The organism is Streptomyces sp. NPDC002324, from assembly GCF_053593335.1.
The window spans coordinates 59,001-104,234 of record NZ_JBSFCF010000036.1 but is presented as its reverse complement, the minus strand read 5'-3'; the positions used below and the strand labels follow the sequence as shown (position 1 = coordinate 104,234).

At 69.5% G+C, this 45,234-nt stretch carries 35 protein-coding genes and 2 tRNA genes; 24 read left to right on the top strand and 13 right to left on the bottom strand.

Annotated features, from left to right (window positions below; all coding sequences use genetic code 11):
• Window positions 1-131: 131 nt before the first annotated feature.
• The 6 genes from ACWCRJ_RS34740 to ACWCRJ_RS34715 form a co-directional block, all read right to left on the bottom strand.
• The gene (locus ACWCRJ_RS34740) at window positions 132-1,049 is read right to left on the bottom strand and encodes a TauD/TfdA dioxygenase family protein (RefSeq protein WP_450943008.1); all 918 of its coding nucleotides are present in this window, start codon (window positions 1,047-1,049) and stop codon (window positions 132-134) included.
• Window positions 1,050-1,082: 33 nt separating this feature from the next.
• On the bottom strand, window positions 1,083-2,429 hold the full coding sequence (locus ACWCRJ_RS34735; protein WP_450943007.1) for an LLM class flavin-dependent oxidoreductase: 1,347 nt from the start codon (window positions 2,427-2,429) through the stop codon (window positions 1,083-1,085).
• 17 nt (window positions 2,430-2,446) lie between these two features.
• Window positions 2,447-3,286: an ABC transporter ATP-binding protein gene (locus tag ACWCRJ_RS34730; RefSeq protein ID WP_450943006.1), complete on the bottom strand. Its 840-nt coding sequence runs from the start codon at window positions 3,284-3,286 to the stop codon at window positions 2,447-2,449.
• A complete protein-coding gene (locus tag ACWCRJ_RS34725; RefSeq protein WP_450943005.1) occupies window positions 3,262-4,173 on the bottom strand; it encodes an ABC transporter permease in 912 nt (303 codons plus the stop codon). Before ACWCRJ_RS34725 ends, ACWCRJ_RS34730 begins: the two co-directional genes overlap by 25 nt.
• Window positions 4,170-5,234, bottom strand: coding sequence for an ABC transporter substrate-binding protein (locus tag ACWCRJ_RS34720; protein ID WP_450943004.1), 1,065 nt, complete (start codon window positions 5,232-5,234; stop codon window positions 4,170-4,172). The genes ACWCRJ_RS34725 and ACWCRJ_RS34720 overlap by 4 nt, the downstream gene beginning before the upstream one ends.
• Window positions 5,235-5,559: 325 nt before the next feature.
• Window positions 5,560-6,840, bottom strand: a complete 1,281-nt coding sequence (locus tag ACWCRJ_RS34715) for an ROK family protein (RefSeq protein ID WP_450943003.1) — start codon at window positions 6,838-6,840, stop codon at window positions 5,560-5,562.
• A gap of 462 nt (window positions 6,841-7,302) precedes the next feature.
• On the opposite strand from ACWCRJ_RS34715, the gene ACWCRJ_RS34710 reads away from it, so the two are divergent.
• Window positions 7,303-7,884, top strand: coding sequence for a biotin transporter BioY (locus tag ACWCRJ_RS34710; protein ID WP_450943002.1), 582 nt, complete (start codon window positions 7,303-7,305; stop codon window positions 7,882-7,884).
• A 216-nt stretch (window positions 7,885-8,100) separates the two neighbouring features.
• Here ACWCRJ_RS34710 and ACWCRJ_RS34705 read toward each other — a convergent pair whose 3' ends face one another.
• On the bottom strand, window positions 8,101-8,871 hold the full coding sequence (locus ACWCRJ_RS34705; RefSeq protein ID WP_450943001.1) for a cell wall protein: 771 nt from the start codon (window positions 8,869-8,871) through the stop codon (window positions 8,101-8,103).
• Window positions 8,872-9,121: 250 nt separating this feature from the next.
• Between ACWCRJ_RS34705 and ACWCRJ_RS34700 the strand changes: the two genes are divergently transcribed.
• On the top strand, window positions 9,122-10,987 hold the full coding sequence (locus ACWCRJ_RS34700; RefSeq protein ID WP_450943000.1) for a serine/threonine-protein kinase: 1,866 nt from the start codon (window positions 9,122-9,124) through the stop codon (window positions 10,985-10,987).
• Window positions 10,988-11,085: 98 nt separating this feature from the next.
• Here ACWCRJ_RS34700 and ACWCRJ_RS34695 read toward each other — a convergent pair whose 3' ends face one another.
• Complete coding sequence (locus ACWCRJ_RS34695; RefSeq protein WP_450942999.1) at window positions 11,086-12,543, bottom strand: amino acid permease; 1,458 nt, start codon at window positions 12,541-12,543, stop codon at window positions 11,086-11,088.
• 275 nt (window positions 12,544-12,818) lie between these two features.
• On the opposite strand from ACWCRJ_RS34695, the gene ACWCRJ_RS34690 reads away from it, so the two are divergent.
• Together ACWCRJ_RS34690 and ACWCRJ_RS34685 are read left to right on the top strand one after the other, a co-directional pair.
• On the top strand, window positions 12,819-13,304 hold the full coding sequence (locus tag ACWCRJ_RS34690; RefSeq protein ID WP_450942998.1) for a ribose-5-phosphate isomerase: 486 nt from the start codon (window positions 12,819-12,821) through the stop codon (window positions 13,302-13,304).
• A gap of 149 nt (window positions 13,305-13,453) precedes the next feature.
• Window positions 13,454-14,278, top strand: coding sequence for an Fpg/Nei family DNA glycosylase (locus ACWCRJ_RS34685; protein WP_450942997.1), 825 nt, complete (start codon window positions 13,454-13,456; stop codon window positions 14,276-14,278).
• Window positions 14,279-14,316: 38 nt separating this feature from the next.
• On the opposite strand, the gene ACWCRJ_RS34680 is transcribed toward ACWCRJ_RS34685, so the two are convergent.
• On the bottom strand, window positions 14,317-15,561 hold the full coding sequence (locus ACWCRJ_RS34680) for a GNAT family N-acetyltransferase (protein WP_450942996.1): 1,245 nt from the start codon (window positions 15,559-15,561) through the stop codon (window positions 14,317-14,319).
• 225 nt (window positions 15,562-15,786) lie between these two features.
• Here ACWCRJ_RS34680 and ACWCRJ_RS34675 point away from each other — a divergent pair, with 225 nt between their 5' ends.
• Together ACWCRJ_RS34675 and ACWCRJ_RS34670 are read left to right on the top strand one after the other, a co-directional pair.
• Window positions 15,787-16,959: a PP2C family protein-serine/threonine phosphatase gene (locus tag ACWCRJ_RS34675; protein WP_450942995.1), complete on the top strand. Its 1,173-nt coding sequence runs from the start codon at window positions 15,787-15,789 to the stop codon at window positions 16,957-16,959.
• Window positions 16,960-17,149: 190 nt separating this feature from the next.
• Window positions 17,150-17,635 (top strand): HD domain-containing protein, encoded by a 486-nt coding sequence (locus ACWCRJ_RS34670; RefSeq protein ID WP_450942994.1) that lies wholly within the window; start codon window positions 17,150-17,152, stop codon window positions 17,633-17,635.
• Window positions 17,636-17,678: 43 nt separating this feature from the next.
• Here ACWCRJ_RS34670 and ACWCRJ_RS34665 read toward each other — a convergent pair whose 3' ends face one another.
• Window positions 17,679-18,881 carry an acyltransferase family protein gene (locus ACWCRJ_RS34665; RefSeq protein ID WP_450942993.1) on the bottom strand — a complete coding sequence of 401 codons (1,203 nt, stop codon included), beginning with the start codon at window positions 18,879-18,881 and terminating at the stop codon, window positions 17,679-17,681.
• A gap of 576 nt (window positions 18,882-19,457) precedes the next feature.
• Here ACWCRJ_RS34665 and ACWCRJ_RS34660 point away from each other — a divergent pair.
• Window positions 19,458-19,652: a hypothetical protein gene (locus tag ACWCRJ_RS34660; RefSeq protein WP_033526477.1), complete on the top strand. Its 195-nt coding sequence runs from the start codon at window positions 19,458-19,460 to the stop codon at window positions 19,650-19,652.
• A gap of 173 nt (window positions 19,653-19,825) precedes the next feature.
• Here the strand turns inward: ACWCRJ_RS34660 and ACWCRJ_RS34655 are convergent.
• A tRNA-Gly gene (locus tag ACWCRJ_RS34655) sits at window positions 19,826-19,899 on the bottom strand.
• A 177-nt stretch (window positions 19,900-20,076) separates the two neighbouring features.
• Between ACWCRJ_RS34655 and ACWCRJ_RS34650 the strand changes: the two genes are divergently transcribed.
• From ACWCRJ_RS34650 to clpX, 5 genes are all read left to right on the top strand, one after another.
• Window positions 20,077-20,153: transfer RNA gene (locus ACWCRJ_RS34650), tRNA-Pro, on the top strand.
• Window positions 20,154-20,352: 199 nt separating this feature from the next.
• Window positions 20,353-21,762, top strand: coding sequence for a trigger factor (gene tig, locus ACWCRJ_RS34645; RefSeq protein ID WP_450942992.1), 1,410 nt, complete (start codon window positions 20,353-20,355; stop codon window positions 21,760-21,762).
• A gap of 292 nt (window positions 21,763-22,054) precedes the next feature.
• Window positions 22,055-22,663 (top strand): ATP-dependent Clp protease proteolytic subunit, encoded by a 609-nt coding sequence (locus ACWCRJ_RS34640; RefSeq protein WP_037703703.1) that lies wholly within the window; start codon window positions 22,055-22,057, stop codon window positions 22,661-22,663.
• A 143-nt stretch (window positions 22,664-22,806) separates the two neighbouring features.
• Window positions 22,807-23,487: an ATP-dependent Clp protease proteolytic subunit gene (locus ACWCRJ_RS34635; protein WP_450942991.1), complete on the top strand. Its 681-nt coding sequence runs from the start codon at window positions 22,807-22,809 to the stop codon at window positions 23,485-23,487.
• A 203-nt stretch (window positions 23,488-23,690) separates the two neighbouring features.
• Entirely contained in the window at window positions 23,691-24,977 is a 1,287-nt protein-coding gene (gene clpX, locus ACWCRJ_RS34630) for an ATP-dependent Clp protease ATP-binding subunit ClpX (RefSeq protein WP_450942990.1), read from the top strand.
• A 596-nt stretch (window positions 24,978-25,573) separates the two neighbouring features.
• On the opposite strand, the gene ACWCRJ_RS34625 is transcribed toward clpX, so the two are convergent.
• Entirely contained in the window at window positions 25,574-26,521 is a 948-nt protein-coding gene (locus ACWCRJ_RS34625) for a hypothetical protein (RefSeq protein ID WP_450942989.1), read from the bottom strand.
• A 137-nt stretch (window positions 26,522-26,658) separates the two neighbouring features.
• On the opposite strand from ACWCRJ_RS34625, the gene ACWCRJ_RS34620 reads away from it, so the two are divergent.
• The 12 genes from ACWCRJ_RS34620 (at window position 26,659) to ACWCRJ_RS34565 (ending at window position 43,750) form a co-directional block, all read left to right on the top strand.
• On the top strand, window positions 26,659-29,289 hold the full coding sequence (locus ACWCRJ_RS34620; RefSeq protein ID WP_450942988.1) for a valine--tRNA ligase: 2,631 nt from the start codon (window positions 26,659-26,661) through the stop codon (window positions 29,287-29,289).
• 217 nt (window positions 29,290-29,506) lie between these two features.
• A complete protein-coding gene (gene folC / locus ACWCRJ_RS34615; RefSeq protein WP_450942987.1) occupies window positions 29,507-31,018 on the top strand; it encodes a bifunctional tetrahydrofolate synthase/dihydrofolate synthase in 1,512 nt (503 codons plus the stop codon).
• An 8-nt stretch (window positions 31,019-31,026) separates the two neighbouring features.
• Window positions 31,027-31,386, top strand: coding sequence for a DUF4233 domain-containing protein (locus tag ACWCRJ_RS34610; RefSeq protein ID WP_450942986.1), 360 nt, complete (start codon window positions 31,027-31,029; stop codon window positions 31,384-31,386).
• Between the two features lie 118 nt (window positions 31,387-31,504).
• Window positions 31,505-31,918 carry a nucleoside-diphosphate kinase gene (ndk, locus tag ACWCRJ_RS34605; protein ID WP_005479351.1) on the top strand — a complete coding sequence of 138 codons (414 nt, stop codon included), beginning with the start codon at window positions 31,505-31,507 and terminating at the stop codon, window positions 31,916-31,918.
• Between the two features lie 370 nt (window positions 31,919-32,288).
• Window positions 32,289-33,308, top strand: coding sequence for a rod shape-determining protein (locus ACWCRJ_RS34600; RefSeq protein ID WP_005479350.1), 1,020 nt, complete (start codon window positions 32,289-32,291; stop codon window positions 33,306-33,308).
• Between the two features lie 174 nt (window positions 33,309-33,482).
• The gene (mreC, locus tag ACWCRJ_RS34595; protein ID WP_450942985.1) at window positions 33,483-34,436 is read left to right on the top strand and encodes a rod shape-determining protein MreC; all 954 of its coding nucleotides are present in this window, start codon (window positions 33,483-33,485) and stop codon (window positions 34,434-34,436) included.
• A 28-nt stretch (window positions 34,437-34,464) separates the two neighbouring features.
• Window positions 34,465-35,136 carry a rod shape-determining protein MreD gene (mreD, locus tag ACWCRJ_RS34590; protein ID WP_046916656.1) on the top strand — a complete coding sequence of 224 codons (672 nt, stop codon included), beginning with the start codon at window positions 34,465-34,467 and terminating at the stop codon, window positions 35,134-35,136.
• A gap of 105 nt (window positions 35,137-35,241) precedes the next feature.
• Window positions 35,242-37,584: a penicillin-binding protein 2 gene (mrdA, locus tag ACWCRJ_RS34585; RefSeq protein WP_450942984.1), complete on the top strand. Its 2,343-nt coding sequence runs from the start codon at window positions 35,242-35,244 to the stop codon at window positions 37,582-37,584.
• Window positions 37,581-38,777, top strand: coding sequence for a rod shape-determining protein RodA (gene rodA / locus ACWCRJ_RS34580; RefSeq protein ID WP_037703073.1), 1,197 nt, complete (start codon window positions 37,581-37,583; stop codon window positions 38,775-38,777). The genes mrdA and rodA overlap by 4 nt, the downstream gene beginning before the upstream one ends.
• A gap of 87 nt (window positions 38,778-38,864) precedes the next feature.
• Window positions 38,865-40,406: a CYTH and CHAD domain-containing protein gene (locus ACWCRJ_RS34575; protein ID WP_450942983.1), complete on the top strand. Its 1,542-nt coding sequence runs from the start codon at window positions 38,865-38,867 to the stop codon at window positions 40,404-40,406.
• 114 nt (window positions 40,407-40,520) lie between these two features.
• On the top strand, window positions 40,521-42,479 hold the full coding sequence (locus tag ACWCRJ_RS34570) for a TIGR03960 family B12-binding radical SAM protein (protein ID WP_450942982.1): 1,959 nt from the start codon (window positions 40,521-40,523) through the stop codon (window positions 42,477-42,479).
• Window positions 42,480-43,159: 680 nt separating this feature from the next.
• Entirely contained in the window at window positions 43,160-43,750 is a 591-nt protein-coding gene (locus ACWCRJ_RS34565) for an SMI1/KNR4 family protein (protein ID WP_450942981.1), read from the top strand.
• A gap of 287 nt (window positions 43,751-44,037) precedes the next feature.
• Here ACWCRJ_RS34565 and ACWCRJ_RS34560 read toward each other — a convergent pair.
• A partial coding sequence (locus tag ACWCRJ_RS34560) for a collagen-like protein (protein WP_450942980.1) occupies window positions 44,038-45,234 on the bottom strand: 1,197 nt, incomplete at its 5' end.

Genomic DNA, 45,234 nt, shown 5'->3' with positions numbered 1-45,234 from the left:
TCATCCCGGAACCCCCGCCCCCCGGCACCCCGCCCCCCGGGGGGGGCTTGCCGGCGCCCCGGACCGCCCACCCCCCCCGCGCGTCACGTCCGCGCGGGGGTTCTCGCCTTCCCGGAGCATCCGAGCCGTACCTACGCGGCCACGGCGACCGCCTCCCGCCGTGCGGCCACGGACGTGTAGTGCGAGGCGTCGCCCTCGATCGAGCGGCTCTCCGTGCCGTCGATGCCCACCGGCACGTCACCGGCGACGGTCACCCGGTGCAGCCGGCGCGGCAGACCGTCGTAGTTGTCGATGGCGTAGTGCTGCGTGATGCGGTTGTCGAAGACGACGAGCTGATTCTCCGACCAGCGGTGGCGCAGCACGTTCTCCGGCCGGGTCACGTACGACTGCAGCAGGTCGAGCAGCTTGCGGGACTCGCCCAGCGACAGGCCCACGATCCGCTGCGCGAACCCGCCGATGAACAGCCCGCGTTCACGGGTCAGCGGATGGACGCGCACGACCGGATGGGCCGTGCGGTATTTGATCGAGGTGAACCGGGCGCGCTGCTCGGCCTTCTCCGCGTCGATCTCCTCGTCGGGCACCGCGTAGTCGTAGTCGTTGGTGTGCTCGGCCCACAGCCCGTCGGCCAGCCGCCGCAGCGGCTCGGGCAGGTCCCGGTAGGCCGCCGCCGAGTTGGCGATCAGGGTCTCGCCGCCGTACGGCGGGACGGTGATGCTGCGCAGGGTCGTGGCCTGCGGCGGGTTGAGGACGAACGTGACATCGGTGTGCCAGTGGTTGGCGCGCCCCCGCTCACTGTCCACGGGCAGGACGCTCGCGGCACCCTCGACGGCGGCCACCGTCGGGTGGGCCGTGGTGATGTCACCGAAGTGGCGGACGAAGGCCTGGTGGGACTCGTCGTCGAGGTGCACGTCGTTGAGGACGAGCGCCTTGTGCACGTTGAGGGCCTCCCGGAGAGCCGCGACCGTCTCCTCGTCGAGGGGCTTGGAGATGTCGACGCCCAGGACGCGGGCACCGATACGGGCGGTGACCTTCTGGATCTCGATGGTCATGACGTGCTTCCTTTCACGGGCCGGGCTTCGGGATCAGACGAGGGCGGGTGCGGACGCGTGGACGTGCTGGTTGGCGGGGCGCGGCAGGCCGTAGCGGTCCCGCAGGGTGCGGCGCGGGCCGTACTGGGTGCGCAGCAGACCGCGGGCGCGCAGGATCGGGACGACGTGGTCGACGAAGGCGTCGAGGCCGGACGGCAGGACCGCCGGCATGATGTTGAAGCCGTCGGCGGCACCCCGCGTGAACCAGGCCTCGATCTTGTCGGCGACCTGCTCGGGCGTCCCGGCGAAGGTGAGGTGCCCACGCCCGCCGCCCAGCCGCCCGATCAGCTCCCGCACGGTGAGCCGGTCGCGCCGGGCCAGCTCGACGACGAGCGTGTAGCGGCTCTTGGCGCCCTCGATCGAACTCTCGGGAGGGAGATCGGCGGGCAGCCGGCCATCCAGGTCCAGTGACCCGGCGGGCAGTTGCAGCAGCCGCTCCAGGTTGCCCACGCCGTGCGTGTACACGATGTGGTCCTCCAGGACCCGCTCGGCCGCCCTCGCCTCGGCCTCCGTCGACCCGAGGACCGGGACGATCCCGGGCAGCACCTTGATGTGCTCGGGGTCCCGGCCGGCCGCCGCCGTACGGGACTTGAGGTCGGCGTAGAAGGCCTGCGCGTCCTCGATCGTCTGCTGCGCGGTGAACACGGCCTCCGCGTACCGGGCCGCGAACGCCTTGCCGTCCTCGCTCGACCCCGCCTGCACGAGCAGCGGGTAACCCTGCGGCGAGCGCGGCACGTTGAGCGCGCCCTCCACGCTGAAGTACGTCCCCCGGTGCCGGGGCGGATGGATCTTGGTGTCGTCGGCCCAGACCCCGGACTCCTTGTCGGCGACGATCGCGTCGTCCTCCCAGCTGTCCCAGAGCTTCAGGGCCACGTCGAGGAACTCGGAGGCCCGCGCGTACCGCTGGGCGTGTGCGGGCTCGGCGTCAAGACCGAAGTTGCGGGCGGCCTCCGCGCCGGCGGTGGTGACGATGTTCCAGCCGGCCCGGCCGCCGCTGAGGATGTCGAGCGAGGCGAACTTGCGGGCCAGGTTGTAGGGGGAGTTGTAGGAGGTGGAGGCGGTCGCGATCAGACCGATGTGCTCGGTGGCCGTCGCCAGCGCGGTCAGCAGGGTGAGCGGTTCCAGGGCGCCCGCCGGACGCTGGCCCACGCTGCCCCACAGCTGCGGCCCGTCGGCCAGGAAGAGCGAGTCGAACGTGCCCCGCTCCGCGATCCGGGCCAGCCGCACATAGTGGTCCAGCTCGACGTGCGCGTACGGGTCGGACTCCGGCAGGCGCCACGACGCCTCGTGGTGGCCGGTGTTCATCAGGAACGCGTTGAGGTGGAGCTGTCGTGCGGGCACGTGTCTGTTCTCCCGGGTCACTGGTGGTCCTCTTTCACGCCGAGCGCGGCCAGCAGCCGTTCGCGGTAGTCGCCCAGCAGGGGGTCCCGGTACGAGCGGGGGTGCGGGCGGTCGATGGTCAGGTCGAGGCCGATGCGGCCCTCTTCGAGCACGAGGACCCGGTCGGCGAGCACGATCGCCTCGTCGACGTCGTGGGTGACGAGCAGGACGGAGGGCCTGTGGCGCTCCCACAGCTGCCTGAGCAGGGTGTGCATCCGGATCCGGGTGAGCGCGTCCAGGGCGCCGAACGGCTCGTCGGCCAGCAGGAGTTCGGGGTCGCGGACCAGGGAGCGGGCCAGTGCGGCGCGCTGGGCCTCGCCGCCGGACAGCTCGTTCGGCCAGGCCCGCTCGCGGCCCTTCAGGCCCACCTCGGCGAGCGCCTCGCGGCCCCGGTCGGCGGCCTCCTTGCCTTCGGTGCCGAGCAGTACGTTGTCGAGCACCCGGCGCCAGGGCAGCAGCCGGGAGTCCTGGAAGACGACGGACACCCGGGTGGGCGCGGTGAGCTGCCCGCTGCCCACCACCTCGTGGTCGAGGCCGGCGACGGCCCGCAGCAGCGTGCTCTTGCCGGAGCCGCTGTGTCCGAGCAGGGCCACGAACTGCCCGGCGGGGATGTCGAGGTCGATGCCGTCGAGGACCTTCCGTCCGTCGAAGGACCGGGTGAGGTCCCTCAGCCGTACGGTGGGCCGGGCGGCTGTGGCTGTGGTGGCTGCGGCCGTGGCCGGGGCCGTGCTCGCGGCCGTCGGCGCCTCGTGGTCGGCCGGCGGCTCGGGGGTGACCGGCCGTCCGGTGGTCGTCAGCTGCTCAGCGTGCGTCGCCATGACAGCACCCTCCGTTCGATGAGACGGACCGCGCTGTCGGAGACCAGGCCGAAGATCCCGTAGACGACCAGGCCGACGAGGATCACGTCGCTCTGGCCGTAGTTCTGGGCCTGGAACATCATGTAGCCGAGTCCGTTGGTGGCGTTGATCTGCTCCAGCACGACCAGGCCCAGCCAGGAGCCGGTCACCCCGAGCCGCAGGCCCACGAAGAAGCCGGGCAGCGCGCCGGGGATGACGATCTGCCGGACGAACCGGAACCGCGACAGGCCCTGGACCTCGGCGAGTTCGACGAAACGGCTGTCGATCCCGGCCAGCGCGGCATGGGTGTTGAGGTAGATCGGGATGTAGACGACGATGGCGATGATCGCGATCTTGAAGGTCTCGCCGATGCCGAGCCACAGGATGAACAGGGGGATCAGACCCAGCGTCGGGATCGCCCGGTTGAGCTGCACGGTCCCGTCGATCAGGGCCTCGCCGACCCGGCTGAGCCCGGCGGCCAGGGCGAGCGCGACACCGGCGGTCAGCCCGATCACGAAGCCGGTTCCGGCTCGCTGCAACGAGGTCAGGATGTCCGTCGTCAGCGTTCCGTCGGTCCACAGGTGTACGCCCGTCTCCAGCACCGTCCAGGGCGCCGGGACCGCTGCCGGATCGAGCTGCCCGGCGGCGGAGGCCAGAGCCCACAGGGCGAGGAACAGTACCGGCCCGACGAGGCGGGAGGCGGGCAGCCGTTTGCCGGGGGAGAGGCGCCGGCGCCTGCGGACCTGGGAGGTCCGCTCGGTGGCGAGGGGGGCGGCCCCGGCGGTGGTGGCGGGGACGGTCGTGGGGCCCCGCCCGGTGGTCGTCGTGGTGCCCGTCGCCGTCGGGGCACCCGTGGTCACGGCGCTCACTTCCGGTACTCCGCGGGCACGGCCTTCGCCGCGATCTGCTCGAACCGCCGGTCGAAGAGGGAGGTGACGTCGAACTTCTTCACGAAGCCGCCCTCCGCCAGCAGATCCGCGGTCTCCTGCTCCCACTTGATGGACTCGTCCCAACTCGGCGGGAACAGCGGCTTGTTGGCGAGTTCGGTGATCGACTCCGCCTGGGGGAGCGTCAGGTTCTGGGTCTTCACGTAGAACTCCTTGTTCCAGATGTCCGGGTTCTCGTACTGCCAGACCGCGCCCTTCGCCCAGTACGGGATGTACGCGGCGACGGCGGCCACCTTCGCGGAGTCGCCCAGCACGGAGGCCGGCGCCCACAGCAGGTTGAGCAGGTCCACCACATCCGTGGGGATGGTGCGGGCGCCCTTGGCCTTGTACTGCTGCAGATAGGCGGGCGCCTGCTGGTTCGCGAGCGGGGCGACGTCCACCTGGCCCGACTGCAGGGCCGTCAGGAACTGGTTGCTGGTGAGCGGCACGAGTTCCGCGTCGTCGTACGCGAGCCCCGCCTCCTTCAGCGCCCGCAGCAGGACGACGCCCTGCGCCTGCCCCTGCGAGAAGGCGAGCCTCTTGCCCCGGAAGTCCTTCACCGAGGCGATGTCGCTGCCGGGCTTGGTGGCGAAGAGATAGTTCGGCTTCCGGGTGACGTTGATCGCGACGATCTTCGCGTCGTATCCCTGGTAATGCGCCTGGATCGGCGGAATTCCCGCGTTGTTGGCGACGTCCAGCGAACCGGCGCGAAAGGCGTTGATGACATCGGGTCCGGCGCCGATGTTCGCCCAACTGCTCACCTTGAAAGGCAGATCGTCGAGTTTCGCGAGCTTGAGCTGCAATTCCTGCTGGCTCTGGAAGGAGGCGATCTTCAGGCTCGTACCCGAGGGCACCTTGGTGGGCAGCGGCGCGTCGGCGGCCGTCCGGGCGGTCGCCGCGCTGCTGTCGGCGCACCCACTGAGCCCGGCCGCCGCGGCCGTGACGCCGAGGAGGGAGGTGAGGAAGAGTCGCCGGTCGAAACCGGGCGCGGCGGAAGTGGACATGGGAGGACCCCCAGGGGAAACGGTGGGAAAGGGTGGGAAGCGGTGGGAAGGCGCACGCAATCGCGCACCGGCGCCGCACGGAGCCGCACACGGAACCGCGTACGGCTCAGCGCACGAATCGCGCAGGGGTGGAATCCGCGGAGGCGGACGGAAGGAGAGCTGCGGAAGACGAATTCACGCAGGAGGAAGTGCCGCGTCGGTCGGAGCGCGAAGGGCACTCCGGAACGTCAACGTGTCAGCAACAGAGGGTGCGACAACTCGTGAGCAGCATGAATACGATGTTCCCGGTCTTCGGTATTGCCTGTCAACATTCGGAGTTTCTGAATTAACCGGTCTGGGCGGAAGCGCGGTCGAGACGGGCGAGAGCCCCCAACGGGTCCCGGTAGAGCACGTCCAGGGCCACCGCCCCGCCCGCCGTGGCCAGCACGGAGTCGGGGAAGCTCGTGGGCCCGACGGCAGCCGCCCGGTCCGGTCCGACGGCCTCGCGCAACGCCGCGAGACAGTCCTCCCGGCCGATGATCCCGAGCTCGGTGACGACCACGGTCTCCGGGTTCAGCACGTCGAGCAAGAACTCCACCGCCCGCCCCACCAGCCGCGCCCGCTCCACCAGCAACCCCGCGGCCACCGTGTCGCCGTCCGTCGCCGCCGCCAGCACCCGCATCGGGTTCGCGCCGTCGATGACCCCGGCCGCCCGCGCCCGCCGGCACAGGGTCAGTTCGCTCAACTCGGCCTGGAGGCAGCCGGTCCGCCCGCACGCGCAGGCCTCGGTGCCGCCGGGCAGGGGCAGATGGGCGATCGCCCCGGCCTGCGAGCGGGGGCCGTGGTGCACCTCGTCGTTGGTCGCGAACGCCGCGTCGACCATGTTGCCGACGAACAGATGCAGCACGCTCCGGCTGCCCCGCGCCCGCCCGAACAGCTGCTCGGCGCCCACCAACGCCCGTGCGTGCCCGTCCACATGGACCGGCAGCCCCGTCCGGGCACCGAGGATCTCCCGCACCGGCACCTCGCGCCAGCCCAGCAGCGGATGCTCGACGACCGTCCCGCTCTCCCGGTCCACCCAGCCGCCGGCCGCGAAGCCGACGGCCAGGGGCCTGCAGCCCGGCGACGCGTCCAGCAGGGCGCGGAGTTCGTCGGCGGCCCGCGCCAGGACCGGGGCGGGATCGGTGGAGTCGTGCTTCAACCGCCGCTCCTCGACGACCCGTCCGCGCAGATCGAGCAGCGCCACGGTCGTGTACGGCACGGCCACATGCACCCCGCCCACCAGGAACCGCGAGTCGTCCAGGTCGAGAGGCACGTGCGGGCGCCCGGTCCCCTTGGTCCGCCGGGGCGGTTCGGCCTCGCGGATGAGACCGAGCCCCGCGAACCGGGCGCAGTAGTCGGTCACCGAGGCGGGGGAGAGGCCCGTCACCCGGGCGATGTTGCTGCGCGCCACGGGCCCGTGCTCCAGCACGGACCGCAGCACCACGCTGGCACTCGTCCGCCGCCGGTCACTGTCCGCGACACGCGGCACAGGAGAGGAGGCGAACGAGGGAGAGGGAGGAGAAGAAGCGAGAGAGGGAGAGGGAGCGGGAGCGTACAGGGTGGGTGCTGCCGCGGCTTGGGGCATGACGATCATCCTCGGGAACGGGTCCGACACTGCGCCGTCTCGAAGGGCGAGGCATGCCGGAGCCGCCTCACCCGGGACGGCGACAGGTGGCCGTGCCCACGCGTCGCAGGTCGACGTAGCGACGCGACGAGAAGTACCGGGCCTGAGCAACCATGCGCTCGAAGCTAGCAAAACGGCCCACCGCTGCCCAGACGGCGACCGACGGGCGAGACGGCAGCTGTCCATGCCGACGACTCGATTGGTGAAACCCTACAGAACCCACGAGGGCGCTTCTGGGTGTCCCGAACCACCTCACCTCAGTGACCGGTGTCACGCCGTATCAGGTGTAACACGCATCCTTTGTTCGAAGCACACCAAGGGCTTGTTCCCCCCTTTGTCGAGACATGACGGTGCCCGGGGCACGGGCCCGGGGATAGCGTCACCGTGTCCCCGCCGTCTTCACCCGCCGGAGTGAGCCCGCACATGAGCACCGCCGCCACGTCAGCCCGCCCCGGCGAGGTCCTCGCCGACCTCCTGCCCGTCTCCGGCGCCCGCGTCCGCGACCTCGCGCTCGTGGTCGGCGGCGCCGCGCTCACCGGGCTCGCCGCGCAGATCGCCGTGCCCGTGCCGGGCTCCCCGGTGCCGGTCACCGGCCAGACCTTCGCCGCCCTGCTCGTCGGCACCACCCTGGGCGCGAGCCGCGGTGTCGCCTCGCTGAGCCTGTACGCGCTGGTCGGTCTGGCCGGTGTGCCGTGGTTCGCGAACGGCACCTCCGGTGTCGGCGTCTCCTTCGGCTACATCCTCGGCATGATCCTGGCCGTCGCCGCCGTGGGCGCTCTGGCCCGACGTGGCGGCGACCGTTCGACAGCGCGCATGGCGGGCACGATGCTCGTCGGCGAGGCGATCATCTACGCCGTGGGCGTCCCGTACCTCGCCGCCACCGCCGACATCAGCCTCTCCTCCGCCGTCGCGCTCGGCCTCACACCGTTCCTGATCGGCGACGCCATCAAGGTCGTCCTGGCCATGGGACTGCTGCCGACGGCCTGGAAGCTGCTGAGGAAGTGAAGCGGCGGCTCGGCCCCGCCGAGCGGGCGCCGCGCCGGACGTAGCGCCCTTCGCCCAGAGGTTCGCCGGGTCGGCCGTTCCGACCGCACCCCGGCGAGCCTCTTCCGCGTCACGGCCACGCACCGGGCGGGCGAGCGAGTGGGGGCGGGGCTTCGCGAGCGCCCCGCCCGGCCCCTCCCGAGGTCTCGCCGCAGTGTCGGTCTCCTCCTCGGCGGGTCAGGACTCCTGACGGGCCCTCCGCTGGTTCCACCACAGGCCCGCCGCACCGGCCGAGATGAGCGCGGCGCCGACCACGCCGAGCGGCAGGACGCGATCGGCCGGACCGGTCCGGGGCAGCTCGTCCGGCTTGCCGTCCTTCCCGTCACGGTCACCGCCACCGCCCCCGTCGTCACCGCCGCCCGGGGTGACCGGGCTGTTGTCGGTGCCGAGGAGCAGCGGTGTGGCGGGCTCGTTGGGTGCCTGGTTGGTCGCGCCGAACGGCACCGGACCCTGCTGCCAGAACGTCTTCGAACCGTCGGCGTTCTGGACCGGAAGGCAGATCTTTCCCTTCTTGCTCAGGTCGTACGTGGCGTCGATCGCGTACGTCTTCGACTTTCCGGCCGCGAGATCGTCGATCGCGCACGCGAAACCGCTGTTCGCGCCGTCGGGAAGATCTCCCTCCGGAATGGCCGAACACCCCTCGACGTTCTTGACCGTCAGGCCGTCGAAACCGACCACGAGCAATCGGATTTCGCCGCTGGCCTTGCTGCCCTCGTTCTTCACGACGCCGGTGATATTCGTTTCCTTCGACTTGTTGTCGACTTTGATCTCCTTGGACAGCAGCGTCGAGAGCTTCACTCCGGCCGGTACCGCGTCCACGGTCTTTCCGCCGTGCTTGCTCAATCCCCCCTCGTCGTCCGCCGACGCCGCGAAGCCGAGGATCATCACCGACGTGAACGATACGGTGAGCAGCGATCCGGCGATGACAGTCCTACGATGAGAACTCATGTTCCATCCCCCTTGCGTCCCCCTGACCGTGCCTGAATTCACGGCCTCTGAAGAGGTACCACAAGATTTCTCGGCACTATGCTGGTGCGGCACGAAGTGTGACCAATGCGCGACCTTTTGTTTTTTCTGTGGCAAGTGAGGTCACTTGTTGAAGGGGGGCACGGGGGTGCCGGAAATAACACGGGGCGGTGTTCCGGGTCTTGTGGTGGCCGACCGATATCGCCTGGTCGAAAGCATCGGTCAAGGTGGAATGGGCCGGGTCTGGCGGGCCACCGACGACATCCTCGACCGGCAGGTCGCCGTCAAGGAAATGCGGATCGACGGTCTCGACCCGGAGGACAGCCGCACCCGGCGCGAGCGAACCCTGCGGGAGGCCCGCGCCACGGCCCGTATCGACCACCCCCACGTCGTACGCGTCTACGACGTCGTCGACGCGGGCGACCGGCTCTGGATCGTCATGGAACTGGTCGACGGCCGCTCCCTGGAGCAACTCGTGGCGCGGGACGGCCCCCTCGACGTACGGGCCACCGCCCGGATCGGCCTCCAACTCGTCGACGCGCTGGGCCAGGTGCACGCCCAGGGCGTCCTGCACCGCGACATCAAGCCGGCCAACGTCCTCGTCAAACGCGCAGGCGCCCATCACGCCGTCCTCACCGACTTCGGCATCGCCGCCATCCAGAACGCCGAAGCCCTCACCATGGCCGGCATGCTCGTCGGCTCCCCCGACTACATGGCCCCCGAGCGGATCTCCGGCCGTCCGCAGGGGCCGCCCTCCGACCTGTGGTCCCTCGGCGCCACCCTCTGCGCGGCGCTCGGCGGCCGCTCCCCCTTCTCCCGCGCCACCACCCTCGCCACCCTGCACGCCGTCCTCTACGAGGAGCCGGAACTCCCCACGGCCGCGGGCCCCCTCCACGACCTCCTCGCCGCCCTCCTCAAGAAGGAACCGGAGTCCCGTCCCGGCGTGCACGAACTCACCGAGACACTCCGCCACATCGCCACGGACCCGCCCACGACCACCCCGACGGTGAAGCCGGGGCCCTCGGACGCGGAGGAGCCGGAAGCCGCCCCCACGCACCCCGCGGCGAAGCCCGCGGCGCCCGCACCCACCGCCCGCCCCACCCCGGTACACCCGACGCCGACCGTACGGAACGGACCCGCCCCCGAGCCCGCACCGCACCCGCGCACACACCCCGACCCGCGACAACCGACCCCGCCCGCACCGGACCCGTACGCGGCCCCCACTCCCACCCCCACCCCCACTCTCCAACCCGACCGACCCACCACCCCCGTCCTCAACCGCACCCCCTCCCCGCCCCCCAGCGGGTCCTCCGAGGCCCCGCCCGTGCCATCAAGCCGCACGAGGCACACGGAACCCGCAGAGCCCGCAGAGCCCGCAGAACCCGCAGAACCCGCAGAACCCGCTGAGCCCACTGAGTCCGCAGGACGCGCAGACCTCACGGAACCCTCCACCCCCACAGCACCCCCGGCCCCCCGGCCGAAGCACCGCCGCCCAGCCCTCATCGCGGCCACGGCCCTCGCCGTGGCCGCCGCCGTAGCCGCGGTCGTCGTACCGGCGCTGAACGGCTCGCGCGACGAAAGGACCGCCAAGCCGTCGTCCTCGGCCTTCCACTCCCACGAGACCCCCACCGGCACCCCCACCCCCACCGTCGCCGGCACCTCCCGCCCGCCCCGACTGCCGCCCGGCGCCCGTACGGAGGCCGGAGTGTTCGCCTGGGTGCCGCCGGACGGCTTCTCGCGGGAGGTGCACGCCGGGGCCGAGGTGCACTACACATCGCCCGACGCCCGGCAGGAGATCGTCGGCAAGGCCTCCCTCGCGCGCGGCGACCTCATGGAGCAGTGGCGGAAGAAGGAGAGGAGCACCGGCGAGGGGCCGGGATACACCCGGATCCGTCTGGAGGAGACCGAGTTCCGGGGCGAGCCCGCCGTCGTGTGGGAGTACACCGTGACCGCCCAGGAACTGCCCTGGCACGTCCGGTCCCTCGGCTTCAACACCGGCGGCAAGTCGTACCAGCTGACCACCTGGTACCACCCCGACATCGAGGACCGCGCCCTCCCGGTCTACGAGAAGGTCGAGAAGACCTTCACCCCTCTATAGGGCCCCGGACGACTCCGTAGGCCCCCGGACGACGAAAAACGGGGCCCGGCGGCGGACGAACCGCCACCGGGCCCCGGACCATGCCAGGATCCAGGATCTCAGTGCACCTTGTCGGTCACCTCGGCGGTGGCGGACTTCCGCCCGCCGAGCCTCTCCTTGACGACCGCGATGCCGACGACGACCGCCGCGACCAGCAGCGACAGCAGCAGGATCTCGCGGTTGCCGTGCTCGGTGTCGGTGAGCATGTAGCCGAGGACGAAGAGGATCAGCCCGATCGTGGCCCACGTCAGATACGGGTACAGCCACATCTTCACGACGAGCTTCTCCGGCGTCTCCCGCTCGATGATCTTGCGCATGCGCAGCTGCGAGAAGCAGATGACGAGCCACACGAACAGGGCGACCGCGCCGGAGGAGTTGACGAGGAAGAGGAAGACACCCTCGGGGAAGAAGTAGTTGAAGATGACCGCGACGAACCCGAACACCACGGAGGAGAGGATGGCCGCCATCGGCACACCGCGTGCGTTCGTCCGGCCGAACGCCCGCGGCGCGTCCCCGCGCTCGCCCAGCGAGAAGGCCATGCGCGACGCCGTGTACAGACCGGAGTTCAGACAGGACAGCACCGACGTCAGCACGATGAAGTTCATGATCTGACCGGCGTGCGCGATCCCGAGGGAGTCCAGGGCGGCGACGTAGGAGCCCTTCTCCTTGATCGACGGGTCGTTCCACGGCAGCAGCGTGACCACGACGAAGATCGAGCCGAGGTAGAAGACGCCGATCCGCCAGATGATGCTGTTGGTCGACTTGGTGACGGCCTTCTGCGGGTTCTCCGTCTCTCCGGCGGCCAGCGTGGCGATCTCGCTGCCCATGAAGGAGAAGACGACCAGCAGGACACCGATGAGGATCGCGCCCGGGCCGTGGGGCAGGAACCCGCCGTGGTCGGTCAGGTTGGACAGCCCGGCCTTGTCGGTGTCGGCCCCCGGCAGTACGCCGAACACCGCGAGACCGCCCACCACGATGAACGCGGCGATCGCGACGACCTTGATCCCGGCGAACCAGAACTCGAACTCACCGTAGGAGCCGACCGAGACCAGGTTCGTGGCGGTCAGCACGATCATCACGATCAACGCCCAGCCCCACTGCGGCACCGCCGGGATCCAGCCCTCCAGGATCACCGCACCCGCGGTCGCCTCGACCGCGAGCACGACGACCCAGAAGAACCAGTACAGCCAGCCGATCGAGAACCCGGCCCAGCGCCCGAGCGCGCGGTCGGCGTGGGCCGAGAACGACCCCGACGTCGGGTTCGCGGCGGACATCTCACCGAGCATCCGCATCACCAGCACCACCATCGTGCCGACGAGCGCGTAGGACAGGAGGATGCCGGGACCGGCGGTCCTGATGCCGGAACTCGATCCGACGAACAGGCCGGCCCCGATCACACCGCCGATCGCGATCATCGACAGATGACGGTTCTTGAGGCCGGCGTGCAGACCGGGGGAGGGGGGAGAGGACGAGTCGGGATCGTCCGCCTGGGGAGGCAGAGTCGGCTGCGAGGTCATGGGGGAGGTTTCCTTTGCGCCGTTGTGGGGACTTCCGTGCGTCTGCCCAGCGACCCCCGATCGACTCTCGTACGAGCGGGAAACGAGAGTCGGCAGCCGGGAGCCAACTGGGCCGCCATAAAGATCGGTCCAGTGAATCGGAGGCGAAAGTCCTACTGGGCCTTTGAATCCAGATTGTTACTTGAGGTTTACTTGAGGTTCCCTGGCCTGGCGCCAGGTTTCGCCGGTCTGCACCCCGTCGTGCCGCGCCGAAACGCGCGTGTCACACTCGGACCATGCGCGTCTACCTCGGCTCTGATCACGCCGGATACGAACTCAAGAACCACCTCGTGGAGTGGCTGAAGGCCGCCGGCCACGAGGCCGTCGACTGCGGTCCCCACATCTACGACGCCCAGGACGACTACCCGCCGTTCTGCCTCCGCGCGGCGGAGCGCACGGCCGCGGACCCCGGGTCCCTCGGCATCGTCATCGGTGGCTCCGGCAACGGGGAGCAGATCGCCGCGAACAAGGTGGCCGGTGTCCGCGCCGCCCTCGCGTGGAGCGCCGAGACCGCCGCGCTGGGCCGCGAGCACAACAACGCCAACGTCGTCGCCGTCGGCGGCCGCATGCACTCCCAGGAGGACGCGACGAAGTTCGTCGAGACCTTCCTCAACACCCCGTTCTCCGGTGACGAGCGCCACATCCGCCGCATCGACATGCTGGCGGCGTACGAAACGACCGGCGACCTCCCGCCCATCCCGGCACACCACCCCCAGGGCTGAGAAGCCCCCCGCGCCCCCTGGAAAAGCAGGGGGCGCAGCCCCCGTTTTTCAGGGGGCGCGGGGAACTGCGCGAGCAACCCCCACTCCATCCGCACCCGAAATCGCACGCCGGCCACCCCCCACCCCCTGCCGAACCCCCGGAGGACCCCGTGCCGGAGGGGCACACCATCCACCGACTCGCCGAAGACTGCCTGGCCCACTTCGGCGGTGGCGCCCGGCCCACCCACGTCACCAGCCCCCAGGGCAAGTTCAGTGATGCCGCGGCCCTCCTCACCGGCGCCCCCCTCCACACCGCCGAGGCCCACGGCAAACACCTCTTCCTGCACTTCGGCGACCCGGACGCCGAGGAACGGGTGCACATCCACCTGGGCCTCTTCGGCAAGGTCACCTTCGGGCCGGCCCCCGCGCCCCCGCCCACGGACACCGTCCGCCTGCGGCTGCGCAACGACACGTCGTACATGGACCTGCGTGGTCCGACGACCTGCGCCCTGATCACGGACGCCGAGAAGCAGGCGGTGCACGCGCGCCTCGGGCCCGACCCGCTCCGCACCGACGCGGACCCGGCCCGCGCGTACGCCCGTGTCTCCCGCAGCCGTACGACGATCGCCGCGCTGCTCCTGGACCAGAAGGTGATCGCGGGCGTCGGCAACGTCTACCGCGCCGAGGTCCTCTTCCGGCACGGCATCGACCCCTGTCGCGCGGGCAAGGACGTCACCCCGGCGGAGTGGGACGCGGTCTGGGCCGACCTCGTCGGCCTCATGCGCGAGGGAGTGCGGCACAACCGCATCGACACCGTCCGCCCGGAACACACGCCCGAGGCCATGGGCCGCCCGCCCCGCGTCGACGACCACGGCGGCGAGGTGTACGTGTACCGCAGGGCGGGCATGCCCTGCCATCTGTGCGGCGGCGAGATCCGCACCGCCGACCTCGCCGCCCGCAACCTCTTCTGGTGCCCGTCCTGCCAGCAGAGGTGATCCCCCCGGACCGCCGGGTCGGGTTCGGGCTCCGCGCCCTAGAACCCGTGCGGCAGCCAGGGCGCCGGCCCCGACGCGAGGAACCCCACGGACGCCTCCGCCAGCGCCCCCTCCCGCAGCTCCCGCACCAGCCCGGCCGCGGCCAGGGCGGACAGGCTCACACCGCCCAGATAGGCCGACCCCAACTCCCGTACGGACAGGGAGAGATCGGCGGCGTCGGCGGTCCGCTCGCACGTCGCGCCCTTCGGGTCGCCGGTGAGCCGCCAACGCCCCTCGTTCCAGGGGCAGAAGGAGTCCTCGACCTCGAACACCACGTCCAGCGGCGCCTGATACGTCCGCAGACGCAGGGCCGCGCCGACGTCCACCAGCCGGAGATACAGGTCGTCCGTCATCCGCAGTCCACAACGGCGGATGTCCGACACGAGGTGCAGCGCGGGCTCGTCCACGGGCAGCCGGTGCGCGACGACGCACGACGTCAGGTCGATGTCGAAGAGGAACCGCCACAGGGCGGCGCGCGCGGCGGGGTCCAGGGCCTGGAGCGCGCTCAGCTGGACGACGCCCTCCGCCCCGCTCGGCCCCCAGTCGGACTTGATCCGGAACCGCGCGTACCCGACCACCTCGAAACCGTCGCCGTCGGCCCGCTCGGCCACCACGCACTGCAGGGGCGAGGCCCCGTTGCGATGGCGTTCCGTGTCGAGCAGGTCCGCCTGCTCCCAGCCGGGCCGCCTTGCCAGCATCCCCGGCCGCTCCGGCACTTGGCGGGCGTACACCGCCTCACACGCGTCGAGAACCTCCGCGGGGTCGGCGTAGCGCAGCCGTACGTCATCGGTGCCGGGCGGTACGGACAGCCGTACCCGGGCGGTGTCGATGTCGGCGGCGAGCCGGCGCGTGGCGAGGCCGTATCCGAACCGGCCGTAGATCGCCGGTTCCGACGCGGTCAGCACGGCCAGCGGCTCGCCCCAGGAACGGATGTCGTCCAACTGCCGCCGCATCATGGACGTCAGCACCCCGCGCCGCCGGTGCGTGGCCGCGACACCGACCATCGTCACACCCGCCGCGGGGACGACCGAGCCGCCGGGCACCGCGAGGCGGAAGTCGAACGCCCCCGCCGTACCCACGCATTGGTCCTCTTCCCACACGCCGATGGAGCGGTCGTACGGGGTGAGCGCCTGCCACAACTCGCGCTCCTCCGGCGGTTCGGGTGTGCCGCCGAAGGCGCGGACGAGGTTGTCGTACCAGACGTTCCAGTCTTCCTTGCGCAATGGCCGCAGCTCAGTCGTCATACGCCATGCCTAGCAGGGCGATCCGGCACGGGCGAGCGAATTTGCCCCGCGCGTCGCTGTGCGACGTGGGATCCTTCCCAGGTGCCGCACGGAGGGCGCACGGGGGCCGAAGGACGCGTTCCGGTGTGAGATCTGTGTGAGATTCGTCGTGAACCGGCCCTCGGAAGGGGGACAAGTAGGACCTCCTGTGCACAGGGGCTGGTCCGATGGATAAGGTCCCGAACAATGGCAGCAGGACGAGAGCGGCGCGCGGCGGCCGACACGCTCACGGCCCGGATGAAGAAGCTGGTTCACCGGGTCCGCACCGGCGTGCGCAAATCCGCCGTCGACTACTTCCGCGGGGACGGCTCCGACTGGATCGCCCTGGTCGGCCTGCTGCTGATGATCCCGCTGATCGCCTGCCTCACGCTGATCAACGAGGTCTGGTTCTCACCCGCCGTCCTCGTCCTGCCCATCGTCGCGGGCGGCCTGCTGCTGCGGCCCGCCAGCCTCCTCGGCCTGTACGCGGCAGCCGCGACCGCGCTGATCGTGGAGTCGGTACGGCTCGGCCCCTATCCCGAGGGCCCGGCCCGGGTGACGCCCGGCATCGTGCTCGTGGTCGCCGCCTGCGGTTTCTTCGGCCTCCTCATCGCCCAGTTCCGCAGCCGGGTGGGAGTGCCCTGGCGGCGCGGCGGCACCATGCTCTTCGACCTGCGCGAACGCATCCGGGTGCAGAGCAAGCTGCCGCAGCTGCCCGCCGGCTGGCATCGCGAGATGGCCCTGCGCCCCGCGGGCGGCCAGTCCTTCTCCGGCGACTTCGTCGTGGCCGCCCGTACGAACGGCGGCCGCACCCTCGAAGTCGTCCTCACCGACGTCTCCGGCAAGGGCATGGACGCGGGCTCCCGCGCCCTGCTCCTGTCGGGTGCCTTCGGCGGTCTGTTGGGATCGCTCCCACCGCACGCCTTCCTCCCGGCCGCCAACGGCTATCTCCTCCGCCAGGACTGGGACGAGGGCTTCGCGACCTCCATCCACCTCGTCCTCGACCTCGACTCCGGCGACTACGAACTCTTCTCCGCCGGCCACCCCCCGGGCCTCCAGCTCAGCGCGGGCACCGGCCGCTGGGAGGAGAAGGCCGCCGAGGGCCCCCTCCTGGGTGTCTACGACGGTGCCCAGTTCGACCCGGTCAAGGGCTCGTTGCGCCCCGGCGACGTCCTGATGCTGTTCACCGACGGCCTCGTCGAGACCTCCGACCGGGACATAGTCGAAGGCATCGACCGCCTCACCGGCGAGGCCGACCGCTACGTCGCGGGCGGCTTCCACGGCGCCGCCTGGCACCTCATCGAAGCCGTGGCCAAGGACGTCAACGACGACCGAGCCCTCCTCCTGATCTGCCGAGAAGGCCCGACGACGACACGGTAGGCGCCCCTGAAAGGGGCGCGGGGAACTGCGCGATCAACCCCCACCGGACCCGCAGACGGGGGTCGAAGGGGCGCAGCCCCTGGAGGATGGGACGGGTAGGGGCGGCGGGGGCGACATCCAGACCGCCACCCACCACACCCACCCGTCACCTACCACCCGCCACCCGCCATCCGAAGGAGCCAGGCGCCCGATGCCCCCAACCCCGCTCTCCCTCCCCGAAGTCGAAACCCTGGCCAGAACCGCCCACGCCACCCAGACGGACAAGGCCGGCCACCCCTACACCGAGCACCTCCAGGCGGTGGCGGACGGCGTCACGGCACGAGGCGGCGACGAGGACCAGATCGCCGCGGCCTGGCTGCACGACGCCATCGAGGACGACGCCCTCACCGAGACCTGGCTCACCGAGGCCCCCCTGACCGCCCGTACGAAGGCCATCGTGCGGGCCCTCACCAAGCGCGCGGGCGAACCCCCGGAGGCGTACGCCGCCCGCATCCTCGACACCCCGGGCGCCCTGCTCGTCAAGCAGTCGGACCTCGCCCACAACGCGAACCCGGCCCGCCTCGCCGTCCTGGACGAACCCACCCGCACCCGCCTGACCGACAAGTACGCCCACATGCGAAACCTCCTCGGCCTGCCGGACGAACCGGCGGCCGAGGAGGCCACGGGGAACAACTGAGGGCGAAGAAACCCGGCGCCGGGGCCGGAGGGAACCCGGGTGCCTACGACCTGGCGCCGGCCTTCCCACGCTCACGGGCCAGCTCGGTGGCGTCCCGCTTGAACGCCCACTCCATCTTCGGCTCCATGGCGAACCGGAACATCCGCTGCACCGGCGGGGTGCACAGCACGGTGATGACGGCCGCCGCGAAGAAGGTGGCGAACAGCTCGCCGAGCGGCTGGTACACCCACGCGTTGGCGTCGTACCAGTCCCAGAAGCGCGAGCCCTTCGCGAGGAACCCGTGCAGCAGGTAGCCGTACAGCGTGCCCGCGCCCAGGACGGTGAACCACATCTTGCGCCGGGGCACCCAGGCGAAGAAGCAGGTGGTGAGCACCATGGAGCAGCCGAACAGCGCGAAGGTCATGACGATCCCGGCCCACCACGGCGCACCCAGCTCCTGCGCGCTGTCACGGTGGTAGAACCAGGCCGAGTTCATGTCCGGGCCCAGCCAGTACGCCATGGCCAGCGCGCTCCCGGCCACCGGCAGGGACAGGATCCGCACCTCACGGCGCCGCATGAACTGGAAGTGCGCGGGCTTCATGAAGAGACCGACGACGAAGAACGGCAGGAACTGCAGAACGCGTTGCAGGTCCAGGTCGTCCCCGATGTCGGGGGAGACGGAGGCGAGGGCCGCGATGGCGAGCGCCACCGGGACCGGCCAGCGCACGACCTTCCACAGCGGCGTCGTCAGCCGCCACACGAACAGCGCGATCAGGAACCAGGTGAGGTACCAGGGGTCGAGCAGACTGATCGGGTGGGAGGGGTCGTCGTCGCCCCACCGCTTGAAGAAGGAGTAGGCGATCTCGAAGAGGACGTACGGCACGGCTATGCCGGTGACCAGTCGGCGGAGCCGGTCGGGGCGCATGTCGAAACTGCGCGAGAAGTAGCCGGAGATGATGATGAACGCCGGCATGTGAAACGTGTACACGACCATGTACAGCGCCTCGGCGGCGCGGCTGTGGTCGGTGAGCGGCTCCCACGCGTGCCCCATCGCCACGAGCACGATGGCGAGGTACTTGGCGTTGTCGAAGAACGCGTCACGTTGTTTGGCCGGTCTGGCCTCCGGGGAGACGCCACTCGGCGCCGGGTGGGGGGACGAGGACTTCAGCGAGCGCGGACTCGGCACTCCGTCGGCGGACGGCTGTGGTGACTGTGCCGGCGGGAGCGGCGTCCCGGACCGGCCGTGCGGTCGCAGCGAGTTCGTCACAGACCCTCCCGCCGGAAACTCCGGAAGACGGTCCGAGCACTCGCTGCGCAAGCGGGGGACGAGGCAGCGGTGAACATCTGAGGCACCCTAGCGTTGTCTGTGCGATGACGTAAAACCACCCACGTGAATCCCGTATTGAGGGGCACGTGTGCCTCACGCGTACCCCGGATTCGTGAAGTCATGACCGGGTAGAGCATCACCGTGTGTACACCGTACGGCGGATGGCATCCGGCGGTCTGTCCGCATTCATCCCGACTAAATGGTGCATAACGTGCGCAGGCGACTCCGGTGAAATGTCCGGTTAATTACCGCCCTGGTCCCGCCTCTTGATGTGTCTGTGGCAACAATTCGAATTACCTGCGTACGGGTTGTGTGTGCACGGAAACGATCATCCCGAATTCACTCCCGGCACGCTCCCGTTGGCCGGAGGCGGAGGTGGCGCGCGTGCGGTGCCGTGACCGACGTTGTCTCACCTGCTGCATATGACGGCCCCGTTGGTGGCACGATGGTTCTGGCGGGGTGCGCGTGGGGTCGGCGCCCCGGGCCGGGTGCGGACCGACCGAGGGTGTGATCTGTGTGGCCATTTCGCTGTCAGTGGTGCTCTTGCTGGGGATCATCCTGGTAGTGTTGATGCGGGGAGGGACGATCAAGGCCGGACCGGCCGTCGTCGCCATCCTCTTCGGCTTCTTCCTCGCCTCGACGGGCATGGCCGACGACATCCAACGCTTCCTGAACTCGATAGCGGACACGATCAACTCGATCCAGTTCTAGTGACCGCCCGAACACGCACCGTGCGAACCGAACCCGCGCCGTGCGGGGCGGGCGCGCACCGTGCGAAGGCGGACACGCACCGTGCGAAGGCGGACGGCTGTCGGCGAACCGCGAGGCGACAAAAAACCTCCGGCCCGGTCCGAGGGAATCCCTCGAACCGGGCCGGAGGCCGTTGGAGCGGGCGACGGGAATCGAACCCGCGTAGCTAGTTTGGAAGACTAGGGCTCTACCATTGAGCTACGCCCGCACAGCTCGCGCCGCAGGTCGGGCGACCGCGGCACTGAAGGCATCGTAGCGGGTCGGGCGCCACCGTCGCACACCCCTTCCGGGCCGCGCCTGTCGTCCGCCGTCGCACACGCCCGCGCACTCGGTAAATGCGGCAATCCCCTGCCCTGCGGGCATGTACCCTACGTGTCGCACCAGACGGGGTGTGGCGCAGCTTGGTAGCGCGTCCGCTTTGGGAGCGGAAGGCCGTGGGTTCAAATCCCGCCACCCCGACCACCGTGCCGGCAGGGCGCGCCCGCCACCGGCAAGATCGCCTTTTGGGGCGTGTACCGCCTGCGGTTACTATGCAAGCTGCGCGCCCGTGTGTCTGCACTCTGACGTCCCTCAAGGGCCGCGAATCTTGCCGAAGCCCCGTCGTACCCGGCGGGGGACATCGGCAGAACCCCAAGAAGTCAGCCCCCAAGGAGACCGAACCGTGAAGAGCGCCGTGGAGACCCTGAACCCGACCCGGGTTCGGCTCAGCATCGAGGTGCCCTTCGAGGAGCTCAAGGACAGCCTCGACGCGGCGTACAAGAAGATCAACCAGCAGGTCACGGTGAAGGGCTTCCGCAAGGGCAAGATCCCGGCCCGCGTCATCGACCAGCGGTTCGGCCGCGGTGCGGTCCTGGAGGAGGCGGTCAACGACGCGCTTCCGAAGTTCTACACCGACGCGGTCAACGAGGCCGAGCTCAACGTCCTGGGCCAGCCCGAGGTCGACATCACGGAGCTGAAGGACGGCGAGACGCTGAACTTCACCGCCGAGGTGGACGTCCGCCCGGCCATCGAGATCCCGGACTACTCCGGCATCGAGGTCGAGGTCGACGCCGTCGAGGTCACCGAGGAGGACATCGAGAAGGCGGTCGAGCAGCTGCGCGAGCGCTTCGCCTCCACCTCCCCGGTCGAGCGTGCCGCCGAGGACGGCGACGTCGTGACGATCGACCTGGAGGCCAAGGTCGACGGCGAGATCCTGGAGGACGGCGTCGCCGAGGGCGTCTCCTACACGATCGGCTCCGGCGAGCTGCTGGACGGCATCGACGACGCCGTGAAGGGCCTGGAGGCCGGTGGCGAGACCACCTTCGCCTCCGAGCTCAAGGGCGGCTCGGCGGCCGGCAAGGAGGCCGAGGTCACCGTCAAGGTCACCCAGGTCGCCGCCCGTGAACTCCCGGCCCTGGACGACGAGTTCGCCCAGCTCGCCTCCGAGTTCGACACCCTCGAGGAGCTGCGGGCGGACAGCCGCAAGCGCCTGGAGAACATGAAGCAGTACGACCAGGCCACGCAGGCCCAGGAGCGTGTCCTGGAGAAGCTGCTGGAGATCGTCGAGGTGCCCGTCCCCGAGAAGCTGCTCGAGGACGAGATCAACACCCGCAAGCACAACCTGGAGCACCACCAGCTCGGCCAGATGGGCCTCGACCTGGAGAAGTACCTCGAGATCCAGGGCAAGACGGTCGAGGAGTTCGACGCCGAGACCAAGGAAGCGGCCGTCAAGGGCATCAAGACCCAGTTCGTCCTCGACGAGCTGGTCGCCAAGGAGAAGCTGAACGTCAACCAGGAGGAGCTCACCGAGCACCTCATGCGCCGCGCCGCCTCCTCCGGTATGTCCCCGGACGAGTTCGCCCAGGCGGTCGTCCAGAACAACCAGGTCCAGCTCCTCGTCGGCGAGGTCGCCCGGGGCAAGGCCCTGGCCCTGGTCGTGGAGTCCTCCACCGTGAAGGACACCAACGGCGAGATCGTCGACCTGGACGACGACGAGGACGAGGAGACCACGGAGGGCTCCGCCGAGTCCGCCGAGGAGACCCCGGCCGCGGCCGAGGCGGAGGGCTCCGCCGAGGAGAAGAACGAGGCCTGATCACCCCGCAGCCGGTGAATGCCTGACGACGGGCCCCTGGATCACTCGTGACCCAGGGGCCCGTCGGCCTACCTGAAGGCGGGCCGGGGGCCACAAGGCCCCGCTCGACCCAGCTCAGCGCATGCGCTGACAGCGAACAGTTCCCTTTGCGGGATTCACCGGCGGAGCCACCGCGTTAGGGTCCATGAAGACGAGGGCTGGGCTGTCGGTGAACGGCTCGGCCCCCGGAAGGGAAACGTGAAGACGGCCCGGCGCCGTCGTAAGACGAGCAGGTGGATACGTGACGAATCTGATGCCCTACGCCGCCGGAGAGCCTTCCATCGGCGGTGGCCTCGGCGACCAGGTCTACAACCGGCTGCTTGGCGAGCGGATCATCTTCCTCGGCCAGCCGGTCGACGACGACATTGCCAACAAGATCACCGCACAGCTGCTACTCCTTGCCGCGGACCCCGACAAGGACATCTACCTCTACATCAACAGCCCCGGCGGCTCCATCACGGCCGGCATGGCGATCTACGACACCATGCAGTTCATCAAGAACGACGTCGTGACGATCGCCATGGGTCTCGCGGCCTCGATGGGCCAGTTCCTGCTCAGCGCGGGCACTCCCGGCAAGCGCTTCGCGCTGCCGAACGCCGAGATCCTGATCCACCAGCCCTCGGCCGGCCTGGCCGGTTCGGCCTCGGACATCAAGATCCACGCCGAGCGGCTGCTGCACACCAAGAAGCGTATGGCGGAGCTCACCTCCCAGCACACCGGTCAGAGCGTCGAGCAGGTGACCCGTGACTCGGACCGTGACCGCTGGTTCGACGCCTTCGAGGCCAAGGAGTACGGCCTCATCGACGACGTGATCCCCACGGCCGCCGGTATGCCGGGCGGCGGCGGTACCGGGGCGGCCTGAGAGCCGAAGACGGCAGCAGGGCCACAGGGCGCTTCCCGGAGCCCCTGGAGCCCGCCGGGGGCGTCCCTGAGCCTCCCCGGGGCCGTCAGCGCCCTTCCCAGTCCCTCCAGCCCACCGCCCCAGCCCTCTTTCCAGGAGACACCGTGAACGACTTCCCCGGCAGCGGCATCTACGCCCGCACCGAGGCCGAGTACACCGGCCCCCGCGCCGAGTCCCGCTATGTCATCCCCCGCTTCGTCGAGCGCACCTCGCAGGGCATCCGTGAGTACGACCCGTACGCGAAGCTCTTCGAGGAGCGGGTGATCTTCCTCGGGGTGCAGATCGACGACGCCTCCGCCAACGACGTCATGGCGCAGCTGCTGTGCCTGGAGTCGATGGACCCCGACCGGGACATCTCGGTCTACATCAACAGCCCCGGCGGCTCCTTCACGGCGCTCACCGCGATCTACGACACGATGCAGTTCGTGAAGCCCGACATCCAGACGGTCTGCATGGGCCAGGCGGCCTCCGCCGCCGCGATCCTGCTGGCCGCGGGTACGCCGGGCAAGCGCATGGCGCTGCCGAACGCCCGGGTGCTGATCCACCAGCCGTACAGCGAGACGGGCCGCGGTCAGGTCTCCGACCTGGAGATCGCCGCCAACGAGATCCTCCGGATGCGTGGTCAGCTGGAGGACATGCTGGCCAAGCACTCCACCACGCCGATCGAGAAGATCCGCGAGGACATCGAGCGCGACAAGATCCTCACGGCCGAGGACGCGCTGTCGTACGGCCTGATCGACCAGATCATCTCCACGCGGAAGATGAACAACGACAACGTCCGCTGATCGCGAAAAGGATGTATCGTCTGCCGCCCCTTGGCATGGTTGGCACCGTTTGACCCAGTGCACGACAAGGTGCACGTCAAAGTGAACCGTGCCAAGGGGGGCCCGAACGAGGGGCCCGGCAAGGTACCGTCGACATAAGGCAGCACCAGGAGCCGCTGGATTCCAATCGTCCAGTCGACTCCCAGGCGAAGGGGAAGCACACCGTGGCACGCATCGGTGACGGCGGCGATCTGCTCAAGTGCTCGTTCTGCGGCAAGAGCCAGAAGCAGGTCAAGAAGCTCATCGCAGGGCCCGGTGTGTACATCTGCGACGAGTGCATCGACCTCTGCAACGAGATCATCGAGGAAGAACTCGCGGAGACCAGCGAGGTCCGCTGGGAGGAACTCCCGAAGCCCCGCGAGATCTACGAGTTCCTCGAGGGCTACGTGGTCGGCCAGGAGGCGGCCAAGAAGTCGCTCTCCGTAGCGGTCTACAACCACTACAAGCGCGTCCAGGCCGGTGAGAACGGCGGCGGTCAAAGCCGCGAGGACGCCATCGAGTTGGCGAAGTCCAACATCCTCCTGCTGGGTCCCACGGGCTCGGGCAAGACCCTCCTCGCCCAGACCCTCGCGCGCATGCTGAACGTCCCGTTCGCGATCGCGGACGCGACGGCGCTGACGGAGGCGGGGTACGTCGGCGAGGACGTCGAGAACATCCTGCTGAAGCTCATCCAGGCGGCCGACTACGACGTCAAGAAGGCCGAGACCGGGATCATCTACATCGACGAGATCGACAAGGTCGCGAGGAAGAGTGAAAACCCTTCCATCACGCGTGACGTGTCGGGCGAGGGCGTCCAGCAGGCCCTGTTGAAGATCCTGGAGGGCACCACGGCGTCGGTTCCGCCCCAGGGCGGCCGTAAGCACCCCCACCAGGAGTTCATCCAGATCGACACGACGAACGTGCTGTTCATCGTGGGCGGTGCCTTCTCCGGCCTGGAGAAGATCATCGAGTCCCGGGCCGGCGCCAAGGGCATCGGCTTCGGCGCGACGATCCGCTCCAAGCGCGAGCTGGAGTCCAAGGACCAGTTCGAGGCCGTCATGCCGGAGGACCTGGTCAAGTTCGGCATGATCCCGGAGTTCATCGGCCGTCTGCCCGTCATCACCTCGGTCCACAACCTGGACCGCGAGGCGCTGCTCCAGATTCTCATCGAGCCCCGCAACGCGCTGGTGAAGCAGTACCAGCGCCTCTTCGAACTCGACGGCGTGGAGCTGGACTTCGAGCGCGAGGCCCTCGAAGCCATCGCCGACCAGGCCATCCTCCGCCAGACCGGCGCCCGCGGCCTGCGCGCCATCATGGAGGAAGTCCTGATGTCGGTCATGTACGAGGTCCCGTCCCGCAAGGACGTCGCCCGTGTCGTCATCACGGCGGACGTCGTCCGCTCGAACGTCAACCCGACCCTGATCCCACGCGACGCACGGGGCCGGGGACCGGGGGAGCAGAAGACGGCGTAGCCGCCCAATACCGTACCGAGAAGGGGCGCCCGATGAGTTGGGCGCCCCTTTTGGTTTGCTGCTCTACCCATGTCATGTCATGGGTAGGCGCTCTTGATGGCTGCTAGTGGATGCAGGTCGCTACAACGTACTTCGCGGGGATCTGAAAATTGGACGAGATGCGCACCCAGACCGTTGAGCGGTTGCCGCACGCTGTATAGGCGCTGCCGTTGGTTACGGTGGCATAGATACAGACTTGGCTCCCCCTCGCTCGGGTTCCGACCGACGGCCATTCAGAGCCAGGCCCCGTTCGCACCTGAATGGTCTGTTCTACCGTGTGCTCACAGCTTGCTGCCTCTGCCGGTGATGCTGTCAGACCGACCATGCCTGACGCGGCGACTATGGCCGCCATAACACCGGCAACGCGCTTATGCATAGCACACCCCATGTTCGATTGTCGTGGTCATGATCAACGCAGCATAGCAAGTGGGCGTCTCCGGTAGAGGGCGCTCCGCTGGGGCTGGCCATATCGGTGCGCCGACCGACGCAATCGTCTGGGGTGCAATAGCGGAGCCCCGGTCGCGGTCGACCGAGGCTCCGTGTGAGCGTGAGTGGCGCTACGCCTTGACGCGCACGTCCTTGCGGAAGTTGGCGGCCTTGTCGGCTGCGCCGCTCAGATCCGCGCCCTTGCCGGCCATCGCGGACGCCATGTCGGCGTAGATCACCACGCCGATGGTGCTGTGGTCGCCCCAGATGCAGATCGGCACGCTCATCTTGCTAGGGCCGCCCGCTGAGGAGTCACCTTCGAACTTGGTCTCCTGGCACTTGAGGACCGCGCCGTCCAGCGCCTCCGGCGTGAAGGCCTCGGGACTGCCCACGAGTTCACCGGTGTCCGAGGAGTCCTTGCTCGCTTCTTTCTTCATGTCGGAGAACATGGCGTCGACCACCGATTCGGGGTCGTCGATCTCGCCGTACACGCCCATGAAGTTGATCATCTGCGCGGACAACGGATTGCTCTCGTCCCCGGCCTGATATCCAGCGCTCACGTCCTTGGCGTTCTTGACGCCGTGGTCTTCGGCTTCCTTGAGGTCGTCCTCGCTGAAGCCACCGCTGCCGGCGCTGCTGGACTTCTTGAACTCGCCGTTGAGCACCTTCGCCGGTGTAGTCAGCTTGTGCGGGCCGTCGTCCGCGATGTCCGCGCCCCCGCTCCCGCCGAGGACGAAGTACGCGCCCACCGCCACCGCCGCCACCACGGCGACCGCGCCCAGGATGATGCCGACCTTCTTGCCGCCGCCCGAGGGGACCGGCGGCTGGGGGACGGTCGGGTAGGGCTGCTGGCCGTAGGGGGCCTGGGGCTGGCCGTAGGGCGGGGTCTGGGGCGGGACGCCCTGGGGGGCCTGCTGGGGGTACCCGTAACCCGGCTGCGCCGGCGGCGCCTGCTGGGGGTAGCCGTAGCCGGGCTGGGGGGCGGCCTGCGGCGGCTGCTGGCCGTAGGGGCCCGGCTGTCCGTACGGTCCGGGCTGCTGGGGCTGCCCGCCGTACGGGCCCGGCTGGTTGTAGCTCATGTTCTGGGTTCCCCTCCAGATGCTTATGTGTTCCTGACATCCTGGCGCAAACTCGATGGGTCCCACGCACCGGGGGCCACACCGTTACGGAAGAATCGGGTTTCGGGACCACCCCGTGACACCCCTAAACTGAGCGGGTGACCGAGAACGCTCAGCAGCAGCCTCCAGCGCCCGCCACCGATCTGCCGACCCAGTACGCGCCGGCCGATGTAGAGGGGGCGCTGTACGAGCGCTGGGTAGAGCGTGGTTACTTCGCGGCCGACGCCAAGAGCGACAAGCCCGCGTACACCATCGTCATCCCGCCGCCGAACGTCACCGGCAGCCTGCACCTCGGGCACGCCTTCCAGCACACCCTCATGGACGCCCTGACCCGGCGTAAGCGCATGCAGGGGTACGAGTCGCTGTGGCTCCCCGGCATGGACCACGCCGGCATCGCCACGCAGAACAAGGTCGAGCAGCAGCTCGCCGAAGAGGGCAAGTCCCGCCACGACTTGGGGCGCGAGGAGTTCGTCGAGCGCGTCTGGCAATGGAAGGAGGAGTACGGCGGCAAGATCCTCGGCCAGATGCGACGGCTGGGCGACGGCGTCGACTGGGACCGTGAGCGGTTCACCATGGACGAAGGTCTGTCCAAGGCCGTCCAGACCATCTTCAAGCGGCTCTACGACGACGAGTTGATCTACCGCGCCGAGCGCATCATCAACTGGTGTCCCCGCTGTCTCACCGCGATCTCCGACATCGAGGTCGAGCACCAGGAGGACGCCGGCGAGCTGGTCTCCATCCGGTACGGCGAGGGCGAGGACTCCGTCGTCGTCGCCACCACCCGCGCGGAGACGATGCTCGGCGACACCGCGGTCGCCGTCCACCCGGACGACGAGCGGTACCGGCACCTCATCGGCAAGCTGATCAAGCTGCCGCTGACCGACCGCAGCATCCCGGTCGTCGCGGACACCCACGTCGACCCCGAGTTCGGCACGGGCGCGGTCAAGGTGACCCCCGCCCACGACCCGAACGACTTCGCGATCGGCCAGCGCCACGACCTGCCGTCCATGACGATCATGGACGAGCACGGTGTCATCACCGTCCACGGCCCCTTCCTCGGCCAGGACCGCTTCGAGGCCCGCTCGGCCGTCGTCGGCGCGCTGCGCTCGCAGGGCCGCATCGTCGCCGAGAAGCGCCCGTACACCCACTCCGTCGGCCACTGCTCGCGCTGCAAGACCACGGTCGAGCCGCGGCTGTCCATGCAGTGGTGGGTCAAGGTCGGGCCCCTCGCCAAGGCGGCCGGTGACGCCGTCCGCGACGGCCGGGTCAAGATCCACCCCGAGGACATGTCGAAGCGCTACTTCGACTGGGTCGACAACATGTACGACTGGTGCATCTCGCGCCAGCTGTGGTGGGGCCACCGCATCCCGGTCTGGTACGGCCCCGACGGCGAGACGGTCTGCGTCGGCCCCGACGAGCAGCCGCCCGGCACGGAGGCCGAGGGCTGGACCCAGGACACCGACGTCCTGGACACCTGGTTCTCCTCCGGTCTGTGGCCGTTCTCCACGCTCGGCTGGCCCGAACAGACCGAGGACCTGCGGAAGTTCTACTCCACCGACGTCCTGCTCACCGGCCACGACATCATCTTCTTCTGGGTCGCCCGGATGATGATGTTCGGCCTCTACGCCATGGACGGCGAGGTCCCGTTCAAGACCATCGCCCTGACCGGCCTGGTCCGCGACGAGCGCGGCAAGAAGATGTCGAAGTCCTTCGGCAACGTCGTCGACCCGCTCGACTGGATGGACAAGTACGGCTCCGACGCGCTCCGCTTCACCCTGGCGCGCGGCGCCAACCCGGGCACCGACGTCCCGATCGGCGAGGACTGGGTCCAGGCCTCCCGCAACTTCGCCAACAAGATCTGGAACGCCACCCGCTTCGCGCTGATGAACGGCGCGACGGTCCAGGGCCCGCTCCCGGAGGCGTCGAAGCTCTCGGCGACCGACCGCTGGATCCTCGCCCGTCTCAACGAGACGGTCGCGCAGGTCGACGCGTACTACGAGGACTTCCAGTTCGCCAAGCTCAGCGACGCCCTGTTCCACTTCGCTTGGGACGAGGTCTTCGACTGGTACGTCGAGCTGTCCAAGACGACGTTCCAGGCGGGCGGCGAGGCGGCCGAGGTCAGCCAGCGCGTCCTGGGCGAGGTCCTGGACGTCACGCTGCGTCTCCTCCACCCGGTCGTCCCGTTCGTCACGGACACCCTGTGGACGACGCTGACGGGCGGCGAGTCCCTGGTCATCGCCGACTGGCCCCAGGACAGTGGCTTCCGCGACGACGCCGCCGAGCGCGAGATCGAGCTGGTCCAGCAGGTCGTCACCGAGGTCCGCCGCTTCCGCGCCGACCAGGGCCTCCAGCCCGGTCAGCGCGTCCCGGCCCGCCTCACGCTCGACGGTACGGCCCTGGCACCGCACGAGGCCGCGATCCGTCAGCTCCTGCGCCTGCAGCCCGAGGGCGAGGGCTTCTCGGCGACCGCGACCCTGCCGGTGGCGGGCGCCGAGGTCGCGCTCGACCTCTCCGGCGTCATCGACGTCGCCGCCGAGCGCAAGCGTCTCGCGAAGGACCTCGCGGCGGCCGAGAAGGAGAAGGCCCAGGCCACCGCCAAGCTCGGCAACGAGGCGTTCCTCGCCAAGGCCCCGGACAACGTGGTGGACAAGATCCGCGGCCGCCTGGCGAAGGCGGACGAGGACATCGCCCGCATCGCCGCGCAGCTGGACCGGCTGCCCCAGGCATAGCCGTTCGCAGGCAGGCGAAGGCCCCCGGTACTGCTCGGGCACCGGGGGCCTTCGCCTGCTGTGGGCAGGTGGAAGGGGCAACGGGGAGCTGCCGGTCCTCAAGGGGCGCGGGGAACCGCGCGACCGGCCACACACCACCCGCGGCCGCCCCGCAACGGGCACCCCCGAGCTCTCAGGCGCCCCAGGCCCGGCGGAGCCCCACCCGTAGACTGACCCCGTGAGCGAACGCAGTGACACGCAGCCCGACCCGATCGACCCGTTCGAGGAGATCATCGCCGCGGAGACCGACAGGGATCCCGACCTCGCGGTGATCGAGGCCGGCAGTCGCACCCTGCGTGCCCAGGGCGGCGCGGCGCAGGCCGACGACGTGCCGTCCCGCCCCACCGACCCGGCCGTCGACAAGGCACTGCGCGCGGTCGAGACCGACCTCGCGACCCGCTGGGGCGAGACCAAGCTGGAGCCCTCGGTCACCCGGATCGCCGCGCTGATGGACGTCCTGGGCGAGCCGCAGCGGTCGTACCCCTCCATCCACATCACCGGCACCAACGGCAAGACCTCCACCGCCCGCATGATCGAGGCCCTCCTCGGCGCCTTCGAGCTGCGCACCGGCCGGTACACCTCCCCGCACGTCCAGTCGATCACCGAGCGCATCAGCCTCGACGGCGCCCCGATCTCCGCCGAGCGGTTCATCGAGACGTACGAGGACGTCAAGCCGTACATCGAGATGGTCGACTCCCAGCAGGAGTACCGGCTCTCCTTCTTCGAGGTGCTGACCGGCATGGCGTACGCCGCCTTCGCCGACGCGCCCGTGGACGTGGCCGTCGTCGAGGTCGGGATGGGCGGCACCTGGGACGCCACCAACGTCATCGACGGGGACGTCGCCGTCGTCACCCCCATCGACCTCGACCACACCGACCGGCTCGGGACGACCCCCGCCGAGATCGCCGTGGAGAAGGCCGGGATCGTCAAGCAGGACGCGACCGTGATCCTGGCGCAGCAGCCGGTGGACGCGGCGCAGGTGATGCTGAAGAAGGCCGTGGAGGTCGACGCGACGGTGGCCCGCGAGGGCCTGGAGTTCGGTGTCGTCGGGCGGCAGGTCGCGGTCGGCGGGCAGATGGTGACCCTGCGCGGCCTCGGCGGCGAGTACCCCGAGGTCTATCTCCCGCTGCACGGCCCGTACCAGGCGCACAACGCGGCCGTGGCGCTCGCCGCCGTCGAGGCGTTCTTCGGCGTCGGCTCGCAGCGTCCGGAACCGCTCGACCTGGACACGGTCCGCAAGGCGTTCGCGTCGGTCTCCTCACCGGGACGCCTCGAAGTCGTGCGCCGGTCCCCGACCGTCGTGCTCGACGCCGCCCACAACCCGGCGGGCGCGCGGGCCACGGCCGAGGCGGTCGGCGAGGCGTTCGACTTCAGCCGGCTCATCGGTGTGGTCGGCGCCAGCGGCGAAAAGGACGTACGGGGTCTCCTGGAGGCCTTCGAGCCGATCTTCGCCGAGGTCGTGATCACGCAGAACACCAGCCACCGGGCGATGGACGCCGACGAACTGGCCGGGATCGCGGTCGAGGTGTTCGGGGAGGAGCGGGTGCAGGTCGAACCGCGGCTGCCGGACGCCCTGGAGGCGGCGATCACGCTCGCCGAGGAGGAGGGCGAGTTCGCGGGCGGTGGCGTCCTCGTCACCGGTTCCGTCATCACCGTCGGCGAGGCCCGGCTGCTGCTGGGGAAGGGCTGAGTTCCACGATGCGTACCCTCTGTGCTTCGACCCTGATCGGCGAGTTCTTCGTGATCGGCTTCGCGGGTCTGGTCGCCATGAAGGATCCCGAGCTGGCCATGTCGACGGTCTGGACGGTCAGCGGCGTCGCCATGTTCCTGTGCGTCCTGCTGTGCGGCCTCGTCACCCGGCCCGGTGGAGTCCAGCTCGGCTGGGCCCTGCAGATCGCGCTGATCCTCTCCGGTTTCTTCGTCCCGACCATGTTCTTCATGGGCGCGGTCTTCGCCGCCCTGTGGTGGGCGTCGGTCCATTACGGGCGGAAGGTCGACGAGGCGAAGGCCCGGTTCGCGGCCCAGGCGGCCACCGGGGCCGGCGCCGGAGGCTCCTGAGCCGGGTCGAGCCGGGCCGATGCCCAGGCCCGGCCCTCCTGACGCTGCGTAACACCGGGGCGGAGGCGCCCTGTAGCCTCTGAGCTCCGCACCCGTGTGAATTGAAGGAGTCACCACCGTGAGCCAGCGCACCCTCGTCCTGCTCAAGCCCGACGCCGTCCGGCGTGGCCTGACCGGCGAGATCATCAGCCGTATCGAGCGGAAGGCCGGCTGGCAGATCACCGCGCTGGAGCAGCGGACCCTGGACCAGGACACGCTGGAGCAGCACTACGGCGAGCACAAGGGCAAGCCGTTCTACGAGCCGCTCGTCGCGTTCATGGCCTCCGGACCGGTCGTCGCGCTGATCGTCGAGGGTGAGCGCGTCATCGAAGGGGTGCGGGCGCTGGCCGGCCCGACCGACCCGATCGCCGCGCAGCCCGGTTCCATCCGGGGCGACTACGGCGTGATCGTGCGGGAGAACCTGATCCACGCGTCGGACTCGGAGGAGTCCGCGGAGCGCGAGGTGAAGATCTTCTTCCCCGGGCGCGCGTAGCGACATGCGCGACGGCGGGGGCCGGTGATCCGTCCCGTCCCCGCCGCCCTTACTCTTCTCGCGACACTCGGCCACCACCCGACCGGCCTACACCGGCTGACCAGCCATCCCGCGCGAAATCCGGCCGTACAACGGCATATGCGCGGCGATCGGGGGAACGCGCACCCCCGATGGATCGTCTCCAGAGGCGAGGCGACGCATCGCATGCCCACAATGGCGAAGACCCTCGCGCAGTGTTCGTGCGGGCGAGACTACGATGTAAGCCTTCACGTCACAGCACCCACTTCGCCGACCCGAAAAGCCTGAAAAGCTCTCAAAAGCCGTCAGCGCTCCACTTGGGAAGGCCACACGAATCCTGATGGGGAACTCAATGTCGTTCATCGGCCGTGACATGGCTGTCGACCTCGGGACCGCCAACACGCTGGTGTACGTCAGGGGTCGCGGGATCGTACTGAACGAGCCGTCCGTCGTCGCGATCAACACCAACACCGGTGGAATTCTCGCGGTCGGCGCGGAGGCCAAGAAGATGATCGGGCGGACGCCCGGCAACATCGTTGCCGTACGTCCGCTGAAGGACGGTGTCATCGCCGACTTCGAGATCACCGAGCGGATGCTCCGCTACTTCATCCTGAAGATCCACAAGCGGCGGTATCTCGCCCGTCCCCGGGTCGTCGTCTGCGTGCCGTCCGGCATCACCGGTGTCGAGCGCCGCGCCGTCATCGAGGCGTCCTCCCAGGCGGGCGCCCGTCAGGTGCACATCATCGAGGAGCCCATGGCCGCGGCCATCGGCTCCGGCCTGCCGGTCCACGAGGCCACGGGCAACATGGTGGTGGACATCGGCGGCGGCACCACGGAGGTCGCGGTCATCTCCCTCGGCGGCATCGTCACCGCCCAGTCCATCCGCGTCGCGGGCGACGAGTTGGACAACGCGATCATCCAGCACATCAAGAAGGAGTACTCACTCCTTCTGGGTGAGCGGACGGCCGAACAGATCAAGATCACGATCGGTTCGGCGTACGACCTCGACGCTGACGAGCACACCGAGATCCGCGGCCGGGACCTGGTGTCCGGGCTGCCCAAGACCGTCGTCATCTCCGCGGGGGAAGTGCGGAAGGCGATCGAGGAACCCGTCAACGCCATCGTCGATGCCGTCAAGACGACCCTCGACAAGTGCCCGCCGGAACTCTCCGGCGACATCATGGACCGCGGCATCGTCCTGACCGGTGGCGGCGCCCTGCTCCGCGGTCTCGACGAGCGGCTGCGCCGGGAGACCGGAATGCCGATCCACATCGCCGAGGACCCGCTGGACAGCGTGGCGCTCGGCTCCGGCAAGTGCGTCGAGGAGTTCGAGGCGTTGCAGCAGGTGCTCGACGCCCAGCCCCGCAGATGAAGTAACACTTCGATTCCGCCGTACGGGACGTTCTCTTCTCGTGCGGCGGATCGTTGATATCGAGGCATAAGCTCCCACAAAGCGCCCCTGTCGTTCCCGTCTCGGGATTCCCAGGGGCTACCCGAATTCCCCCATTCCTGTCGAATTCCTATGAGGAAGGCACGGCCGCCGCACGTGAGGGACACACGAGAGAGCCGGCTGCTCCTGGTGCTGCTGATCGCCGTCGCGTTCGCGCTGATCACGGTCGACATCCGCGGCGGGGAGGACTCACCGGTCGACGGTGCCCGACGTGGAGCCGCCACCGTCTTCGGCCCGATCGAGGACGGTGTGTCGACCGCCGTCGACCCCATCGGCAACGCCATAAGCGCCGTCCGTGACTCCGGCTCCCGCCACGACCGCCTCGCCGCGCTGGAGAAGGAGAACGCCGAACTGAAGGCGTCCCTCGGCAGCGACGACCGCAACCGCAGCCGGAGCAAGCAGCTCGACAAGATCCTCAGGACCGCGGCGAACGGCCGGTACGGCATCAAGGGCGCCGAGGTCATCGCCATAGGAGCGGCCCAGGGCTTCTCCTGGACCGTCACCATCGACATCGGCAGCGACGACGGCATCACCCGTGACATGACCGTCCTCAACGGCGACGGGCTCGTCGGCCGCGTCACCACCGTCGGACCGAACACCGCCACCGTGCTCCTCGCCAACGACCCCGACTTCACCGTCGGCACCCGTATGGAGTCCACCGACGAACTCGGTTTCGCCTCCGGTCAGGGCGACCGCCCGCTGCGCGTCGAACTGCTCAACGGCAAGGCCAAGGTGAAGGCGGGCGACCGCCTCGTCACCTTCGGCTCCCAGGCCGACAAGCCGTTCGTGCCGGGCGTCCCGGTCGGCCTCGTCTCCCGCGTCGACCCCTCCGGCGGTGACCTCACCCGCACGATCTACGTCAAGCCGTTCGTCTCCTTCACCCGGCTCGACATCGTCGGCGTCGTCGTCCAGCCGCCCCGCAAGGACCCGCGCGACACCGTCTTGCCGAACAGGCCGAAGACCACGCCCACCCCGACCGTGACGGTGACGGTCACCCCGGGCGCGGACGAACTCGCCGAAGGCGCCGACGGACAGCCGCAAGAGCAGTAGACGTAGGACAGTAGGAGCTGACCCCCTGATGCGCTTCAACCGGATGCTGCTCTCCACCACCCTGGTGATCGTCGCCCTGGTGATCCAGGTGAGCGTCCTCGCCAGACTCCATCTCCCGGGCGCCGTACCGGACCTGGTGCTCCTCACCGTGCTCGGCCTCGCCCTGGTCTACGGCCACGTCGGCGGCGCCCTCATCGGCTTCGGCGCCGGGCTGCTGTCCGACCTCGCGCCACCCGCCGACCACGCGGCCGGGCGGTACGCCCTCGTCCTGTGCGTCATCGGCTACCTCGCCGGCCTGGCGAAGCCCGAGACGGGCCGGCTGAAGTCGGCGACCGGGCCCATGGCCGTGGTCGTCGTCGCCGCGCTCGGCGCGACCCTGCTGTACGCCGGAGTCGGCGCCCTCGTCGGCGACGACGCGGCCCGCCATGTCGGCCTGTCCAGCCTGCTGTTCACCGCCGCGCTCTACGACCTGCTGCTCGCGCCCTTCGTCGTCCCCGGCGTCATGGCGCTCGCCCGCCGCGCCGACAACAACCCGCTCGCCGAGACGGGTGGCGCCGCCAAGACCTCCGACGTCGCGTCCGGCTGGCTCTCCTCCGGTACCGGACTGCGTATCGGCAGCCAGCGCGGAGGACTGCGGATGAAGGCCGCACGCTCACGGGCGGCCAGGGCGGGACGCATCAAGGGGGTCAAGCGGCTGTGAGGGCGGGGCTATGGGAATCGGGAACCGATCACGGCCGAGCGGTGTACCCCATGTACCGGCAATCCGCGCACGGCCCGCACACGTACTGAGAGGGGGAGACAGGCAGTGACCAACATCCCGGAGACCGGGCGGACCCCACGGGTCCAGATCCGGCTCGTCATCATCCAGATCCTCGTCTTCTCGCTCCTCGGCACCCTCGGCGGCCGCCTCTGGTACCTCCAGATCCGTGAAGGCGACGCCTACGCCAAGGAGGCCTCCGGCAACCACGTCCAGCAGGTCGTCCAGCCCGCCGTGCGCGGCTCGATCCTGGACGCCCGCGGAGTGCCCATCGCCGACAACGAGACCCGGCTGGTCGTCTCCGCCTCCCGCACCGACCTGCTGAAGATGGACGACGACGGCAAGGCCGTCCTCACCAAGCTCGCCGGTGTCCTGGACATGAAGCCCCAGGACGTCATGGACAAGGTCCGCCTCTGCGACTCCGAGACCCCCCAGCCCTGCTGGAACGGCTCGCCCTACCAGCCCATCCCCATCACCGACGAGGCCACCGCCAAGCAGGCCCTGCAGATCCGCGAGCGCTCCGAGGACTTCCCCGGCATCACCGCCGAGCCCCAGGCCGTCCGCCGGTACGCCAGCCCCGGCGGCTCCAAGACCTCGCAGGTCCTCGGCTACCTCTCGCCGGTCACCGACGAGGAGATCACCAAGGCCCAGGACACCGACTCGCCGTATCTGCGCTCCGACCAGGTCGGCCGCTCCGGCCTGGAGCGCCAGTACGACAAAGAGCTGCGCGGCAAGGCCGGCGTCACCCGCTACGAGGTCGACAACCTCGGCCGCGTCATCGGTGAGGCCGAGGCCGACCCCGCCCAGCCCGGTGCCAACCTGGTCACCAGCGTCGACGCCCGCGTGCAGCGCATCGCCGAGTACGAACTCAACGAGGCGATGAAGGAGGCCCGCAAGCAGAACGACCGCAACACGGGCACGAACTACAAGGCCGACTCCGGCGCCGTCGTCGTGATGGAGGCCAAGACCGGCCGCGTCGTCGCCATGGCCTCCAACCCGGACTACGACCCGAACGCCTGGGTCGGCGGCATCTCCGCCAAGGACTACGCCAGACTCACCGGCAAGAAGTCCAACTACCCGCTGCTGAACCGCGCGATCCAGGGCCAGTCGGCCCCCGGCTCCATCTTCAAGGTGGTCCCGACCGCCGCCGCGGTGAACGCCGGCTACTCCTTCAACGGCCCCTACGAATGCTCCAGTTCGTACTCGATCGGCGGCCAGGTCTTCAAGAACTTCGAGTCCCAGAGCCACGGCGGAATCAGCCTCGGCAAGGCCCTGGAGGTGTCCTGCGACACCGTCTTCTACCGCCTCGCCCACGAGGAGTGGAAGCGCGACGGAGGCATCAAGCCCAAGAAGGGCGCCAACAACTGGTTCTACAAGACCGCCCACCAGTTCGGCCTCGGCGCCGAGACCGGCATCGACCTGCCCAACGAGGTCACCGGCCGCATCCCGGACCGCAAGTGGAAGCTGGACTATTGGAAGGCCAACAAGGACGCCTGGTGCAAGTACGGCAAGAAGGGCGGCACGTACGCCGAGCAGATCGCGTACGAGAACTGCCTCGAAGGCAACCGCATGCGCGCCGGTGACTCCGTCAACTACTCCATCGGCCAGGGCGACACCCTCGTCACCCCGATCCAGATGGCCACCATCTACGCGGCCATCGCCAACGGCGGCACCCTCTACGACCCCACCGTGGGCAAGGCCGTCATCAGCGCCGACGGCAAGCGCGTGCAGGAGATCGCCCCCAAGTCGCACGGCAAGCTGCCGATGACGAAGAAGACCCACGACGAGATAGACGAAGCCCTCGAAGGGGTCGCGACCCGCGGTACGGCCGCCTGGCGCTTCCAGGGCTGGCCGCAGGACAAGATCCCCATGCACGCCAAGACCGGTACGGCCGAGGTCTACGGCAAGCAGACGACGTCCTGGTTCGCCACCTACACCAAGGACTACTCGATCGTCATGACGATCTCCCAGGGTGGTACGGGCTCCGGCGCCTCGGCCCCCGCCGTGCGCAAGCTGTACAACGCGCTGTACGGCGTCTCCGAGGACGGCAAGATCGACAAGAGGAAGGCGCTGCTGCCCACCCCGCAGAAGGGCCTGCCGAAGATCGAGCCCGACGGCTCGATCGACAGCCCGAAGCTCGGCACCTACCCGCCGAAGAAGACCGAGAAGGACGCCGCGGAGGACGGCACCCAGACCGTCGCCGCCGGCCCGCTCGCCCAGCCGGTGTCCTTCGACGGCCCGCCGGCGATCGTCGGCACGCGCGGCGGCGGCAACCGCGCCGCACGCCGGCGCACGGACCGCGGCCGACGGCGGAAGGGCAGCGGCACAGATCCCCGCGACAGCGGCACAGACCGCCGCCGGAGCGGCACGGGGCGGAGGACGTCCGTATGACCGGCAACAGTTTCTCCGTCTCCGGGTACGGGCCCGAACGCTCCGGCTGGACCCGGCTGTTCGCCCGTGACTCGCTCGCCCGCCGACTCGACTGGCCGATACTGTTCTCGGCCATCGCGCTCTCCCTGATCGGCGCCGCCCTCGTCTACTCGGCGACCCGTAACCGCACGGAACTCAACCAGGGCGACCCGTACTACTTCCTCTTCCGGCACCTGCTCAACACCGGCATCGGCTTCGCCCTGATGATCGGCACGGTCTGGCTCGGACACCGCACCCTGCGCACGGCCGTACCGATCCTGTACGGCATCTCGGTCCTGCTGATCCTGCTGGTGCTGACCCCGCTGGGCGCGACGATCAACGGCGCCCACGCGTGGATCGTCATCGGCGGCGGCTTCTCGCTCCAGCCCTCCGAGTTCGTGAAGATCACGATCATCCTGGGCATGGCGATGCTGCTGGCGGCCCGGGTGGACGCGGGCGACAAGGCCCACCCCGACCACCGCACGGTCGTGCAGGCCCTCGGCCTCGCCGCCGTGCCGATACTGATCGTCCTGCTCATGCCCGACCTCGGCTCGGTCATGGTCATGGTGGTCATCGTGCTGGGGGTCCTGCTCACCTCCGGCGCGTCCAACCGGTGGGTCCTCGGCCTCATCGGCACGGGCGCGATGGGCGCGATCGCCGTCTGGCAGCTCGGCGTGCTCGACGAGTACCAGATCAACCGCTTCGCCGCCTTCGCCAACCCTGAACTCGACCCGGCAGGCGTCGGCTACAACACCAACCAGGCCCGCATCGCCATCGGCTCCGGCGGACTCCTCGGCACCGGGCTGTTCAAGGGCTCGCAGACCACCGGACAGTTCGTGCCCGAGCAGCAGACCGACTTCGTCTTCACGGTGGCGGGGGAGGAGCTGGGGTTCGTGGGCGCCGGACTGATCATCCTGCTGCTCGGTGTCGTCCTGTGGCGCGCCTGCCGCATCGCCCGCGAGACCACCGAGCTGTACGGCACGATCGTCGCGGGCGGCATCATCGCCTGGTTCGCCTTCCAGGCCTTCGAGAACATCGGAATGACCCTCGGCATCATGCCGGTGGCGGGACTGCCCCTGCCCTTCGTTTCGTACGGCGGATCGTCGATGTTCGCTGTGTGGGTGGCGGTGGGACTGCTGCAGTCCATCCGGGTGGAGCGGCCGATGTCCGCCTAGGGCTGCGCCGCCCCGGGGCAGGCTTCCGCTCTCCTGTCGGAGCATGGTGGTCTGCCCCTTTGCCTGAAGTGGGACTAGATTCATTTCATGGCGGACACCAAGCGTGAGATCGAGCGGAAGTACGAGTCCGACGAGAGCGGCCTGCCCGATCTCACCGGCGTGGCCGGGGTCGCGACCGTCATGGACAAGGGTGTGGCGGAGCTGGACGCCGTCTACTACGACACCCCCGACGCACGCCTGGCCGCCGCCTCCATCACCCTGCGCCGCCGCACGGGAGGCGGCGACGCCGGCTGGCATCTGAAGCTCCCCGTCTCGGCGGGTGTACGGGACGAGATCCGGGCCCCGCTGTCCGACACGCTGCCGCACGAACTCAAGGGACTCGTGCGCTCCCGGGTCAGGGGAGCCGAACTGGTCCCGCTGGTCCGTCTCCTCTCCACCCGCGACGTCAGTGAACTCCTCGACGCGAACGGCACCCTCCTCGCCGAGGTCAGCGTCGACGCCGTGGTCGCCGAGCGGCTCACCGAGGACGGCCGGACCGCCCAGTGGTCCGAGATCGAGGTGGAACTCGCCGACGACGGTGACCCCGCCTTCCTCGACAAGGTCGACAAGAAGCTGCGCAAGGCGGGCGTACGGCCGTCGGAATCGCCGTCGAAACTGGCCAGGGCCCTGCAGGAGACGGCACCGAAGAAGGGCGGAAAGAAGGACCGGAAGAAGGACCGGAAGAAGGCTGGGACGGCGGCTCCGGGCGAGCCCGTCACCCCCGGGGATCATGTTCTCGCCTACGTTCGCGCCCAGCGTGACGCGATCGTCGAGCTCGATCCCGCCGTCCGCCGGGACGTCTTCGACTCCGTCCACAGCATGCGGGTCGCCACGCGCCGACTGCGCAGCACCTTTAAGTCGTTCGGGAAGGTGCTGGACCGGGCCGTCACGGACCCGATCGGCGAGGAACTGAAGTGGCTCGCGGGGGAGCTGGGTGTCGACCGCGACCAGGAGGTTCTGACGGAACGGCTCACCGAGGCGCTGGACAGCCTCCCCGAGAGCCTGGTGACGGGCCCGGTCCACGCACGGCTGCGCGCCTGGTCGCGAAAGGACGGCGGTACCGGCCCCCGGCGCGAACTGATCGAGGTACTGGACGGAGAGCGGTATCTGGCCCTGCTGACCTCCCTCGACGCCGTGATCGCGGACCCGCCGCTGCTCGCGGCCGCCGAGGGCGACCCCGAGAAGGTGATCACCAAGGCGGTCAGGAAGGACTTCGCCAAGGTGGCGGCCCTGGTGGAGGAGGCCCTGGCGCAGCCGTCCGGCACAGACCGCGACCTCGCCATGCACGAGGCCCGCAAGAAGACCAAGCGCACCCGGTACGCGGCCGAAGCGGCACACCCCCTGCTGGGCAGGCCGGCCAAGGCACTCGTCAAGGACATGAAGTCCCTGCAGACCCTCCTCGGCGACCACCAGGACAGCGTGATGGCCCGCGAGGCCCTGCGCGACCTCGCCCACCAGGCCCACGCGGCACCGGGAGAGAGCGCCTTCACGTACGGACTGCTGTACGGCAGGGAGGAACGGCGGGCGGAGCTGGCGGAGGAAGCGCTGCCGGAGACGTGGGCGAAGGTCAGCGCGGACATGCCCTTCTGAGGTCGGACGGTCCGGCCGTCCGCCGGTCACTGGTGAGCGGACGTGCGAGGGGTGTCTCCCGGGGCGTTACGCTAGATGGTCACCCCCCGTCCGCTCACGAAGGTAACCCCCGCGATGTCTGTCGAGTCGGTCTTCCCACAGCTCGAGGCCCTGCTGCCGCATGTGCAGAAGCCGATCCAGTACGTGGGCGGTGAGCTCAACTCCACCGTCAAGCCCTGGGAGTCCAGCGACGTCCGCTGGGCGCTCATGTACCCGGACGCGTACGAGGTCGGTCTGCCCAACCAGGGCGTCATGATCCTCTACGAGGTACTGAACGAGCGCGAGGGCGTCCTCGCCGAGCGCACGTACAGCGTCTGGCCGGACCTGGAAGCGCTGATGCGGGAGCACGGCGTCCCGCAGTTCACCGTCGACAGCCACCGCCCGGTGAAGGCCTTCGACGTGTTCGGTCTGTCCTTCTCCACGGAGCTGGGCTACACCAACATGCTGACCGCGCTGGATCTGGCCGGGATCCCCCTGGAGTCCAGGGACCGCACGCTCGACGACCCGATCGTGCTGGCCGGCGGCCACGCGGCCTTCAACCCCGAGCCGATCGCCGACTTCATCGACGCGGCGATCATCGGCGACGGCGAGCAGGCCGTGCTCGACATGACCGAGATCATCCGCGCCTGGAAGGCGGAGGGCCGGCCCGGCGGCCGCGAGGAGGTCCTCTTCCGCCTCGCGAAGACGGGATCGGTGTACATCCCGGCGTTCTACGACGTGGAGTACCTCCCCGACGGCCGCATCGGCCGCGTCGTACCGAACAAGTCCGGTGTCCCGTGGCGGGTGTCCAAGCACACCGTCATGGACCTGGACGAGTGGCCCTACCCCAAGCAGCCCCTGGTCCCGCTCGCCGAGACGGTCCACGAGCGGATGTCGGTGGAGATCTTCCGCGGCTGCACGCGTGGCTGCCGCTTCTGCCAGGCGGGCATGATCACCCGCCCGGTCCGTGAGCGTTCCATCACGGGCATCGGCGAGATGGTCGAGAAGGGCCTCAAGGCGACGGGCTTCGAGGAGGTCGGCCTCCTCTCCCTCTCCTCCGCCGACCACAGCGAGATCGGCGACATCGCCAAGGGCCTCGCGGACCGGTACGAGGAGGACAAGATCGGTCTGTCCCTCCCCTCGACCCGCGTGGACGCCTTCAACGTCGACCTGGCGAACGAACTGACGCGCAACGGCCGTCGCTCCGGCCTCACCTTCGCGCCCGAGGGCGGCTCCGAGCGCATGCGCAAGGTCATCAACAAGATGGTCTCGGAGGAGGACCTGATCCGGACCGTCTCCACCGCGTACGGCAACGGCTGGCGCCAGGTGAAGCTGTACTTCATGTGCGGGCTGCCGACGGAGACGGACGAGGACGTCCTCCAGATCGCCGACATGGCGATGAAGGTGATCGCCGAGGGCCGCAAGGTCTCCGGCCAGAACGACATCCGCTGCACCGTGTCGATCGGCGGATTCGTCCCGAAGCCCCACACGCCGTTCCAGTGGGCTCCGCAGCTCTCCGCGGAGGAGACGGACGCCCGTCTCGAAAAGCTCCGCGACAAGATCCGCGGCGACAAGAAGTACGGCCGCTCCATCGGCTTCCGCTACCACGACGGCAAGCCTGGCATCGTCGAGGGCCTGCTGTCCCGCGGCGACCGCCGCATCGGCGCCGTCATCCGCGCCGTCTACGAGGACGGTGGCCGCTTCGACGGCTGGCGCGAGCACTTCTCCTACGACCGCTGGATGGCCTGCGCCGACAAGACCCTCCCGGCCTTCGGCGTCGACGTCGACTGGTACACCACCCGCGAGCGCACCTACGAGGAGGTCCTCCCCTGGGACCACCTGGACTCCGGCCTTGACAAGGACTGGCTCTGGGAGGACTGGCAGGACTCCCTCGACGAGACCGAGGTCGAGGACTGCCGCTGGACTCCGTGCTTCGACTGTGGGGTGTGTCCGCAGTTCGACACATGGCCACAACTGAGCGAGAGCGGCAAGAAGCTGCTGCCGCTGACGGTGAAGAAGGACGCTGCGACCAGCGGACACGGGCACGGGCACTGAGGTGAGTGAGGCGCTGCGGCGGATCGCGGATGCGCTGGCGGACGTGACGGAGGAGGAGGCTGCTGTCGTACTTCGCGGGCTGGGCGCTCCCGGTGGGCGGCAGCAAGCCTCACGGGATGTCCCCAGGACGCCGTTGCCGCCTCTTGGAGGCTCTGCGCGGGTCCGGTCCGAGGTGGAGTGGGTCTGAGGCGGTGCCGGTGAATGAGGGCTTCGGAGGCGCCCGTGGCGGGCGGTCCTGACTTCGACGGTGATGGTGCGGCTGCGGAGCATCGGCCCGCACGGGATGCACCTGCGGACCGCCGGCCGGTGCGTCGCGCCATGAGTGTGGATGTGCGGGGCGCCCACATCGGCTTGGTGGCGACCGCCATTGCGGTGGTGGTCGTCGCCACCCTTGGAAGCCTCGGACGGGCATGCGCGGTCGTGGGCTGTTTCGGTGCCTGGTACTCCGTGGCGTTGTTGGCTGTGCATCTGAGCGATTGGCGTGGTCGGAACGCCGTGCGGCGCGCGTACGTGGCGACGTTTGGCTGGGGGGACTACATCTCGCCTTGAGTGCAGGGTCCGCGCCCTTGTCCTGGTGTATTCGCCGTTGCCGCCTCCTGGAGACTGCCTGCAGCTTTACTCCGGGGTGGAGTGGATCTGATGGCTTCAGAGTGTCGGTGCCCGGTGGTAACTGTTGGCGCATGGATGACGCGATCTCGGGTGTGATGGCCCTGCTGCGTGAAGCCTTTCCGGCGGAGTGCCGTCGCCGTCCTCTGGGCTGGGAAGCGCTCGGGGCCTGGGAGAGCAGGCACGGCGTGGTGTTGCCTGAGCCGTATCGCACCTTTGTGGCCGAGGTCGCGAACGGGACGAACGAAGGTCCGCCTGATGGGGGTGGTTTGTTGCCCCTGGGGCAGAAGCCGATCAGCTGGGTGTCCTGGGAGGCGGACTGCTGGATGAGCCCGGAGCCGTTCGACGGTACTGCCGAACGCGTGCCCGGCCGGCCCTTCCCCCTGGAGGAGGAATGGCAGTGGGAGTACGACTACTACGATCACGTGCTCCACTCGTCCCTGCTGCACCGGACGTACCAGGACGGTTCAGTGCTGCTGGGGGCCGATGGAGTAGGTGAGTACTGGACGTTGGTGGTGGCCGGGCCGCAGCGTGGGCGCGTGTGGTGGCTCTGTGACGGCTGCGCTACGCCTTACACCGGTTCTCTCACTGGGCAGCCGGAACACGGCTTCGCGAACTGGGTGAAGGACTGGCACGCTGCAAGCGGTTGGTGGCGTCCCGAGTAGAACGACCATCTGTCGTCCTGCTCTTGAAGGCTTCAGCCTGCAACGGTGGCTGCGCTCGGAGTGGTATCCCGGGGTGTGCCCGCAGATGGACACCTCCATCCAGATCGGCCCGACGGGGAAGAAGTTGCTGCCGCTGTCGGTCAAGCAGCCGGTGGGGAGTGGGCAGCACAGCCACTGAACCTCACGGTCATGAGCGTGCGACGGTCATGGCGTGAGGGAGCTGGGTCGTGAGGGGTGTCCGGAGGGTCGGGTCGGCCGATCTCCGGGCACCCCTGTTCGTGTGCTGCTTACCGGCCGGTCACGCGGGGTGTGACGGTGGAGCCGCCGTTGATGATGCTGTCCGAGGGCTGGAGTTCGACCCTGTACCAGGGGCGCGGGTTGCCCTGGGCGTCGTCGCAGTTCAGGGTGGCGTGCGGCGCCGTGTCGACCGGCACGCAGGTGGTCTCCCAGATCTGGCCCACGGTGGTGACGAGGTTGAACTTCACGAGGCCCTTGTCGGCGTTCGTGTGGTCGCCCTTGTTCTGACCCTTGTCCTCGCCGTGGTCCTGCCCGCCGCCGGCGCCGTGGTCCTTGCCCGTGTTCGTGCCGTGTTCCTGGCCGGTGCCCTGGGAGTGGTCCTTGCCGGTGTCCGTGCCGGTGCCCTGGGTGTGACCCTGACCCTGGCTCGTGTTCGCGGCGTAGCCCTGGCCCTGGCCCTGCCACTGGCTCTGGCCCTGGCCCTGTGCCTGGCCCTGGCCCTGCCCTTGGCTCTGGTGCTGGCCCTGTGCCTGGTCCTGGCTCTGGTGCTGGCCCGTGTTCTGGGCGTGGTCCTGGCCCTGCCCCGTGCTCTGGCTGTGCCCGGTGCTCTGGCTGTGCCCCGTGCTCTGGCCGTGGTCCTGCCCGGTACCGGTGCCGTGGTCCTTGCCCGTCTCCTTCTTCCCGTGGCCGGTGTAGGAGTGGGTGTTGACGGAGACGCCGCAGGCGTAGCCGACCGGGCGGCCCTGTGAATCACTGCCGCCCGAGGGGAAGTTGGGGTGGGTGGTGAGGTCGGTCCACAGGAAGGGGTGGGCGGTCGCGCCCGTCAGGTCGCGGATGCCCGCGAAGACCCGTCCCTCGGCCAGTACGACCCGGAATTCGAGCTTCTTCGAGTCCTGCACCGCGTCGATGTCGGAGCAGGAGCCGGCGGGTCCCGTGGCGCCGGTCGAGCCGGTGGCGCCGGTCGCGCCCGTGGCTCCGGTGACACCGTTCACTCCCGCGGGCCCGGTGGGTCCGGTCGGGCCCGCGATGCCGTCCGCGCCTGTCGGTCCGGTCGGGCCCGCGATGCCGTCCGCGCCCGTAGGTCCGGTCGGACCCGCGATGCCGGTTGCGCCGGTGGGCCCGGTCGGGCCCGCGATGCCGTCCGCGCCTGTCGGTCCGGTCGGACCCGCGATGCCGGTTGCGCCGGTGGGGCCGGTCGGGCCCGCGATGCCGTCCGCGCCTGTCGGTCCGGTCGGACCCGCGATGCC

Coding starts and splice junctions, on each gene's coding strand:
- ACWCRJ_RS34740 (WP_450943008.1), bottom strand. CDS start 1,049: ATGACCATCGAGATCCAGAAGGTCACCGCCCGTATCGGTGCCCGCGTC.
- ACWCRJ_RS34730 (WP_450943006.1), bottom strand. CDS start 3,286: ATGGCGACGCACGCTGAGCAGCTGACGACCACCGGACGGCCGGTCACC.
- ACWCRJ_RS34720 (WP_450943004.1), bottom strand. CDS start 5,234: ATGTCCACTTCCGCCGCGCCCGGTTTCGACCGGCGACTCTTCCTCACC.
- ACWCRJ_RS34715 (WP_450943003.1), bottom strand. CDS start 6,840: ATGCCCCAAGCCGCGGCAGCACCCACCCTGTACGCTCCCGCTCCCTCT.
- ACWCRJ_RS34710 (WP_450943002.1), top strand. CDS start 7,303: ATGAGCACCGCCGCCACGTCAGCCCGCCCCGGCGAGGTCCTCGCCGAC.
- ACWCRJ_RS34705 (WP_450943001.1), bottom strand. CDS start 8,871: ATGAGTTCTCATCGTAGGACTGTCATCGCCGGATCGCTGCTCACCGTA.
- ACWCRJ_RS34700 (WP_450943000.1), top strand. CDS start 9,122: ATGGGCCGGGTCTGGCGGGCCACCGACGACATCCTCGACCGGCAGGTC.
- ACWCRJ_RS34695 (WP_450942999.1), bottom strand. CDS start 12,543: ATGACCTCGCAGCCGACTCTGCCTCCCCAGGCGGACGATCCCGACTCG.
- ACWCRJ_RS34690 (WP_450942998.1), top strand. CDS start 12,819: ATGCGCGTCTACCTCGGCTCTGATCACGCCGGATACGAACTCAAGAAC.
- ACWCRJ_RS34680 (WP_450942996.1), bottom strand. CDS start 15,561: ATGACGACTGAGCTGCGGCCATTGCGCAAGGAAGACTGGAACGTCTGG.
- ACWCRJ_RS34675 (WP_450942995.1), top strand. CDS start 15,787: ATGGCAGCAGGACGAGAGCGGCGCGCGGCGGCCGACACGCTCACGGCC.
- ACWCRJ_RS34670 (WP_450942994.1), top strand. CDS start 17,150: ATGCCCCCAACCCCGCTCTCCCTCCCCGAAGTCGAAACCCTGGCCAGA.
- ACWCRJ_RS34640 (WP_037703703.1), top strand. CDS start 22,055: ATGCCCTACGCCGCCGGAGAGCCTTCCATCGGCGGTGGCCTCGGCGAC.
- ACWCRJ_RS34625 (WP_450942989.1), bottom strand. CDS start 26,521: ATGAGCTACAACCAGCCGGGCCCGTACGGCGGGCAGCCCCAGCAGCCC.
- ACWCRJ_RS34610 (WP_450942986.1), top strand. CDS start 31,027: ATGCGTACCCTCTGTGCTTCGACCCTGATCGGCGAGTTCTTCGTGATC.
- ACWCRJ_RS34600 (WP_005479350.1), top strand. CDS start 32,289: ATGTCGTTCATCGGCCGTGACATGGCTGTCGACCTCGGGACCGCCAAC.
- mreD (WP_046916656.1), top strand. CDS start 34,465: ATGCGCTTCAACCGGATGCTGCTCTCCACCACCCTGGTGATCGTCGCC.
- rodA (WP_037703073.1), top strand. CDS start 37,581: ATGACCGGCAACAGTTTCTCCGTCTCCGGGTACGGGCCCGAACGCTCC.
- ACWCRJ_RS34575 (WP_450942983.1), top strand. CDS start 38,865: ATGGCGGACACCAAGCGTGAGATCGAGCGGAAGTACGAGTCCGACGAG.
- ACWCRJ_RS34570 (WP_450942982.1), top strand. CDS start 40,521: ATGTCTGTCGAGTCGGTCTTCCCACAGCTCGAGGCCCTGCTGCCGCAT.
- ACWCRJ_RS34565 (WP_450942981.1), top strand. CDS start 43,160: ATGGATGACGCGATCTCGGGTGTGATGGCCCTGCTGCGTGAAGCCTTT.